This is a genomic window from Endoryza foliicola (assembly GCF_050589245.1).
GTDB classification, from domain to species: Bacteria; Bacteroidota; Bacteroidia; order Chitinophagales; family Chitinophagaceae; genus Endoryza; species Endoryza foliicola.
In genome coordinates this window covers 1-57,671 of the sequence record NZ_JBOBEW010000007.1, presented here as the reverse complement: position 1 = coordinate 57,671, position 57,671 = coordinate 1, and the positions used below count along the sequence as shown (strand labels likewise).

The window sequence follows — 57,671 nt, the reverse complement described above, 5'->3', positions numbered from 1 at the left end:
AAATCACATATCAAGGCATATTTTGTGAGCGGACTTGGAGGCGATCGACGCCTCTTTGCTTCCATCGAATTGCCCGAATATGTTGAGCCGGTTTATTTGGACTGGATTCCGGCTTTGAAACAAGAATCTTTAAAAGAGTATGCTTACCGCTTGGGAGCTGCAATTCCCAATCAAGAACCATGCATATTGGTAGGACTGTCGATGGGAGGGATGATTGTAACAGAATTAGCCAATATAAAGAATTGTCAAAAACTAATACTGATTTCAAGTACTCCAACAAGCAACGGTTTACCATTTTGGTATCGATGGGCAGGTGGAATAAAGGCTGAAAAATGGGTGCCTTTATCATTCATCAAAGCGGGGTCTTTATTAAAGCGTTTTTTTTCAACTGAATCAGGCAATGAAAAAGAGTTATTGCGCGACATGATTCGCAATACAAAAGCCGAACACTTGCGTTGGTCCATGTCGGCAATCATTCACTGGAAACAATCGGAATTTCCACAAAGTATTGTACATATTCATGGGTCAAAGGACAGGATCATCCCTATTCGTTTGCTACGTCCAACCCATGTAATTCCCGGAGCAGGTCACTTAATGATTCTCCAACAAAGTGAACGGATCAATGAAATACTAGAAGCCGAACTAAGCGGATTGAATAAAACATTCTAGTACCTCATTCTCTGAGGCCTACAAATCATCGAATTATCCAATTACCTCATCATTTTCCTTTTCCCTACCTTTGCTCCCCTCATTGATTTTTGTGGATAGAATTTAAAATTATGGATGTAAAGTACCTTAGTAAGATCGCCGAAAATTTAGGCCTTAGTTTCAAGCAAATTGGAAATGTATATGATTTGCAGGCCGAAGGAGCCACCATTCCTTTCATGGCTCGTTACCGTAAAGAAGCAACCGGAAATTTAGATGAAGTGAAGATCGCAGAAGTGGTGAATTCCATTCAGTATTTTTCCGAGTTAGAGAAAAGAAAAGAAACCATTATCAAAACCATTGATGGATTAGGAAAACTCACCCCGGAATTAAAAAAGAAAATCGAAGATTGTTTCGACGCTACCACACTTGAAGATATTTATCTGCCCTACAAGCCGAAAAGGAAAACGAGAGCAACTCAAGCAATTGAAAAAGGGTTGGAACCATTGGCGCAACAGCTATTGCTACAAACTGATGAAGATCCTGAAAAATTGGCTGAAGCTTTTGTGAAAGAACCGGTGAAAGATATCAAAGAAGCCCTTCAAGGCGCACGCGATATTATTGCCGAACAAGTGAGTGAGCATGCCCAAGCGCGCGATAAAGTACGTCAATTGTTCAATGAAGAGGCTGTATTGTATTCAAAAGTACTGACCAGTAAAAAAGAAGAAGAGGAAGCACAGAAATACCGCGATTATTTTGAATTCAGTGAACCACTGGCCGATTGTCCCTCACACCGCATTTTGGCAATTAGAAGAGGTGAAAAAGAAGGCTATTTGGTAATGGATATTACCATCAATAAAGAAACTGCGGTGGAAGCCATCACTCCACTGTTTGTAAAAGCCAATAACGCCGCATCAAAAGAAGTGAAAAAAGCGGTAGAAGACGCCTATGATCGATTGCTGAAATCATCCATTGAAAATGAATTCCGTTTAGTGAGTAAGAACAAAGCCGATGAAGAAGCCATCAATGTGTTCGCAGAGAACCTACGCCAACTGTTACTTGCATCACCCTTAGGATCCAAGCGAGTTTTGGCGCTCGATCCGGGCTACCGTACCGGATGTAAAGTGGTGTGTTTAGATGCACAAGGAAACTTCTTGCACAATTCCACGATCTATCCGCATCCCCCTCAAAATGAAAGCTCTAAAAGTATCGCCGAGTTGAAATTCTTGGTGGATCGATATGATATTGAAGCCATTGGTATTGGAAACGGTACCGCTGGTAGAGAAACCGAACAGCTGGTGCGCAGCATCGATTTTGGAAAACAAGTAAGTGTGTTCCAAGTGAATGAAAGCGGCGCTTCTATCTATTCAGCATCAGAAGTTGCGAGAGAAGAATTTCCTGATCAAGATGTTACGGTACGCGGTGCTGTTAGTATTGGTCGTCGTTTGTTAGATCCATTAAGTGAATTGGTGAAAATCGATGCAAAGTCGATTGGAGTAGGGCAGTACCAGCACGATGTGAACCAAACCAAATTGAAAGAAGCACTCGATAGAGTTGTAGAAAGCGCCGTGAACTATGTAGGTGTAGATGTGAATACAGCTTCTCGCCATCTCTTGGTATATGTATCGGGATTGTCTTCCAATTTGGCTAAAAATATTGTAGAATACCGTGCTAAGAACGGTCCTTTCAAATCTAGAGAAGAATTGAAAACTGTTCCCGGTATGGGGCCTAAAACATTCGAGCAATGTGCCGGATTTTTGAGAATTCCCGGTGCAGCCAATCCACTCGATAATTCGTCTGTTCACCCTGAAAGCTATTCCCTAGTGAGTACAATGGCGGCTGATGTACAAGCTTCTTTAGAAGAACTGATCAAAAATGCAGGTTTAAGAAAGCAAATCAATAAGCAGAAATACATTTCCGAAAAGATCGGTTCTTTTACCATCGACGATATTTTGAAAGAACTGGAAAAACCGGGTCGCGACCCAAGGGCAGTAATCGAAGAATTTCAGTTCGATGCCACTATCAAATCAATTGAAGATGTAAAACAAGGCATGACCGTGCCAGGTATTGTTACCAATATCACCAATTTTGGATGCTTTGTTGACATTGGAGTGAAACAAGATGGATTGGTGCATATTTCACAATTGAGCAATCATTATATTAGTGATCCCAATGAAGTAGTGAAGCTGAATCAAAAAGTGATGGTAACGGTTACAGAAGTAGATGTTGCCAGAAAGCGAATTGGATTGTCAATGAAATCGAATTCCGACAATGCCGCACCGCGCTCCTCGCAACCACGGGGAGGAAAGCCTCAAAGCTCCAAGCCTTCAAAGCCGGAACCCTTGAATCCTTTTCAGGCTAAGCTGGCGGAATTGAAGAAGAAAATGGGAGGGAGTTGATAATTAAGAATTAATAATTAATAATTAAAAATGAAACAGCCGGCAGCAGGCTGAAATTTTCGAAGCGAAGCGGAGTGAATTTTAGTCTCGTGAGGCGACAGCCGAAAAGGGAAGGGAAGAGGGAGGATGGAGGATCGAGAAAGGTAAAGTGTTTACGTTCGCAGAACAGGTTCCTGAGCCAACCCCTAGTTTTTGAAGCCGCTGATTAAAAAGTAAAATAAAAGGGGCGTTTGTTATACCACAAACGCCCCTTTCTTTTTTATATTTGATTCCTATTGCGCCATTGTTTTTCTCTTTTTCTGCAACACCATGTCTAATAGCATAAGTCCGGAAACCATGGTGATTCCTAGAAAAGCTGTAGTATAGTTGTTGAAGAAATTACCTACTTTTTTACTGTCTACCACATTGGTAAAAATATCGGATTGGCCGGAACCGAGGGTAAACTCAACTTGACTGAATCCGTACACAAGGAATCCGGCAATCATCAAAATGAAAAACCAAGCCACTCCCCAAATGATCCTTTTATTGAAATACGACTGGGTAGCGGGTGTAATCTTCGACTTACCAATTTCCTCCATTACATTCATCGTGAAACGCATAGAAGGTTCCTCTAAATCAATTGTATTGAGAAGCAATTCATGTGCTTCCAATAACTCATGGTATTTATTTCTCCATGCAATATTGGAGGAAATCAATTCGGCGATTTCATTGCTTCGAGCTTCTGGGATAGTTCCATCAATGAAATCCCAGAGTTCCAACTCCATTTTCGCTTGTGGATCATTTGAATGTGAATGCTGTTCCATAATCAATTTTTTAAATTTGCGACCTCTTCTTTAAAATGGGTTTGCATTTTTTCTCTCAAGCGGGTTCTAGCGCGGTGTAGCTTAACTTTTACCGTATTAGGGTCAATTCCTAAAATGGTTCCAATTTCTTCCAAACTTTGTTCTCCTTTATAAAATAAACTAATAAGATTGGCATCATCGGCACTCAACAAAGCAATGGCTTGGTTTACCATCTGTATTTTCGACTTGTTTTCAACTGAATAAGCCTGAAAATGACTCTGCTGCTGGTCTGCAGCTTCAAACACCTGCTCCACATCCAATGAATGAACTTTTTGCTTTTTCTTTCTCAAAAAGCTCAAGCTCGTAGTTGTTGCAATGGTATAAAGCCAAGTACTGAAGCGACTTTCACCTCTAAAATCGGATAAGTTCTTATAAGCTTTTACAAAGCTATCTTGGGCTATTTCCTCCGCATCTTCTCTGCTCTCTGTATAGCGCATGGCTATCGTGAAAACGAAGTTTTGGTATCGTTTTACGAGTTCAGCATAATACGCGGTTTCACCGCCTATTATCCTGTGTATCAATTCGCTATCTGTTAGTCCTGCAGACATGATACCTCTAAGACGCCCATTTAGGTGCATGGGTTACACTAAAGTTCGGTTTTTAATTCGAATTCCTCTTTTTGTTATTATATAGTCTCCGAATAGCCATTTATAAACATCCTTCTTCGTTGTGTATTTCATTTCCATAATTACTAACCCCAGAATTCACAATTCGATTCGCTCTCGCTTTTTTTAAAAAAATTGTTCCCTCCCCTGTAACCTCTTTTTCTCACCTGTAGTCTGATACTGTAGAAACCTAAATAATTACAATAAAAATTTAAAACTATGGGTGCTCAAGAAATGTTAACCGCCATCTTAATTCCTTTAGGATGTTTTGCGATGGTCTTCGGAATTGTTTACATGCACAAACGTGAAGGTTTGGCCATGATTGAAAAAGGACTGAATCCCAGAGAATACCGTCCTGCTCCTTACAAAAACTTGAAATGGGGATTGCTGTTAGTAGGAGCCGGTGTAGGATTGTTCGTAGCTTACATGCTCGACCACACTGTGCTGAAATCTGATTTTGACGCAGAACCTTTGTATATGTCTTTGATTGGTATCGGAGGTGGAATCGGTCTCATCTTCTCTTATAAAATTGAGAAGAAAGAATTACTCGATAAATAAATAGCTTTTAGCCGAAAAACAAAGAAGCGGCCCACTCATTTGAGTGGGCCGCTTGTATTTATTAGATCCTTTATTCATTCAAAATCTTATTGGAGGGTTTTGATTGTTTCCAAACCTTTCAAAACTGTTTTGTCGATGGTATTAGCAAACTGATAGTAACCATTCATTTGCCAGATTTGCTGACTCATAAAGCTCTTATACCTTCTATTCAGCGCTTCCCGATCAGCATTTGTAAGGCTTTTAATAGAATCGATTCCGGCACCGGCTTCTGCAGCCCAAGCATCCAAAATAGCAGAGGTAATGCTGAATCCCTTTTCAAAATCTGCAGCCGATTTGTATTGATTGTATGTTTCAGGATGTTTGAAATACTGCTGATAAACGAACTTGCCAAGTTCCTTATAGTAAAGTAAAGGACGTGCCGCGTTAGAATAGGAAATGGTATCAATTGCTACAAATACATCGGGTGTGATGCCGCCGCCACCATAAACCACTCTTTTCTTGATGATTGTTTTGAAAACTTTGCCTGTGTGTACTGCTGTATCACCTACCACAGCTTGGCCATTGTGAAATCGATCGTACACTTCTTCTTGATAGGCTTCCTTTGATTTATCAAAAGGTTTTTGAATGTTCCGACCGCTAGGCGTGTAATACTTAGATACTGTTAAGCGCAATTGGGAGCCGTCACTGAGTTCAAAAGGTTCTTGAACCAATCCCTTTCCGAAGCTTCTTCTTCCAATAATCGTGGCTCTGTCCCAATCTTGCAAGGCTCCTGCCAACACCTCACTAGCAGATGCACTGAACTCATCAATTAACAACACCAGTGCTCCTTTTTCAAATAGCCCGGGTCTTTTACAATGGTATTCCTGGCGTTTAGCATGTAAACCTTCAGTATAAAGGATCAATTTATCTTGATCCAAGAATTCATCGGCAATATCAACGGCTTCTTCCAAAATCCCTCCGCCATTTCCTCTAATGTCGAAAATCAACTTTTTCATTCCCTTTTTCTGCAAATCTTCTAGTGCTGCCATAAATTCTTCGTAGGCAGTTCTGGAAAACTTGTTCAAGTGAATAAATCCGGTATTTTCTGAAATCATGTAAGCTGCATCTACTGAGAATTTCGGAATAGTGCCTCTCTTGATTTTAACATCCAGGGGTTGTCCATTTCTCAACAGTTTTACAGCTACTTCCGAGCCTGCGGGTCCTCTCAAGAGCTTACGAATGCGCTCGTTTGTGATTTTTACACCAGCCACCACTGAGTCGCCAACTTTAATAATTTTATCTCCCATTTTCACACCGGCTTGTGCACTGGGACCTTTTTCCAATACGTTTACAGCATTTACCGTATCGTTTATTACATAGTATTCAATGCCTATCCCTTCAAAGTTGCCATTTAGGTCTTCATTTGCCGCTTCTGTATACACAGCCGGGATGTAAACCGTGTGAGGGTCCAAATGGCCGAGCATGCTTTGAATTGCTTCCTCGGTAAGCGAATCCGTATGCACCGAATCCACATATTTTTTCTGCAGTAAATCAATCACTTCCTGTACCGAAGCCTTTTTAGGAGTTCCAAAGAAACCTTGTCCGTCGGGTATATTCTTTCTCAAACTGAACCCCATCCACATGCCCACTATTAGCGTTACAGCAAACAAAACGGGCCACCAAACCTGTAGTTTTTTCATGGTTTATTTCTTAGTGTTTTTCAAACTTTTCGTAAATTATTCAATCAGTTGCAGGATATGGGTTAATATTCTGTTACCGGTCTATAATTAGGCGGCAAGTTCCTAATTAATTTTCAATTTTGAACTTACCTTCGTCCACATACTGAGAATCAGTAAAAAGAACCATTATGAGTATATTAATCGCCGATAGTGGTGCCACTAAATGTGAATGGTGTTTGGTGAGCCCGGGGAAAAGAACCAAAACGATCTTTACTCAGGGAATTAGCCCCTATTTTATGAATGCTGTGCAAATAGAATCTTTGGTTCGGCAGGAAGTGTTGACCAAATTCAAAAACACGGCAATCACGGAAGTGTACTATTATGGAACAGGTTTAGCCGCACCGGAAAACGCCAAACTTGTAACAAAGGCATTGAAAAAGGTATTCTCCAACGCAGCGGTTCAAGCTACGCACGATGTAATGGGGGCTGCTAAAGCGGTTTGTGGAGATCAAAAAGGATTGGCAACTATTCTTGGTACCGGTAGCAGTGTCTGTTACTACGATGGAAAGAAAATCAAGAAAACAAGTCCGGGATTGGGCTATGTGCTGGGTGATGAAGGATCAGGCGCCTACTTGGGTAAAAAAGTAGTACAATATTTTCTTTATAATACATTCGACGAAGAATTGATGTATAAGTTCAATTTAAAATATGGATTGAACCGTTCTCAAATTCTCGATCAGGTGTACAAACAGCCGCTCCCCAATCGTTATTTGGCCGGATTTGCCCTCTTTTTGTCGGAAAATAGAGGACATTACATGGTCGAAAACATAGTTGAAGATGGGATCAATGACTTCTTTTTCACGCATTTATGCAAAATTGGAGAGAGTTGGAAATATCCTATTAGCTTTGTTGGGGGAGTTGCTTATGGTTTTCAGGACGTAGTTCGCGAACTTTGCGATACCTATGAGTTTGAATTGGGAACCATTTTAAAGAATCCAATGGAAGGCTTGATAAAGTATCACAAATAATAATAAGACAGAACCGCAGCAATGGCAGCATTTGAGAAAATTACAGAATCGGAAAGTAGATACAGGCATTTGGAAGAAATGACGGTAAGTGAAATTCTTACCAATATCAACAAAGAAGATAAAAAAGTGCCGGATGCAGTGGAACGATCATTGCCGCAAATTGAGCGCTTGGTAGCTGCTGCTACCGATTGTGTGATTGCCGGTGGCCGCATCTTTTACATGGGGGCCGGAACCAGTGGCCGTTTGGGAGTACTCGATGCCAGCGAAATTCCTCCTACCTATGGAATGCCCCATGGCATTGTAATTGGCCTAATAGCCGGAGGTGATGAAGCCATTCGAAAGCCCATCGAAAATGCAGAAGATGCCGCAGACAATGGATGGTTGGATCTGGTGGCGCATCAAATTTCTGATAAAGACATCGTGGTTGGAATCGCTGCAAGTGGAACTACGCCCTATGTAATAGGTGCGTTACAAAAATGCCAGGAGAAAGGCATAGCCACCGGTTGCGTTACTTGCAACCCCGGAACACCTTTGGCCGCAGTAGCCGATTTCCCGGTTGAAGTAGTGGTGGGACCGGAGTTTGTAACAGGAAGTACGCGCATGAAAAGTGGTACCGCTCAAAAGTTAGTATTGAACATGATATCAACTGCTGTGATGATTCAAATTGGCAGAGTTGAAGACAATAGAATGGTAAACATGCAATTGACCAACCAGAAATTGGTTGATCGCGGAACTAAAATGCTGATGCAAGCAACAGGAATCAACAATTACGAACTGGCCAAGGAATGGCTGTTAAAATCGGGAAGTGTAAAAAAAGCCACCGATGCTTACAAGGCATCTCAAAAATAATGGTTGAACTTTTCACTGCTCCGGCTGTTTAACCCTTTCCCGTAAGGCTACGCGCTACTTCAAAGCTCATATTTCTCAACTTGTTTTTATGCACGACATTGAGCCGTTCTACAATTGGCGACACATTTATATAAGTGAACAAGACGAACGTTCTCCTTTTTTCGGAAGAACTTATTCCGAATTTGAATTCTCTCAAACCGTTTACAACTATTATATACACCCGCAATGGGATGAATTTGGCAGTAGAACACTTTTCATGAAAGTGATCATGGCCGATTACGAAGAACAATATGCCATCATCGAACTCATTGGCGAATGGAACGATGCAATCGAAAATGATATCATGGAATTGAAACGTGAAGTGATCGACGAGTTCAGCAATTTCGGCATTCGCAAATTTGTACTCATTGCAGAAAATGTACTGAATTTCCATAGCAGCGATAAAGAGTATTATCAAGAATGGTACGAAGAATCGATTGACAATGAAGGGTGGGCGGTTATCTTGAACATGCCGGAAGCAACCCAATATGATTTTAAGAAGGCCAAGCTGAACCGCTACATTGAATTAATGGAGATTGGTAATTGGAGAACCTATCGGCCTTTTCATCTTTTTAAAAAGATTGACGAAACTTTATCGAAAAGATTGGATTAACAAACGTTAGCTAAGTCAATAGGGATGCGGCTTTCCAAAAAAATAATTTTGGGATTTGTTTTCAATAGCGTATTTTTGAATCATGGCAAAAGCACAAGGATTTTTTACCTTTTATTTTTACTACTTCTTTAACGAGAAGCCGGGAACGCTTTTGTTGTAACTGAAAAGAGAAAAAACAAACAACATAAAGAGTCCCGGCCAAAAGCCGGGACTTTCTTTTTATCACAATTCAAACAAATGGAAAAGCAAACACAACATCAAACGAGCAAACCCCATAAAGTAGCCATCCAAGGCTATGAAGGAAGTTTTCACCAGGTAGCTGCTCGCCAGTTTTTTGGAGAAGATGTTGAAGTGATTGCTTGTGATACTTTTCGTGATGTAGTGAAAATTGCAGCCAACAAGAAAGAAAGTGATGGCGGCGTAATGGCTATTGAGAACTCCATTGCCGGAAGCATTCTACCCAATTATAGTTTGCTTAAGAAATCGAACCTTCAAGTAGTAGGTGAAGTGTATTTGCAAATTAAACAGAACTTATTGGTAAACCCCGGTGTGAAATTGGAAGACATTAAAGAAGTGCATTCACATCCTATGGCCATTTTACAGTGTCTCGACTTTCTCGAAAAACACAATTGGAAATTAGTTGAAACAGAAGATACCGCTTTAAGCGCGCAGCATATACACAAAAATAGAAGCAAAACACAAGCGGCCATCGCCAGCAAATTGGCTGCTGAATTGTTCGATTTAGATATTCTTGCACCGAATATCCATACCATGAAAAACAATTATACGCGTTTTCTGGTGCTTCAACGTCCCGATAGTGCAGCCCCCATTGAAAACCCTAACAAAGCAAGCATCAATTTTCACACCGATCATTCTCAAGGAAGCTTGGCTCGTGTGCTAACAATCATAGCACATGCAGGGATCAACTTAAGCAAGCTCCAAAGTTTTCCGATTCCGGGCTCCGATTTCAAGTACAATTTTTACGCTGATCTGGAATTCGAGTCTATACAACAATACCATTTCATGGAAGAACAAGTAAAGAATCAAACAGAATCTTACACTTGTTTCGGCATCTATAGAAACGGAAATCAACTCAAATTAAAAAGCGCATAAATAAAGGGGTTATATGATAGCAACGGCAAACAGGTTAAATGGAATAGGCGAGTACTACTTCTCTCAAAAACTGAGAGAAATAGACGGACTCAACAAAGAGGGAAAGAAAATCATCAATCTGGGTATTGGCAGTCCCGATCTTCCACCTCATCCTGAAGTGGTGAAAATTCTTCATGAGGAAAGTGCGAAAGCCAATACACATGCCTATCAATCCTATAAAGGTTCTCCTATTCTGCGCAATGCTATTGCAGATTGGTACAAAACATGGTACGGAGTATCTTTAAATGCGGATACCGATATTTTGCCACTGATTGGAAGTAAAGAAGGCATCATGCATATTTGCATGACCTACTTAGACAATGGAGATCAAGCATTGATTCCCAACCCCGGTTATCCTACTTATAGCGCTGCTGTTAAGTTAGCCGGTGGAGTTCCTGTTTCTTATGAACTAAAAGAAGAAAACAAATGGCAGCCCAATTTTGAAGCATTGGAACAAACCGATCTTTCAAAAGTAAAATTGTTGTTCGTTAATTATCCGCACATGCCAACCGGAACCCTTCCGGAAGCATCCTTTTTTGAAAAGCTGATCGCTTTTGCTAAAAAACACAATTTGTTGATTGTGCACGATAACCCTTACAGTTTTATTCTGAATGATCAACCGCAGAGTTTACTCGCTACTCCCGGGGCTTTGGATTGTGTGTTAGAACTGAACAGCTTGAGTAAATCTCAAAACATGGCCGGTTGGCGTGTGGGTATGTTGTGCGCTTCTAAAGATAGAATCGACGAAGTATTGCGTTTTAAGAGCAATATGGACAGCGGCATGTTTCTTCCTTTGCAATTAGCCGCAGCGAAAGCCTTGAGCTTGGGAAAAGATTGGTACGATAGCGTAAACGCGGTATATAAAGAAAGAAGAGAAAAAGCATTTGAGTTGTTGGATCTGCTGCATTGCACTTATGATCGCGCTCAGGTAGGCATGTTCGTTTGGGCAAAAATTCCTGCAGCTGAGGAAAGTGGTTATACAGTAAGCGATAAGGTGCTCTACGGCGCCAATGTATTCATAACCCCGGGGGGAATTTTTGGAACAGCCGGGAATGGATACGTGCGCGTGAGTTTGTGCAGCACTATTGAGAATTTCAACGAAAGCATTGCCCGAATCAAATCAAAATTGAGTTAAGCTATGTTTCAGAATGTAACCATTGTTGGTGTTGGATTGATCAGTGGCTCTTTTGCGTTGGCTTTAAAGGACAAAGGGCTAGCCAAGAACGTTATAGGCGTAAGTAGAACTGCGTCGAGTGCCCAAAAGGCAATTGATTTGGGAATTATTGATGAAGCTTTGCCTTTGGAAGAAGCGGTGGCAAAAGCGGATTTGATTTATGTGGCCATTCCGGTAGATGCTACCATTCCGGTGATGACTACCATAATGGATCTCTTAAAACCAGGACAAATAGTAGCAGACGCGGGGTCTACTAAACAAGCATTGTGCGACGCATTGAGAGATCACCCCAACAGAAAGCAATTTGTAGCCACCCACCCCATGTGGGGAACAGAATACAGTGGTCCGGAAGCTGCCGTGCGCAATGCCTTCGTAGGAAGATCCTGTGTGATCTGTGAAAAAGAAGTCTCCGATCCGGATGCAGTGGAAGCAATGGAGAAGATCTATACCGATTTAGGAATGCGCTTGGTGTACATGGGTTCACACGATCATGACCGCCACGTGGCCTATGTGAGTCATATTTCTCACATCACCTCCTTTGCGCTTGCCAATACGGTATTGGAAAAAGAAAAGGAAGAGAATGCCATTTTTGAATTGGCGGGTGGTGGTTTTGAAAGTACCGTTCGTTTGGCAAAAAGTACTCCTTCAATGTGGGTGCCAATTTTCCAACAAAACAAGGAAAACGTGTTGGATGTACTAAACGAGCACATTTCGCAATTGCGCAAGATCAAATCTTGCTTGGAGAAAGACAATTACGAGTATTTGACCGAATTAATAGAGAATGCGAACAGCATTCGACGTATTATAAAATAGAAGAATAGGAGCCTGTAATAGGCTAACTATCAGCTCTTTGAATAGTTTATTAGGCAGGGCGTGGGTTTTGCAGTACCTTTGCGCCAAATTAGTAATTTATATGATGACTTTTGATGCGTTGGGTTTGGATGCTGCATTGGTAAAGGCTACCGATGAGTTAGGATTCAAAAACCCAACAACCATACAGGAGAAAGCAATTCCTGTATTATTGAGTGGAACGAAGGATTTTGTGGGACTGGCGCAAACGGGCACAGGAAAAACAGCCGCATTTGGCTTGCCTCTTTTACAACTGGTTGATTCTACAAAAAAAACAGCGCAAGCATTGGTGGTTTGCCCCACTCGTGAATTGTGTTTGCAAATTGTGAATGAACTTGAGTTATTCAAGAAATTTCTTCCCAGTACAAATGTAGTGGCTGTTTATGGAGGTGCTTCCATCGGTACTCAAATTAGAGAACTGAAAAGAAGTGTTCAAATAGTTGTAGCTACTCCGGGACGATTGATCGACTTAATCGAACGCAAAGCAATTAATCTCGACGAAATCGAATACGTTGTTTTAGACGAAGCGGATGAAATGTTGAACATGGGTTTCCAAGACGACATTGAGTTCATTCTACAAAACACCCCAAAGAGAAACGCCACATGGTTATTTAGTGCTACCATGCCACCTGAAATTAAGCGCGTGAGCAAAAAGTACATGCAACAACCGGTGGAAGTGACCGTGGGTAAAATGAATACCGCCAATAAAAACATCGATCACCAATACTTTATCACCAGTTCTCAGAACCGTTATGAAGCATTGAAAAGATTGATCGATTTTAACCCCGGTATCTATGGAATCATTTTCACCAGAACAAAAATCGACGCCCAACAAATTGCCGATAAACTAACCCGCGAAGGATACGATATCGATGCCCTTCACGGTGATTTGACGCAGCAACAACGCGATAAAGTAATGGGTGAGTTTCGCGACAAAACCCTTCAACTTCTAATCGCTACAGACGTGGCCGCTCGCGGTATTGATGTACAGGGAATTACCCATGTTATCAATTTCGAACTTCCCGATGATATTGAAGTGTATACGCACCGAAGTGGAAGAACAGGACGCGCGGGCAACACCGGTATTTGTATGAGTTTGATTCATTCTCGCGAAACCGGAAAATTGCGTCAAATTGAAAGAATCGTTCAAGCGCCTTTCCATAAGTTGGAAATTCCAAGTGGTAAAGACGTTTGTAGAAAGCAGTTCTTTTCATTTATGGATAAACTCTTGCAACGTGATATAAGTCATGGTGACTATGAAACCTACTTACCCATGTTGCAGGAAAAATTTGCCGATGTAAGCAAAGAAGAAGTGTTGAAACGTGTAGCTTCTCTTGAATTCGACCGTTTCCTCAAATACTACGAAAACGCAGAAGACTTAAACGTTCGCGAAAGAGAACGTTCTAATTTCAGAGAGCGTGGTGAGAGAGGAGATCGTGGAAACGATAGAGGAGGCGACAGAGGAAATGATAGAAGAAGAGATACCCGCGGCCGTGAATTCGGTGGGGGTGGCGACTATCAACGTCTCTTTGTGAACCTTGGCACGAAAGATGGTTTTTACAAAGCCAGTTTCTTACAATTCATATTAGACATGAGTGATCTTAAAAAAGAAGTACTCGGAAGAATTGATATGAAAGAAATGAACAGCTGGGTAGAAATCGATCGCAAAGCGGCTCGTCAAATGATTGAAGCAGTTGACGGGAAGAAATACAAGGGCCGCCGCATTCGTATGAACGACGCTAATAGCCGATAATAGTCAGATGTGATCATCATTGAAATGATGCAGCTGCTGTTACGGCAACTGTATAAATCAATTTTGATCACATTTTTAATTTCACCAATATGCAAGCAACAGACGCAACTAACATGAAAGAAGTAACCCAGCAGGCCTGGAACAAGAAGCCCATGATCATCAGTGGCCCTTGCAGTGCCGAAACAGAAGCTCAGGTTATTGAAACTGCTCAACGATTAGCAAACACCGGTAAAGTAGATGTACTTCGCGCCGGAATTTGGAAGCCTCGTACCAAACCCGGTATGTTCGAAGGGATCGGTGCGAAAGGATTACCTTGGTTACAACAAGCCAAGAAATTGACCGGCTTGCCTACAACCGTAGAAATTGCTACCGGAAAGCAGGTGGAAGATGCGCTTACATTTGATGTAGATATTTTGTGGATCGGTGCTCGTACTACCGTGAACCCTTTCAGTGTTCAAGAAGTGGCCGATGCTTTGAGAGGTGTAGATATTCCCGTATTGATCAAGAACCCAATCAACCCCGACCTCGAATTGTGGTCAGGTGCAGTGGAGCGTGTAGCGCGCGCCGGAGTGAAACAAATTGGTTTGATTCACCGTGGTTTTTCTTCATACGGTAACACAGAATACCGCAATGCACCGATGTGGCACTTGGCAATTGAAATGAAACGCCGCAACCCTGAATTGAAAATTATCAACGACCCTTCACATATTTGTGGTCGCCGCGATATCTTAATGGATGTAGCTCAAAAAGCCATTGACCTCGATTTCGATGGTTTGATGATTGAAAGCCATATCGATCCCGACAATGCTTGGAGCGATGCCAAACAACAAGTAACCCCGGAACGTTTGGGTGAAATGATTTCAAGTATCATCTGGAGAAGTGAAGATACTGCTTCACAAGAATACCACGCGGCTCTAGAAAAACTACGTCAACAAATCAATCACCTCGATGATGAATTGATGCAGATTTTAAGTCAGCGTATGAAAATCGCTGAAAAAATTGGTGAGTACAAAAAGAACAACAATATCACCATCCTCCAAACCAATCGTTGGAATGAAATTTTGGAGCGTGCCTTTGTGAAAGGTGAGAAGCAAGGATTGAGCAAAGAATTCATCACTCGTTATTTTGATGCGGTACACATGGAAAGTATCAACCATCAGAATAAGATTATGAATGCCTAATACATTGATACAAGGCCAACCGGCCTTGTATTTTTCATTTTTATAAGCATGGAAAAGCAGACCTACACTTTTTCAGGCGCTAAAGTGGACTATTATTTCGATGGCAGCATAAAGCAGCTGAAAGAAATTGTAGACCCAAAGGCGGCTGTAATTATCACAGATGAAAATGTTTTTAAAGCACATCACGCTGCCTTTAAAAACTGGAATACCATTGCATTAAAAGCAGGGGAGCAATATAAGGTTCAAGCTACGGTTGATGCCATTGTTGAACAACTCATTGCTTTAGGAGTAGACCGCAAGTTCACTTTGGTGGGCGTTGGTGGAGGTGTTATCACCGATATCACCGGCTATATTGCCAGCATTTACATGCGCGGTATTCGTTGTGGATTTGTGCCAACCACTTTGCTAGCAATGGTAGACGCATCTATTGGAGGTAAGAACGGAATAGATGTAGGAATCTATAAGAATATGGTAGGCATCATTCGCCAACCCTCTTTTCTTTTGTACGACTTCAAATTATTGAGCAGTTTGCCGGAAGCAGAATGGCAGAATGGGTTTGCAGAGATCATTAAACATGCTGCTATCAAGGACGGCGCACTGTTTAAAGAGCTGCAACAATACAACATTGGGTATTATCAGAAGAACAAAAAAGCATTGGCTGCATTGGTGAAAAGAAATGCGCTGATAAAAACCAAAGTAGTGTTGAAAGACGAGTTTGAAAAAGGTGACCGCAGGCTACTCAATTTCGGGCATACCCTTGGGCATGCAATCGAAAATCAATACGAGCTTTCTCACGGTCAGGCTGTAGCAATAGGAATGACTTATGCCGCAGAACTGAGTGAACGAATTTTGAATTATAAAGGCAAAAATGAGCTGATAGAATTGATCAAAGCCTATCAACTGCCTACCTATGCCAAGTTCAGCATGAAGAAAGCAATTGCAGTATTGGAGAAAGACAAGAAAAAGGAAAAGGCAGTGATGAATTATATTCTTCTACAAAAAAATGGAAAAGGAGTGGTGTATCCCATTCCAATGTCGGATCTAACCAATTTGCTATTACAACTTTAGTTAAGCCCGTTTAGGAAATATGAAAGTAACAGTACAACCTTCATCACTCAGCGGTTCTATTCGTGCCGCAGCATCAAAAAGCTCCATGCAAAGAGCTTGTGCAGCAGCCTTGGTTTCCGGGGCCACAACCACTGTAATCAACCCGGGACATAGCAATGATGATGAAGCAGCTAAAGATATCATTACCCGTTTGGGTGCAGTTATAGAAAAAGCAGGTGAAGAAATAACCATCAGCTCAAGTGGAGTAAAACCCGTTGCAGAGGCCATCAATTGCGGAGAATCGGGCCTAAGCATCCGTATGTTTACTCCTATTGTTGCCATGAGTGAAAAAACCATCACCATCAATGGTACCGGTAGTTTGGTTACCCGACCAATGGATTTCTTTGATGAAATTTTACCGCAACTTGGAGTGAACATACAAAGTAATGGTGGTAAACTGCCTTTACAAGTAACAGGGCCTTTAAAGCCGGGAAATATCACCATCGATGGAAGTTTGAGTTCTCAATTCTTAACCGGACTGCTCATGGCATACGCTGCTTCAAATGCCAGTGATGTTACTATTACGGTTACCAATTTAAAAAGCAAGCCATATGTTGATCTTACCCTAGCGGTAATGAAAGAGTTTGGATTGAAAATACCTGTTAACAACAACTACGAATCTTTCTATTTCGATAAAAATGAAGCTGTAAATCCTTCCAATAGAACCTATACCGTTGAAGGAGATTGGAGTGGAGCCGCATTTCTGTTGGTTGCGGGAGTCATTGCCGGTCCAATTACGGTAAAGGGCTTGGATGTGTTTTCAACACAGGCTGATAAGGCGATTCTTCAAGCGATCATGAGTTCGGGAGGAGGCATTTCCATTGAGCCTACACATATTGAATTACGCCCCCTGCCATTGAAAGCATTTCATTTCAATGCAACCGAATGTCCAGATTTGTTTCCTCCATTGGTAGCATTGGCTTCCTATTGCGAAGGCAAAACAGTAATTGAAGGCGCTACTAGATTAACACATAAAGAAAGCAACCGTGCGCTCACTTTGCAAGAAGAATTCGGTAAAATGGGAATCAAAATTGAATTGCAAGACGATTTGATGATTGTACACGGAGGTACCGGAGTGAGAGCTGCAAAAACCCATTCGCATCACGATCACCGTATAGCCATGGCTGCTGCAGTAGCCGCTTTGAAAGCAGAGGGAGCCGTTGAAATTGAAGAAGCAGAAGCCATTAATAAGTCGTACCCCGATTTCTACGATCACATTCGGAAACTAGGAGGCATCATTCATTAAACAATTCGCATCAATAAACTGAATTGATGTAAATTTATACACCTTAGTATTATGAACTCATTTGGACGCATATTAAAAGTTTCCATTTTTGGTGAATCACACGGAGCTTCTGTGGGAATCACTGTTGACGGGCTTCCTGCCGGAATGCCTTTGTTCTTGGAAGACTTTGTGACGGATATTGAACGACGCAAGGGTGGCACTCAAAAAGGTGTAACGCCCCGTCAGGAATCGGATATGCCCATTTTCAAAAGTGGTTTGTTTAATGATAAAACAACCGGCGCTCCGCTAACAATGATCTTCGAAAACAACAACACGAGAAGTGGAGATTATGATAAATTAAGAGCGGTACCTCGACCCGGTCATGCCGATTTTGTTGCTCATCAAAAATTTGGTGGCTTCGAAGATTATAGAGGAGGAGGCCATTTTAGCGGACGATTGACGGTTTGTTTGGTGGCGGCAGGTGTGATTGCTAAAAAGCTATTAAAGCAACTGTCCATTACCGCTAGTTTACTCGAAATAGGTGGTGAAACCGATATAGAAAAAGGCTTGCAAAAAGCAATCGATGCAAAAGACTCTATTGGAGGAATTGTAGAATGTAGGGTTTCGGGATTGCCTGTTGGACTCGGAAATCCTTTCTTTGATTCTGTTGAGTCTGTGATCAGCCATGCTGTTTTTGCCATCCCGGCTGTGCGAGGCATCGAGTTTGGTACCGGTTTTCAAGCCGCCAAAATGTTCGGCATTGAACACAATGATGCGATCATTGATGGCCTGGGAACTACTCAAACCAATCATGCCGGTGGGGTAGTAGGTGGTATAACCAATGGAAATGAATTCGTATTTCGAATTGCAATTAAACCCACTTCTTCTACTCCAAAAGAACAACATACTTGGAATTGGGAAACCAATTCAATGGATGAGTTCTCTGTAAAAGGGCGTCACGATCTTTGTATCGCGCTTCGCGTTCCGGTTGTTTTAGAGGCTGTTACAGCTCTTGTGCTGGCCGACCTGTACATGTTGGAACGACACATCCCAACTATTTACACCGAATCTTAAAAACTATAAAAACCGATTGCTATGCCAATTATATACCATTTAGTAACACCAAAATCGTGGGCAGAAGCGCAGGAAAAAGGGTATTATGAAGCTGCTTCTTTGAAAGAGGAGGGGTTTATTCATTGCTGCGAAGCTGGTCAGATAAAGGGCGTAATTGAGCGATATTATAGCAATGTGCCGGATCTTCATAAATTGGTGATCGATACTTCCAAGTTAACCAGTCAATTGATCTATGATTGGTCTCCCTCTACTCAGGATACTTTTCCGCATATATACGGGCCTATTCAGTTGGAGGCCGTAATTGGTATTGAAGCCGTGTAGGGAGTTGTAAGTAGTGAGTTTTAAGTTTTAAGTTATTTGTTTTGGGAAGGCCGGATACAAATGAGTTGAACTAGGTGCCAGACTTATAACCCAAAACTCAATAACTCACAACTCGCCGCTTCCCAATGCCGTTGGGTATAAATAGTAACACTTATAAGAAAAAAGGCCCCCTTTGTGAACTGATAGTAGGCTATCCCCTGATTTTTTTTTATCATTGTGTCAAATTTCCAGACCGTTTCTCCACTTCGAAAGTTTTGCGGGAAGCAATCACATTTATGAATCGGCTATTAATCCTTATTTCCTTTTCTGTTTTCGTTTGTTTTTTGGCCATCGGATGTACTTCTGATGAGAGCAATGCACCGCGCATTGTAGAAAAGCCTGAGGAAATGGATGATGTAGTGGGCCGACAAATTTCCAGATTATTAGAACAGTCTCTCAACAAAAGCGGACGAATTTCCGATACCATTATCATTCGATTGGATACACTGATCGATATCTATTACAAAAACAATGGATATAAAGCCGTTTGGACACATGAATCGGCTTTTACTCCTTTGGCAGACTCATTGATTGATTTCATCGGTCGCTCAAAATACTTTGGACTCTTTCCAAACGACTATCACTACTCAACACTTTCGGCTATAAAAAACCGATTGGTGACGGATACCTTGGCACATAAAGATGCTGTATTATGGGCGCAATCGGATCTAATGCTTACCGATGCAGTGATGCTGATAGGAAGGCATCTAAAACAAGGTCGATTGCAAAAAGATAGTATCACACTTACAAAAGACACACTTTTGCCCCCCTTGTTTTACAGCGAGTTAATGACTGAGGTACTCTCTTCAAAAAACATTGAAAAAAGTTTTCAATCATTAGAGCCAAAAGTTATTGGATACGATTCACTCAAAAATGGTCTTAAACACTTCTTAGATTCTATCCAGCAATTTAAAAAGTATACCTATATCATCTACCCAAATAAAGACTCTGTTCAGTTGATGGCGCAGTTGAAGGCGCGTTTGGAGGAAGGCGGATTGATTGACAGTAGTTTTAATGATCAGGATACCTTGGCTTGGAAAACGGTGTTAACCAGCTATCAGAAACGCTTCAACTTAAAGCCAACCGGAAAGATCAATGTAGCTACAGCTGCACGCCTCAATTATACTCCTTGGGAACAATTCAAAACAATTGCCTTGAATTTGGATAAATACAAGCAATTGCCCGATACCATGCCCTCCCGTTATATTTGGGTGAATATTCCTAGTTATTATATGCAAGTATGGGATGCAGATACTTTGGCATTCACATCGAGAGTAGTAGTAGGAAAACCTGAAACCCGTACTCCTTTATTAACTAGTAAGATCACAGATATCATTACCTATCCGCAGTGGAATATTCCTACCAGCATTATTGCTAAAGAAGTGATTCCCGAAGCAAGAAAAAGTACGGCTTATTTCGCCAAACATGGGTACATGATTGTAAACAATAAAGGCGAAGAAATTGACCCGGCTTCAATCAATTGGTTTAAATACACAAAAGGAATCCCCTACAAAGTGATCCAGGGAAGTGGTGATGCCAATGCTCTCGGGATCCTTAAATTCAATTTTAATAATAAGTACAGTGTGTACATGCACGATACCAACCAACGGTATTTATTTGCCAATGCCAGTAGGAGTTTGAGTCATGGCTGTGTACGCGTTCAAGAATGGCAAAAATTGGCCCATTTTATTGTACAAGGTGATACCGTTAGAAAGTCTAATGACTTGTTAGTCAATAAGTCGCAAGATTCTCTGAAAGTTTGGTTGAAAAGAAAAGAAAAGCATACACTTTGGGTTCGTAATCGGATGCCCGTTTTCATACGATATTTTACTGCTGAGGGGAAATTGGGAAAAGTGAAATTTTATGAAGATATTTATGGGGAGGACAAGAAGTTGCGCGAGCGATATTTCGCAGACAAATCCATCCAATAATCGATCTATATGGCGTCACGATTGCTCCTTATTTGCTGCAGCTGCTTGCTGTCAGTTTCCCTGTTTTCTCAGGCTGTAAAGTCTGATTCCACTACCATACGGAAGAAAAAATCGGGAATTCCCAAGATCAAGATCGGAACCGCTTCTTACTACGACAATAAATTTGAGGGCCGAAAAACGGCTTCAGGGGAAGTATACACTCAGAAAAAGCTTACCGCAGCCAGCAATACGCTGCCCTTACAATCCTGGGTGAAAGTGACCAATTTGAGTAATAATCGTTCAGTAATTGTTCGCATCAATGACCGGATGCACCCAAAAAACCGTCGTTTGATCGATTTAAGCCGCGCTGCTGCCTCAAAACTCTCCTTTATTGGGAAAGGGCTCACAAAGGTGAAAGTGGAGTATTTAGGCAAGAAAAAGCCCGAAAACTTCGACGAGGAGGAGCCGGAAGAGCCCGAAACAAAGCCCGTGGAACAGTAAATAAAAAATTTTATAGTTACGTTGGAGGCCTTTATTTTTGTTACTACCAAAACACGCTCGTTTATGAAGAAACTAACCGTTGCTCTAATCGCCCTATTGGGATTTTTAGGAGTATCCGCACAGGATAGTGGGGTGCAGCCAGCTACTTTCGGAATCAGCATTATTTATAATGATTTTACTTCTGCAGCGAATGTTCGTAAGAACAATCTGGGTTCCGTATTCAAAAACAAAGAATTTTCAAAGTTAAAAGATATGACTCCCGGTTTGGCTGTGAGTTATACCAAAGGAATTAATAAGAGCCTAGACTATTCTCTAACTCTTTCAGGATCTCTGGTAGATTATCCGGTTCCTAATAAAGTGACTTATGGCAATGATGGCTTGCTTTTAGAAGGGGATGCTACTATTCGTGGAAGAATGTTGCCTGCAAACTATTTGATCGTTCCTTATTTGCAAACAGGAGTAGGGGTGTCAAATTATCGTTCTTATGTTGGTGCATATATTCCTGTAGGAACAGGGATGCAAATCAATGTATTTGACGAAGCCTATTTGAACATTCAAGCTCAATACCGTATACCGGCTACTGAAGTAGTGGCTTATCACTTCTGGTTTGGAATCGGTTTCTCTGCTAAACTGACGAAATAATTCAGGTAATAACTAATTAAAAGCCCCGCAGCTATCCTGCGGGGCTTTTTGTATTAATGATTTTTAATCCATGGTATGAATTGATCCATCCACTTTACTTCAGTTGTTGGGTTGATCATTCCGTAACCATGTCCACCCTTTTCGAAAAAAACAGTCTCATAAGGGATCTTAAATTTCTTAAGGGCTTCAATAAACACTAAACTGTTTTCAATCTTTATCGGATCATCTTTCGCATGCACTAGAAAACTAGGAGGGGTGTCTTTATCAACATGCAGTTCGTTACTGTATTCATCTATTTTTTCGGCTGAAATAAGCGGCCCAATCAATTGTGCTCTAGAACCCATATGTCCAACACTGTCTTTAAAACTTATAACCGGATAAATCAAACCCAGAAAGTCGGGCCTGAGCGATACTTTTTCAGGATTCGGAATAAGCGATTTTTGATAATGGGTAGCCAGGGTTGACGCCAAATGCCCGCCGGCCGAAAATCCCATGACGCCAATTTTTAAAGGGTTGATATTCCATTTCTTGGCATTGGATCTCACAGTTAAAATAGCCTGTTGCGCATCTTGAAGCGGCCCAATTTCTTTATTCACCATCGTGGCAGTATCGGGTATACGGTATTTTACAACGAAAGCAGCTATACCGTTTTTGGCAAGTTCTTTGGCAACATCATGGCCTTCATGACTGGTAGCGTTGATAAAATATCCTCCTCCCGGGAAAATGATCATGGCTTGCTTACCGGGCGCCGGATGTTCCGGTAGATAGATGGTGAGGGTAGGGCGCGAAATTTTATGTACAATCAATATTCCACCTTTCAATGTATCTGTGAACTCCTCGTCTTTCGAAGGCTTTGAGTTAGGGATTGATTCACTGTAGAGCGGAACGGTTTTTTGAGCCATTGTTGTTTGGGCTAAAAGAAGAAATAGAAGAAGTGGGATGAAATTTTTCATGGCAAGAAATTAAATGATTGCTTTACTATCAAAAGATAGCAACTCTTTTTTCTTTGAACAAATTAGTCAAAAAGAAAGGGCCGCATTTGCGGCCCTTAAAGGTATTTATAACAAAATGCTTAGAATTAGATCACCAACATCGCATCTCCGTAACTGAAGAAGCGGTATTTGTCTTTGATCGCTTTCTTGTAAGCTTCCATAGCTAAGTCATATCCGGCGAACGCACAAACCATGATCAATAAACTTGTTTTTGGCAAATGGAAGTTTGTGATCAATGAATCGGCAATATTGAAGTTGTAAGGAGGGTGGATAAAAGTATTGGTCCAACCTTCAGATGGCTTCAATAATTTCTCCGCAGTATACGAACTTTCAATTGCACGCATGGTAGTAGTTCCTACCGAGCAAATGCGGTTACCACTTTTGATGGCCTTGTTAACGATATTACAAGAGGTTTCATCAATTTTGTAGTATTCTGCGTCCATCTTATGCTTACTCAAATCTTCTACTTCAATTGGACGGAAGGTTCCCAAACCTGTGTGCAGGGTCACTTCTGCAAAGCGAACACCCTTGATCTCCAAACGCTTGATCAATTCAATACTGAAGTGCAAACCGGCAGTAGGAGCTGCAACTGCACCTTCGTGCTTCGCATATACCGTTTGGTATCTCTCCTTATCCTCAGGCTCAGGCTTTCTTTTGATGTATTTAGGAAGGGGCGTTTCACCTAAAATTTCCAGCATCTGACGGAACTCCTCATCAGTTCCATCCCACAAAAATCGAATCGTACGACCTCTACTGGTGGTATTGTCAATTACCTCAGCAACCAACTCATCCGATTCTCCAAAATACAATTTGTTACCAACACGAATCTTTCTTGCGGGATCAACAATAACGTCCCACAAACGATTGGGCTTGTTCAATTCTCTTAATAAGAAAACCTCGATCTTGGCACCGGTTTTTTCCTTTCTGCCGTACATACGCGCAGGAAACACTTTGGTGTTGTTTACGGCAAATACGTCTTTGTCGTCAAAATAGTCCAAAACATCTTTGAAGGTTTTGTTTTCAATTTGGCCGGTGTGACGGTGAACTACCATTAAACGGGATTCTTCACGCTTTTTTGCCGGATGTTGTGCAATCAAATTCAAGGGAAGATCGAAACGAAACTGCGATAACTTCATGTATAGATTGATTTTTTAATGGATGCCCAACGCAAACAGAAGAGGAGCCAAGGCGGTAGTGAGGATCACTAAAACCAGGTCTTACGGCACCCGATTCTAATTGAACGTTGGTCTTTATAAGCGTGCAAAGGTACACTCTTAACCCGCATTTTTAAAATTTAAGTTTCACACCCTTGAAATACAAGTGGATAACTTGCAATTTGTTGATAATTAATATTTTGTAAATTATAAAGAGGTTTTATGAAAGATTTACCGTTTTAGTAGCTTGTTTGCTCCTTTAAATTGGTAATTTTCGTTTACACCTAGGCGTTTCGTATTGAATTTTTCAAGAAATGCATCCTAACCTTTACAAACCGAATATGAATTACAAACCCTTCCTTTTACTTTGTGTGCTCGGCTTGTTCATGAATGTAGTTTCAGCACAACGACCTACCGGAAAATACCCCAGTTTGCTTTGGGAGATCTCTAAAAAAGGAGACCCTAAGAAATCGTACCTCTTTGGAACCATGCACGTGAGTAGCAAAATGGTGTTTCATTTGAGCGACTCTTTTTATCTAGGCATCAAGCAATCGGATGTAGTAGCCATTGAATTGGATCCTTTAGAATGGCAAGATCAATTGTACCGATACGAAGAAGAGGTGCAAAATTATCAAGTGTACCAAAACGCTACCGCCGACAACTTCATCCGGCCTTTCCATCTTAGTTTCCCCGCTTTCAAACCTCAAATAAAATCAGCATTAAAAGAGGAACCCTCCATTTCAAACGGACTCCTATACCGCAATTATCAAGGCAACGAAAATTTCGAAGAGAACACTTATTTAGATCTGTACATCTATCAAACAGCTCGCAAACTGGGCAAGCAAACTACAGGAGTAGAGCATTACAGAAGAACACAGGAGGTTATTCTTCAAGCCAAGGCCGATCAGATCAACGAAGAAATAGTAGAATCCAACCAAACTAAAAAAGAAGAGGAAGACAGAGAAGTAGGCCGAACAGAAGCCTATGGTAAAATCAATGAAGCGTATCGGAAGGGCGATCTCGATTTGCTCGATTCTATGGAAACCATTGTGAGTGAATCAAAAGCCTACAATGAAAAATTCCTCTACTTGAGAAATGAAATTCAAGCGGCTTCGATGGATAGTATCATGAAGTCGGGAAAGAAATTATTTGTGGGGGTAGGAGCTGCGCATCTAGCGGGTGAAAGAGGTGTTATTGAAATTTTACGAAGAATGGGGTATACACTAAGACCCATTTATATGGTGAATAGAGACGCCGCACAGAAAGATCAAATTGATAAAATAAAAGCACCGGTCACACTCGCTGAGTATGCCGTTCCTGAACTAGGCATAGCTGCACAAATGCCCGGTCCTTTCTACCGCCGCACCGATAATAGGGCATATCAAACTTATCAATACTCCGATATGTCGAACGGAGTATACTACCTCTTAAGCAGGGTGCCGTATTACAGTGTAATCACCGATTTGAATAAGAACAAAGTAATTGAAACCATCGATAGTCTGTTATATGAAAACATTCCCGGGAAAATAATTTCTAAAACTAAAATTACCAGAGGTGTTTTTTCAGGATTTGATATTGTAAACAAAACCAGAAAAGGCGACAGCCAGCGTTATCAGATATTGGTTTCGCCTTTTGAAGTTTTTGTGTTCAAAGTAAACGGTCCCGATCAATACACTTCAGGAGCTGAAGTGACCAAATTCTTCAATTCAATCAAATTACCACAGTATTCCGCCGAAAATGAATTGCCAAATAAACCTAAGTCTAAATCGATCCTCACGCAAATAAACAAACCAAAATATTGGGGCGATTATTTCAAGGGGTATCAAATTGGAATGGTAGATACGGCCAATAGCAAAGCAAGTTTGCAAATGACATTCCGATTGGATCAGCACGATCTAATAGAAGAAGATAGTTTCTCATTGGCCATTTTAGCGTTCAATTTTGAACAAGTTCCGATCATTAAAAAAGAATTGTCAAGAAGCTTTACAATGACTCCAAGTGGGGGATTGCTAAAGGTTAGTTATGAAACTACTGATGGCAATAAATTATATGCACAGTATGTTGCCACAGGTGGATACTTTAGTTTCTACGTAGAAAACCAGCCTGAATTGAGTGGTCTTATCCCAAGTTCTAAATTAGTAGGTCTTACGTCAAGTGAGAAGCCAACTTGGTTCATAGATTCAAGTCTGCTTTTCAAAGTGAAAACCTCTTATTATCCGAAAACAGAGCAGCGTACACAAGATTTAATGGCGGCAGAGAAAGACCTGATCAATAAACGTGAGTATGGTAGTCAGTTTCAGACGGTATATAAAAATGCCAGTTTTATGGATCGTTCCCTGAAATCGGGAATATTCGTAACTGCCATTGATTTTAAGGGAGAATATTACAATAAAGACAGTACTAAGTTTTGGAAGCAGTATTTCTGGGATCCGTTTGCGCCGAATTCCTTAATATATCAAAAAGTCGATACGTTTTGGTCCAATCGGATGGTTTCGGGATTTGATTTAGTGCTTCGTGATACAGCGTCTCAAAAAGCCATTCGCAAAAAAGTAGTATTGAACGGAAATCGAATGGTTGTTGTTTCAACCGACTTCGACGCCAATGCCGGCTTGGATGAAGCTCAACTGGAATTCTTTAACAGTTTCGAATTGTTGCCTCGGATAGACAGTGTATCCATTTTTAAGTCTCCCATGGAGCGCTGGTATGCCGACTTCTCCAGCAGTGATTCCTTATTAGCATTGAAAGCACGAAAGGCCATCAATGATACCTATTTTGGAAAGACCGGCTGGACTTTTTTGAAGAAGGCAATTGAAACCGGTACCAGAGACAAAAAGGAATATGTTGCAACCAAGGAGCAATTGATTCGCGAATTGGGGTATATAAAAGATAGTACCAGTTTAGTACAGCGGGTTCAATATTTGCAAGAATTGTATGATGCCAACGCCGACACTACTCGTTATCAAAACGCGGTATTACAAGCCCTAGCCAATATGGACGAGAAACTTGCCGTGACCACTTTTTTGAAATTAATTGTAAATGATCCTCCGGTTTTTGAAGAGAACAACGAATATGAGGAGCTATTCTCACCTTTTGAAGACAGTTTGAAATTGGCAACCCTCTTGTTTCCTGAAATCAATAAGTTGATATCAATTGAAAGCTATAAAGAACCGATCCTCGATTTACTGGTCACAATCAAAGATTCGGGATTGTACAAACCTGAATTCAGTCCGGAATTGACGAAGATGATTTTTGATGCAAAGATCGAATTGAAGAAAGCGGTTAATACGGTTCAAAATGAACAAATTGATGCAGCTTCTTCTAATGTTGATTTCTATGGTTCCAGAAAAAGTACCCATCCTGATTTGGAAAAGTATTTCACACTGCTGGCTCCCTATTACAAAGAAAATGCACAGGTGCAAAAGATCTTTGCAACTGCATTGAAGTTCCCGGTTGGAGCTACTCGAACAAAAGCATTGTTGGAGTTAATTGGACAGGGAGTACCCGTAGATCATGTGCTATTAATAAGCACTGAAAAAAATCAAAAGGAGCGGAAGAAATTGTACGAGGGCTTGTATGTTTTAAAGCAATTGGATTGCATGTCGCCGGAGTACAAATCAGAAAATAAACTTTTGGAAACCGCCTTGGTTTCGGAGTTGGAAATAGATTCATTGAGTGAAATTGAAGTTATTAAAAAGCAATGGGTACAAAGTAAAACCGACTCGGGTTGGTTTTATATTTTAAAGTATCGTAAAACAGAGAAAGGTCCTTGGCGTATTGCGGGATTCGGCCTCATCGATTTTTCAAGAAACCATTTGGATATGGATTTCACGCATAAGCCAGAAGAAGTATTGAAAGATTTGGATAAGGCATTGAAAGCAGCTCAGCGCTCTTTGAATGGGTACTTGTTTGGTCTTCGTCCATCCGGAAGATTCTATGCCAATCAGTTCAATCGTTACAACCGATTCACAGATGACGATGAGGAAGAATAGATTTTAGAACCTAGGGATCGCACTTAATAATTGTTGAGTGTAGGGCATCTGAGGATGATAAAATACATCGTGTGCAGTGCCAGTTTCAACAATGGAACCATTGTTCATGACGAGGATTCGGTCACTAATATAATGTACTACATTCAAATCGTGTGTGATGAATAGAATGGTGAATTGAAAACTTTCTTTTAATTCTTGAAGAAGGTTTAAAACTTGCGCTTGAACACTTACATCCAATGCTGCAACCGATTCATCACAAACCATACAGGCTGGATTCAAAGTAAGGGCACGGGCAATCACAATTCTTTGGCGCTGACCTCCACTGAATTCATGTGGATAGCGTGGAAGGATGTCTTTTGAAAGTTGAACTTTTTCCAATAACTCAATCACCTTGCTTTTTCTTTCTTGGTGATTGTTTCCCATTCCATGCACTTTCATGGGTTCAGTTAATGCTTGTTCAATGGTCATGGAAGGGTTCAAACTTGAAAAGGGATCTTGGAATACCAATTGCAGATTTTTCCTGAGTTCTGAGTTAGAAAGTTGACCAATAGCAGTTCCATTCAACAACACATCGCCTGAGTCGGCAGGAATCAATTGCAAGAGCGCTTTCCCCAGTGTTGTTTTACCCGAACCGCTTTCGCCCACAATACCCAGTGTTTCTCCTTTGTAGATGGTAAGGTTGATATCTTTTAGTGCTTGATAATATGCTTTCGGTTTCCCCAACCAATTTCGTTTGGTTACAAAACGAACATTTAAATTCTTGATTTCAATGAAAGGCTGAGTGCTTGTTGTACTTTGAAATACTTTGTTGTGTACGGAATCATTTCTAAGAATTGATTCAACCGTTGGTAAAAGGCGCCCTTTGTAATCCGCTTGCGGTCTGCATTGAATCAATGCTTTCGTATACTCTTGCTCTGGATTTTGAAGCAATTGTTTGGTCGGTCCTTTTTCAATCAATTCGCCACGATACAATACAATAGTTTGATCCGCAATTTCTGAAACCACACCTAAATCATGCGTTATGAACAAGATGCCAATTCCTGTATTGCGTTGAAGTTCTTTTAATGTTTCAAGAATCGATGCTTGTACAGTTACATCTAGGGCAGTAGTGGGTTCGTCGCAGATTAACAGACGCGGTTCACAGCACATTGCTATCGCAATCACTACGCGCTGCTTTTGTCCGCCACTCAACTGATGCGGGTATTTATAATAGGTTTCTGAGGGATTCGGAACTTTCAGTAGTTCTAATAGAGACACTGCTTCCGAAAATGCCGCTTTGGACTTGAGTTTTTTATGTTTTCTGATTGCTTCCGAAATCTGTTCCCCAACGGTAATTAGTGGGTTTAAAGAGCTCATGGGTTCTTGAAAAACCATTGCAATTTCGGTTCCTCTAATGCTTTCAAGCATTGCTTCATCGCAATTCAAAAGATCAATTTGCGATCCATCTTTTTTGGTATAGAGAAGTGAACCCGATTGTTTGCCAATACTTTTTTTTGGAAGAAGACCTAACAGAGATAAAGCAGTTACTGATTTCCCCGATCCTGATTCACCCACCAGTGCCACTAATTCGTTTGTTTGGATGGTGAAATCAATGCTATTGACAGCCGGTTTTTGTGGGCTGTTTGCAAAAGATAGTGAGTAGTTCTTTACTTCCAGTAACGGGGAGCGTGAAAGCATGTTGTGAAGATACAAAACTCTGCAGATTACCGCCGGTAAAGGGCAGCATCCGAATTGGATGCTATTCCTTTGGCAGTTTAGAATTTGAGGTGACGAACCGTTAAACCATCATCGATCAATTGTTTCAATGAATCGATTCCAATTTTGATATGTCTTTCTACAAAATTGCCGGTTACTTTCTTATCACTCTCTTCTGTTTTTACTCCTTCAGGAGTCATTGGTTGATCACTTACCAAGAGTAGGGCTCCAGTAGGGATCTTGTTGTAGAAACCTACAGAGAAGATGGTAGCCGTTTCCATGTCGATGGCATACGCACGCACTTTCTGGAGGTATTCTTTGAACTGTTCGTCGTGTTCCCACACTCTACGGTTGGTGGTGTAAACGGTGCCTGTCCAATAATCTACTTCATGTTCACGAATGGTAGTAGATACCGCTTTTTGCAAAGCGAAGGCAGGTAAGGCAGGAACTTCGGGAGGGAAATAGTCGTTGGAAGTACCTTCTCCTCTAATAGCAGCGATTGGAAGAATAAGGTCGCCAATTTGATTTCTCTTTTTGAGTCCGCCGCATTTACCTAGAAAAAGAACGGCTTTGGGCTCAATGGCAGTCATCAGATCCATAACAGTTGCTGCTGTTGGACTTCCCATTCCAAAATTGATAATTGTGATGTTTTCTGCAGTAGCGCACTGCATGGGGCGATCTGCACCTACGATGGGCACGTTGTGCCATTCGGCGAAAAGCTTCACATAATTACTGAAGTTGGTGAGAAGGATGTACTTTCCGAAGTTCTCCAGTTTTTCTCCGGTGTAGCGTGGGAGCCAGTTTTCAACGATTTCTTGCTTTGTTTTCATGTTGTTGGCTTTAATGTTAGTAAATATCAAAGAATAGGGTCATGGGCGGATTAATCCCACAAATTTAGTTATTTCGCAGCAATGATCGCGATAAACTATCCAAAACATGATTTCAGAACCAAAACAGAATTGGGTAAAACGCTCATTTTCGATGAATGGAGGAAATTGTGGGTAACGCTGAGTCCTGAAGAGTGGGTGCGTCAACATGTATTGCTTTACTTAACCAACACGCTAAACTACCCTTCGGCATTGATTGCCATAGAAAAAGAGTTGGACTTAGGTGGAATGAAAAAGCGTTTCGATGTGTTGGTGTACGATAGAAATCATCAACCTTGGCTCATGATTGAATGCAAGGCCATGGATGTGAACTTAGATGTGAAAGTGTTGGAACAAGTGATGCGCTACGGTATTAGTATTCCTGCACCGTATTTGGTTATCACAAATGGCAGCTATACTTTGGGGTGGGAGCGTAGAGACGGGACCTTGGTACCCATTGAACAGTTCCCGTTGTGGACTTAGTTTATTCTTCTTTTTCGAATCGGAAATTCTTGTTTTATTTCTACAAATCCTGCTTTTTTATAGACTTGCAAGGCTTTGGGATGATCGAGTGAGCAAGTATTCAATTGTATTTTGGGTTTCCCATAACCTGCTGCTTTATTGATGACCCAATTGAGCAAAGCGGGTCCCCAGCCTTTACCCGTATGTTCAGGAAACAATCCGAAGTATTGAATTTCCACTGCATCCGTTAAATCAACCAATTCAATATAGCCAATGGTTTCACCGAGGTATTGAAACAGGTAGATGCTGGTTTGATCGTTGTTAATTGCCTCATTCAAGGCCTCATCTTCCATAAAAATTCGATCCAGCCAATTCCATTTTTCACCCACTGAATAATACAAACTGCGGTATTCGTGTACGTCTCTCGGCGTCGACCACAGCACTGCGCTCACATTCTCCGGCAACGTTACTACAGAAGGGGTAGGAGACGGTTGTTCTAGGTAATGAACAGTAATGGGGATTTCTTCGAAAGATATGGTTGCGGGATTGATTCTTTTCATACTCATCGCACCAAAATTACAATACCTGTTCGAATTACCGGCCCGCATAATCCTTCTCCTTTAATAACATACGTGTATCCACCGGCTGGTTGCGCTTCTCCTCTAAATTTTCCATCCCAACAATCTGATGCATCTTTCGTTGAAAACAGTCGAAGCCCCCAGCGATTGAAAACTGAAAACTCAGTGATATTTACATTTGCCCATGATCGAATACCGAAGCAATCATTTTTTCCATCTCCGTTAGGGGTAAATGCATTGGGTACAGCAAATACGGGTCTTCCGGTTTTATTAACATCTACATAGATGGAAGCAGTGTCTGTACAGCCATTGGCACCTGTGCCGGTAACCAAATAGGTGGTAGAAGTGGTTGGAGTCGCTTTTGTGGATACTGCTCCGGCATCGGCTAATGTAGAGGCGGGTGACCACACATAAGATACGCCACCACTTGCTGTTAATTGCGCGTAAGGAAGGTCGCAAGTGATGTCATTCGACTTGGTTACTGCAATATCGGGCAAAGGAAGAACTGCTACTTCAACATCGAAGCTTTTCTGGTATCCGCATGTTGATGAAACAATGGCAACTTGATAGGTAGTAGTTGTTGTGGGCCTTGCTACCGGATTGACAATGCTGGCATTGCTCAAAGTACTGGCAGGCGACCAAGTGTACTGTGATTGACTTCCATTCGCACCGTCTAATGTAATAGACTTGCCAAAGCAAATAGAACCGCCTTTAGGAGTGTTGAAAATGGCAGGCTGTATGGCAACCACGGCATCAGTATTGGATGAAGGGGAATTTATACATCCGTTTTTATCCGTTATGCTCAATAGCTTATAGTTTGCATTAGCAGTAAGAATGTTAGGAGCATTGAATGTAAGGTCGCTTTCTATATTGGGTTGCACTATTAGATTTCCCTGTGGATCTTGATAACTAATAGTAAAAGGTCCAACACCTTTGAGTTTATGAAACAAAAGTTTGGCTTGCGTATTTGCACATATGGTATCACCAACAAGGTTCCCATCGGGTAGCTGATTCACTCGGGCATAGAGAATATTCGTGGTAATTCTACAATTGATAGAGTTAATATTTGTGCTTTCAGCGGCTACCATACGATAGATCACATAAGTGCCATTGTTATAATTTGGAGTAACGTTAATGGATAATGCATTTGAGTTGGGGATATCTGTCCAAGCATTGTTTCCGGTGCTTACTTGCCATCTATACGCCGGAGTACTATACCCACTTTGGATAGTTCCGTAAAGCTGGATGGAACTGCCTTCACAAATACTTACACTGTCTTTTTTCGAAACAGGGTCTAAAGAAGCTGTTGACAAAGGTCCACAAGGCCTGAATGTAATATCATCGATAGCTAAATCATTACCGGGTAAAGCAGCACCTCCGGGAGCATTGTTGATCATTTTTAGTATTACGCTCGATTCCGTTGTTGGGAGGGTGAAATAAAATCCGTATTGGCGCCAAGTCATGGAAGTGCTTTCTGTAATAGGGCCAGTTGTGTAGCTACCAAGTACGGTACCATCCAGTTTGGTGATTTGAAAAGTAACATCAGGATCCACTCCGTTTCCTTTGTTTAGATCAAGACAATTGGCCACCCATGCCGCAAATTCATAGGAAGTGCCTCCACAAAGGTTGGAGATGGTTTGTTTGTAGAATTCCAATCCCGCTGTTGCTTGCGAATTGTAAAAAGCCATATAACCATTGTTATCACCTGGAGTATGATCAGGCGCACCCATGAACCAACCTTGGTTGGCAGGAACATTGTTGGTGATAGTGTATTGACCATCATTGGGAACAGGGGTGGCAGGATTGCCCGTTACAGCCAGGTAGTTCAAAGTAGTAGAAGCTCCCGGAACAGTAGTGGGTAAATCGGAAGCAGGATTGTTACCTGATCCAAAAGTGATATTCACTACAGGGTCGCCCAATGTTCCGTTGCAAAGCGTGTTTTGAACCTCACATAACGCCGCAACTTCGTCTGTATTGAGCGCTCGATTGTAGATACGAACATCATCTATTTTGCCTTTAAAACGGAGAGGATCTCCTGCCCACCAGCTTCCAATTAAAAGCTGTGTGTTAGTACACTCAAGTAAGTTTTGATATGTGGTTGTCTTCACGTCGGCGAGCACTCCATCTACATAAATTTTCAGAGTATTGTTTTCGAAACTCCCTACCAAGCAATGCCATTGATTGGTACTGAAATTGTTGGTCGTTCTTGCAAATGGATTGCTTGGATCATACAAGTATTGTTGAAAACAAGAAGCTGTGAAGGGGGTCGTTCCAAAAAAATATCCGTATTGAACATCATAGTTTATTCCTAAGTTGTAGGTTGCAGCATAGCCGGTGCCATATTCGATTTTACCGAGGATCATCTGACCACCTGCAACTTCTGTGTTTATCATTGCAGCCACAGTAATCGCTTTAGTAGAGAGTTTACCTGCATCGTTTACTACAATGTAGTCGTTAGCGCCGTCAAACCTCATTGCACTGTTTGGGTTGTTGAAACGGTCGGTTGTAGGTTGGGGGTTCCCCATAATAACACCATTCAGGTTATTACCGGAAGCATCAGTAGCGGTGCCGTTCAATGGATAATAGGCAATTAGTCCATTGGTTAAGTTTACTTGCGAAAACGCATAGTTACAAATGCTCATCATCATTACAACAAGCAATATTCTCTGAATGCTGATCACCCCTCGTTTACTATACATGTACCGCACAAGAAAATTATTAAGTCAAATTAGGGATACAAAATGCTTTTTATCCCCAAGTAACGGAGAATAAGTTCAATCTTACGCTTGATTTTTTCTTTCCTATTTAATTTGATTACATTAAACGTGTATTTTGCAGTTCCTGTCGCTTCTGATTTTAATGGAAGTTTTTTCTTTTTTTCAATAACCATTACACTATCGTAGTAATGAATAGAAGAAACATTTTCAGAAAATTTGGTTACCTTAAGTGAATTCTCTTGACTGTGAAAAGCGTTTAGTTGATCAATAAATTGTTTACTAAACTCAATAAAAGTTCCAGGTCTTTTATGGCCTCCTCCATAGTCAATCCAATAACTTGTATGCAAGTCTTCAATTAAATAGACCCCATCGTCCTTTATGTGTTCAAAAAGATGGTTGAAAGTTGTTATTTGTTGTAGCATTGTGTGACCTCCATCATCAATCAGAATATCAACTTTGGGGATTTTTGTCTTCAAACTCTCTAAGAATTGTGGGTCTGATTGCGAACCAATAAAAATTTGTATATTATCTTCCTCAAATTCCTTGCATCTCGGTTCTATATCAACTCCAAAAATTTGAGCTGAATGGCCAAAATAGGACTTCCACATTTGTAAACTTCCACCTTGAAATACGCCAATTTCAAGAATCGTTATTGGTTTATTTCTATATTTAGCGAAGTGGCGCTCGTATATTTCAAAATAATGAGCCCATTTGTGTATTAGTCTTTTATCGTTGTTTCTAAAGTAAAGTTCTAAGTCGTTCATTTTGTATTCAAAATTTTAATAATTATATCTTTTCGAAAAGGCCTTTTAAAATATAGAAAAATGATTTTATCCTAAAGTTACTATAAACCAGGTTATTTTTAATAACATTGAATATATACCTTAGAGGAACTAGATGCTTGAATTCAGGATGCTTTTTTCTAACTTTTCGAATGTTTCTGACTTTGTAATACATTCTAATTGGTGAATGTATCATTCTAGTCATTTTAATAATACCAAAGATAGAGATTTTCTTTTTTATCCCTTCTGAATGGTTTAGAAAAAACATGTTCAAAAGCGCAGTACGATATCCGATTTTAAGGGATCGAATGCAATATTCTGTATCGACTTCATCTATAAAAAATGACTCATCGAATTCTCCAATTTTTTTAAATGCATCTAAGTTCACAACTGATCCTGACGTTATTAGAATGCTATTTTCAATTTCGTCTTTAGTGATTTGTTGTTTAAGCTGATAATATCTGATACCGATCATTGAGTAGGCGCCACTTTTCATCTTGATTTCGACAGACCTAAGATAGCCAGATATTTGTGATTCATTGAAACTGGAGTCTTGATCCATTGTTAGCAAGAATGAATATCCATCTTTAATGGCCTTCGAGCATGCTTCATTTAGTCTTTGGGCAATTCCCTTATTGTACCCGTCCCAGTAGTACACAGCCTTTTCGCTAAGTGCGCCAAGGTCTAGTAATAGTGGGTTAGGAGAATTGTCAATTAAATACAATTTCTCAATATGATCCTTATAAGTCAATATGTTTGCGATAAAATCATTTGGTGGGTTATAAAGGATAGTTACTGCTGCAATTCTCATGTCGTTTTGAATTGTTTTACTAGTTGCAAATGTACTGATTTCTGCCTGTACTAAATCTAGCGTGATTAAGTAAACTACATATTGCCATTTTCTATTCATCTTTCATAAACATAAATGACAGCAATTCAATTTTGAGTTTCGAATGTAATGATGTTGTAAATGAAGTTATTAAAAATGATCGGCTGTTAAAATAGTACTATCTAGAACCCGTATCTCCCAACTTCTAGTTCGGAACAGAAATCACCTAATACTTCAGAAATATATTCTAAATGAAAAATTCCATCTCAGTTAATTGGCATCAATACTTAGATGTATTGGTTTTTAAATACTTTTTTGAACTCTTCTATTAGATACACTAACAATACATTATTTTATTTATTTTAACTTGTTATGCTATTGAAATAACGGTCTTAAATATTTTATGAGATACTAGTTAATTGCACAAAACGTTTATTTTAGATATCTATAACTCTTCTAAAATTTTTAAAACAAAAGAATTAATTCTTACTTCTTCAAGGCGACAAACATACTTCTATTAATATACTCAACTGTACTATGGTCAAAAATATCTCCAGTAAAATTATGCTGTTCAAAAACATAATCAAAGCCGACCTTATAAAGGATTTCAGTTAAATCCTTTTTCAGAAGCCAGAATGACTTGGAATTGCTGTAGGAAGCCCATAAAAGGTTTTCGATTTTAGATTTTGTAGAGTTAGGACTCCATTCCGAATACCATCTTCCTCGATAACCCTCATGAATAGTCTTTTTGGAAAGACGATAGTTTCTTGAAGATGACAAAAATTGAACTCGCTTATGAAGTGGGGCAAGATACCTAGAGTTGAGCATCCCCAATTCATAACGGATGTCCCGTTCAGGCGCATAATGGGTGTGAAGAAGGAGAAGCTTGCTAGTAGTTCTAGATAGTGCTTCAAGGAATTTGGCAGGATTTTCCAAGTGATATAATAAGCCATAACAGAACGTAACGTCAAATTTACCGTATGACTCTATATTTTTTGCATCATCTTTAACAAATTTAAGATTTGCTAAATTCAACCCAGATTTAACATAGTTACATTTATCCAAATTCGTTTGTCTTGCTTCGATTCCAAGTGTATCAAAACCGCTTCTTGCCAGTTCAACGCTATACCCTCCCTCCAAGCAACCTATATCAACCGCTCTCAGTTTAGATCGATCAAAACTTTCTTTTGGAAAAACAAAGTCGAGTATTTGATTGGCTGAAGACCAAACTTTGCTTTCGGAAATCAAAACTAATTTGTCGTTCATAGTTCGTTCTCCTGAATCTAAAAGAACGTTATGAGCTGTAAAATGCATAAAAGGAAATTTTTGAGGTTTAATTAAATAATATTGGAGATTAAGTTATGGTTATTTTAATTCAAAAAATATAATTTCTAAAAGAAGTAAATTGCAAAGATTATAAAATTCTCCTATGCCAGCTGCTCAAACGTATTTTGGAATAGTGTAAAACAAATACTTGAGTTTAAAAAAGGGGCAGGATTGTTCTGGATTTGAGCAATATGTTTGTATACCTTAAATTTTATAAGCGCCTATTTTTTGCTGGGTTTGAAAAGATCGAATTATTCATTTAGGATCCAAGGATGTCAATTAGTTACATTAGGTTTTTACTACTTTACGCATTCTATATTTTATTCTAATACAGGATTGTTTTAGAAAAAAATATAGTGTTTTGATTTTTGTATATATAACATTACCTATATTCGATTTGAAATTCGAGACCCGACGCCTTTTTTAAACCTTTTTGTTCATCCTTTTAAAGTACTCTTTTGCGATACATTGTTTGTATAGCATTAGCTTTCTTTGTGTTTATGAACCTTAACCAAGCTCAAACTGCTGGCCAACACTTCCGTATAGTGAATTCGGCCGATACGCTCCCTCAGCTTGGTTCCGGTGGAATCTTCTCTATCCCCATCTTGTCATCTTGTAAGAACTTTTCATCACTCAGATATATTATTGTAAATGAGCCACAAGCTATTTCCATTCAAGGGGATACTAGTGTTTTACCCAATCCGATGTTTTCTCGTCATAGTGTACTAACGTTAACAGGGTACATTAGTTACACAAATAATTATCAGGCTTTTATTGATACCCCGGTTTCTGAGAGAAATCTTATGCAGCAGACTGTTCAGGGCCGTTTACAGGGCGTCTTTAAGGAGCGATATCCATTTAATATTAACTTTAGCTATCGCTTTAATAATTCGTCGCTTTTTAAAGATTATTTTGACCTGGGCTTAAATTACAATGCTGAAGATTTTAAAAGGCTTTTACTCAGGGCTTTTCGCGATCAGGTGAATACTAGATTGAGTCAGTATCAAAAAGAACTTGATTCTCTATTAGCTCTTGTAAAGCCACTTACTCCCGATCTTACGGAAAAGTACATGAGTCTTTCAATGCCGAATGCCCCCCAGATTGAAACAGAGCGAAATGAAAGGCTTTTTCTCCAGCAACAAGAAACGAAGTATGATTTGTATGAAGACTCACTGCGAGCATTGATTGATCGTGGTGAAAGAAAGGGAATGAATTATTTTAAGTCATTTCAGCATAAGGGTGATTCTTCAGTAAGTAGCATACAGTCAAAAATTCCCTCTACAAAATTTGATACTGCTTCTCGGTTACGTGGAATGGTTGATACCAACAAGGAAAAGTACGATTCGCTGATCAACAAAATTGAAAAGCTGAAAAAGAAAATAGGAGCAGCGAGGGATTCTATACAATCCTATAAAAATTTAGATTATTCTAAATTGGCGGAGGAGAATGTGTTTGACACTAGTAATATAAGAAATGCAAGACTGGCAAGAATCTACAAGATTTTGTTTTCAGTGAAAACCGTTTCACTGGGTAGAACGGTTGTGAATTATTCCGATTTAACTGTTCGTCAGTTGAGCTTGAATGGAATCAATTTGGAGGTTAACCCAGGCTACTATTTTGCAGTAACTGCCGGAAAGATTGATTTCAGGTTCAGAGACTATATTGTTCGAAATGCCTCGGTAAAGGGTCAAAAATTCGCGATGATTCGCGTGGGTAAAGGATTCATAGATAAAGATCATGTTGTATTGAGCTATTTCTATGGGCAACGACAAAGTTTTAATTCTATTTTGAATGCTCAGAGCAATCAATTAATACAGCCGGGGAATAATTTAGCCGGTATTAGCTTAGAAGCAGCCAAACGAATTGGTTCTAATGGTTTGCTGACAATGGAAATAGCTAAATCTTCGGCTCCTTATTATATTTTGGATACACTGAATGGGGTTAAATGGATGCGCGGTATTTCGAACTTTTCTGAACGCCATAACGAAGCGTACTCATTGAAATATGTTCAGGGGTTTAAGAAAATTGATCTTACTGTTCAAGCCGGTGTAAAATATTTGGGCGCGAAATATCAGTCCTTTTCTGTCATCAATACTGGAAGCTATCAGATTGGATGGCATTTCAAGGTGAAACAAAGCTTTCTGAAGAAGCGGATTCAGTTTCAAGGATCAATACAGCAAAACGAGTATTCCAATCCTTTTTCCATTCTAACATATCGTTCCGCAAGCATTGTGGCATCGGCATTTGCTAGTTTCAGGTTTAAAAGCCTGCCGTTTTTTTCCATTGGGTACTATCCAACACAGCAGGTGTTAAAACTTTCAGACAATAGCCTGAGCATCCATCAATACAGGACTTTAATGGCTACTGCTGTTAAGAACTTTAAAATTGGGAAGCAGTTTGGGACGAGTATGCTGATGTTTAATCAGTTTAAAGGAAGTTCGAAAGATAGTGGTTCTTATCTGAATGATTTTTCAAGTGTTCAATGGTCAAATTCTGTTGTTTTAAAGAAGGTAATGGTAGGGTTGAACTTGAGTTCACAAGTGTCAAATAGAACAGCATTTAACACAGTTGAAACCGAATGTAGTTATTCTCCTTTTCAGTGGCTGAGTTTTAGTTCAAATCTAAAGTTAAGCGTTCTGCAAGGGAGTAAGAGTTTGTACAAGGGGTATGGAGGGAGCATAAATCTCAAAGTTGGCATTTTGGGTGATGTTTCTGTCTCATTTGACAGGACCTATGTTCCATATATGTTGAATTCAATTGTGAAAAACGAATATGGTCGATTAACATACTATAAAACATTCTAGAAATGAGAAAAATACAGTTGGTAATACTTAGTCTGTTGTTGGTTTCTGGGGTCTATTCTCAAGTGACCATCGTTGCTCCTGAGATCCCGGGAGGGCTGGTAACCAAGCATCAGCTGTGGAGCATAACACTCATGAATGCGAGTGCTGCTGATCAAAAGATCGCCGTGGGTGTAAGCGTCTACAGTATCAATGAGAATCAACTGCTGTTTGCATCCGTTTCAAAACCGATTACGTTAGGACGCGGAGGCAAGGCAATCCGGTTTTCTGATGCTGAGCCCGTTCAGTATCAGTCGGTGTCTCCTCGATTTAATTTAAATGGATTCTTACAGGGTTTTTTACCATTGGGGTCTTACAAGGTTTGTTATACGATTTTTAATAATCCCGGTTACTTGGAGAGTTATTCTGCTGAAGAGTGCGTGCAAGTAACAGTAGATGCGTTGACCAGACCGCAATTGATATATCCGGCTGACAGTGCGAGTTTGGTTGAATCCAAACCATTGTTTTCGTGGATACCCCCCGCGCCGCTTCAGCTTTTTCAAGACTTGAACTATGATCTTGTGTTAACTGAAGTGTTTCCCAATCAATCTCCTTTAGAAGCCATACAAAATAATATGCCAGTGCTTTTTCAAAGAAGAGTGATGCAGAGTAATCTTCAGTTTCCGACAACGCAACGGCAATTAGATACAGGGAAAGTCTATGCATGGCGGGTTTATGCCAAAAATGGATTGAATCCCGCGATGGAAAGTGAAGTTTGGACTTTCTCCTTATCGGGAAAGGATAGAGAGGTACCAATTGTAAAAGGTATAACGTACTATGAATTAAAGCAGAGTACAGAAGCTGCAAGTCATTTTAGTCTTAAATCAACTGATTTGAGTGTATTGTTTTACTCATATCTCAAAACTTATAAAGGGCTGATCGTAGTTCGTGACTCGAAGGGTAAGTTGATGTGGTCAAAAGAGCAAGAAGTGTTTTATGGAGGGAATTACTTGACGGCGGCTTTGAAAGGTAAAATTCGTTCGGGACAAGATTACACTGTTCAGGTGTTAAATGGTGACGAAATAGTATTCAAAGGAAATTTTAATTACACAAAGAAATAAGCGATCTCCCATGGTACAGAATTTAAGTATTCATTCTAAGAAAGTTGCTGCTTTATTGTTTTGGATCTTATACGGGTCATTGATTGGCGAAGCATGGGCAGGGGTTCGATCTGAGCCTGCTACTTTCATTAAAAGTAGTTACGGTTTTAGAAATAATAAGGCTGATAGTATTGCGAAGAAAGGACTTGTGATAACACCTGAGAAAGTTGGGGAATATCCAAAGATCGATGTAGCCCCAGAAGCAGAAAACAAGGTATATATCGGAGGACCTTCTCAACCCGAGATGAGTTCATTCAAATCTGTTGGTGTAGATAATATGGTTGACTTATTTACCGGAGATTTTAGTTACAATATCCCACTGTTAGATGTTGGAGGTTATCCAGTGAATATTCACTATTCAGCGGGTATTGAACCTGAACAAGAAGCTAGTTGGGTTGGTTTAGGATGGAATATCAACCCCGGTAATATTAACCGGAATGCGAGAGGCGTTCCTGATGATTTTAACGGATTGGATACATTAAAGCAAGAACAAAATGTTAGGGTAAACAAAACTTTTGGTATTCAAATGGGTGGAGATATAGAAATATTGGGATCTAAGTTAATTAAAAGTGGCCCAAATCTAATAAACCAAGGATTAAGTTTTGGTATTGGAACTTCGATTGGGATGAGTTACAACAATCAACTCGGACCCGCATGGGAGTTTGGTGGAAAGTTTAATCTCAGCTATAACTTTCAAAAGGCAGTTCAATTTCCTGTATATTGTTTTTTTGGAGGAAAAATTGTACAAATTCTTGATACAATTTTTGTTCCCAAAAGCTTGACACTTGGAGCGGGCTATAGTTTCAAAAACAGCTCGAGGACTGGATTAGTGAATTCATTTAGTTCATCTATTAACTTTAGGTTAGGCAAATTAGGGTCAATAGGTTTAAACGCATCAACATCATATAATAGTAGGATCGGGATAAAGGCAATCCAGATTAGTGGAAATGCCTCTGCGAATTTGCAATCAGGAAAAAGATTCTGGATGAACTCCAAAGGGGTATCTGAAGGCGCAAGTTTGTATGGTACTTCGATTACTTTTGTAAAACCTAGTTTTATACCAATGTTGCAATCTCGAATAACAAATACGGGATGGGCAGGTCGGTTTCAACTGGGAGTGAACCCGGGAAGTGGAATCACGGCCGATATTGAGCTAGAGATTTACTCACAAAGTTCTGGAATTAACGGAGAGGATATTGTTCAAAAAAAGCCGTTATATGGTTTTTTATACTCAGAGATAGCAAGGGGGGATAAAAATGCAGTGATGGATTTTAATAGGTTGAATGATCGAGTAGTCACCCCAAGTACTCCCATTTTATCTGCTCCTCAATATAATTATGATATTTTCAACATTCAAGGAGAAGGCACTGGTGGAACATTTAGAGCTTATCGCAACGATGTTGGATATATGCATGATAATCGAACTGAATCAAAAGACAAGAGTTTGTCTGCTGGGGTTGATATTGGTCCTTGGGGGCACTATGGGTTTAATTTACAAAAGGTTAAAACTCCAACTGTTTCTGGAGATTGGGAAGATGGTAACTTCTTGAGAAATTCACTTGACTTTACAGGTAGAGATACTTTATACCCGACATTTGAAAATGTATACTTTAGAAATCCTGGTGAAGTGAGCATAGTAGACAATGAACGCTTAAAAACCTATGGGTACGATAAACTTGTTAGGTTTCAATTAGAAGGAACCAATGAGAAACCCGAAGTTAGGCCAATTCTTAGAAAATATGATAGCTATCTTAATTACATAGGAAACGATACGATAAAAAGTCAACGATTGTTTACAAAGAGGAATAAACGTAGTCAGGTAATTACGGTTTTGACGGCAAAAGAGGCTTCACTGGTCGGGTTGGAAAAAAAATTGCGATCTTATAGTGTGACTGAAAGAATGAACTCTATAGATAACACGCTGAAGTTTGTTGAATTCAGTAGGATTGATAACCTGCGAAAAGAGCATCATATTTCCGAAATTACAGTTACTGAGACCGATGGGAAACGATATGTTTATGGGATACCGGTTTACAACAACATTCAACAAGACTTTACTTTCTCTGTAAACAATGTCTATACAACAGTTCCTGAAAAAGTGTCTTTGGGTGATCAGCAATTTATGACAACTGGATCACCGCTTCTTGGGACAAATTCGAGCAAAGATGGCTATGTTCAAATTACTTCTACTCCAGGCTATTCTAACAGTTTTTTACTAAGTGCTTTATTGTCACCAGATTATGTTGATTTAACCAATAATGGCGTGACTGAAGATGATCTGGGAGAAGCTGTGAAGTTTAATTACTCTCGTATAGGAGATGCTATTCCTGTATTTAAAAAATGGAGGACGCCACTAACAAATGGCGACTCTGTCAATTTTATCGCGGGGCAGAAGACAGAGGTAAAAGACGATAAGGGTTTTGTTGCATATGGTGAAAGGGAGAGTTGGTACTTGAACTCAATAGAGTCCAAGAACATGATTGCGGTTTTTTATTTGTCTAATCGGGATGACTCAAAAGGTGCAGCAAGCGTTTATGGAGGTATAGATGCGAGTGATACCACATCAAAAAAGCTTGATAGCATTGATCTGTTTAATAAGGCAGATCTTAAGAAAAATGGCATTAATGGAGCAAAACCAATCAAGACAGTTCATTTTCGATATTCTTATAAACTTGCAAATAATACACCAGACCATCCAGTAGCAACAAATGGACAAAGAGGAAAACTAACATTGGATTCGCTGTATTTTACATACTCAAGAATTAGAAAAAAGGTGATCAATAAATACATCTTTAAGTACAATTATAATGATTCAGACATTTCATCGAATCCAGACTATAAGTCAGAGACCTCTGATCGATGGAAGACCTACAAACCTTCTCAGCTAAACCCGAACCAAATGAGGAATGCAGATTTTCCTTATGTTCCTCAAGACAGAAATTCAAAACCAATACTAGATAACAATGCAGGTGCTTGGAGTTTAAAACGAGTTGTTCTTCCCTCTGGTGGCGAAATTTCAGTGCAGTATGAATCAGATGATTATGCCTATGTCCAAAATAAGAAAGCGGCTATGTTTATGAGAGTTGTTGGATTTGCATCTAGCTCGTCTGGTGACAATCTGAGTAGTTCTATTTATGACTGGAATGCTTCTAAGGCTAAAAGTTATGTATTTATTCGTGTTCCTGTAGGAGTTTCCAGTGTAGCAGAAATAAAGGAGAAGTACATTGATGATATGGACCAAATAGCCTTTAATCTTATGGTAAATATGCCAAAAGGTAAAGAGTTGGTTAGGTGTTATTCGACAATTAATGAAGGAGAGTACGGTGTTTCGTCATCTAGTAGTAATATCATATGGATTAAACTTGAAGAATATGGTGGTCAAAGTGTCATTACGTCCCAAGTTCTTGAGTATTTGCTTGAGGAACTTCCGGGGCAGGCTTTTCCTGGTTATGATCTGAGTGGTCAAACTCAACTGAAAAAGATTGCCGATATCATGGCATCTTGGACGTTGAACATTCAAATGAATGGGAGACCTCCAAAATATGTTATGATGACTTTGAATAAAGCAAAGACGATTGATACAATTAGCTCGTTTGCTCGGCTAAACGTACCATATAATGCCAAATATGGTGGTGGACTTAGGGTGAAATCAATTAGAATCTCAGACGCATGGGATACACTTACTGCACAGTTTAGAAGCACATACGGGTTAGACTATCAATATACAACCACTGAGGTTCGAAATGGGAAAGCTTCCGTTGTCAGCAGCGGCGTTGCGTCTTACGAGCCATCAATCGGTAATGAAGAGAATCCTTTTCAAAAAATGGTTAAATATTCCAACAGAACACCTTTAGGACCGACTGATTTTGGCGCAGTTGAACTACCAGTTCTTGATGCTTTTTTTCAAGCTCCAATTGTTGGATACAGTAAGGTTTCTGTTTCTTCAATGAAAAAGGATAAAACCAATAGTCAAAAATCAAGATCCAAAACAGGTAGACAGGTTACTTCTTTTTATACTGCGAAAGATTTTCCAACTCTTACACAGATTACTAAGCTTGAACCTAGTTCTATGAAGGAGTTTCATCAGGCAGAGCATTCTACTTTTTTTAGAAAGCACTCGTTTGATTATAAAGCCGTTTCTCAGGGATTTTTGGTTGTACTTAATGATATGCATGGAAAAATGAAAAATCAGATTTCATATTCCGATTTAGATTCTTCAACAATAATTGGATATACTGAAAATTACTACAAGAATACGGGTAAAAATGGACTAGCTGATACTTTCTCGTTTATTTCAAATGATAGTAGTGGAAAGGTAATAAACGGAAATTTGGGAGTGGATATTGAACTAATGACCGATACTCGTGAGAATTTTGTAAAAAGTAAAGCTTACGAGGGACAGGCAAACATTGATTTTATTACTTTATTCGGTGCGCCAATACCACTGCCTTTTTATTGGCCGGTATCTGGGAATTCTGAAAGCTTATATCGAGCTGTGACAACTACAAAGGTGGTCAATTATCACGCGATATTGGACAGTGTTGTAGTTAATGATAAAGGAAGCGTGGTTTCTACAAAAAATATTGCTTATGATTTTTATACAGGTGATGTCTTGGTGAATAGAACAAATAATGAATTTGATAAAGCTTTATACTCGACATCTTATCCTGCTCATTGGGCATATAGTGGCATGGCGCCAGCTTACAAAAATATTGGCACCTATGCTTCCGCTTCGTTTGTGGATGGGCAACTAGTAGGAGGTACTTTGAATTCTGTTCATTTGGAGAGTGGTGATGAATTATATATTGAGTCGGCAGATAATGCCTTGATTACTTGTAATTCAAATTTGGCTATGTCTCCATTTGTTAAGCGTTTATGGGTGGTTGATAAGAATAAAAATGCGACATCGCTTACAAATATGAACAGGGTCTTATATTTTATGGATGATCAAGGAAAACTCGCAAATATTGGAAAGGCTGTTGTCCGGATTATCCGTAGCGGCAAACGTAACTTATTAGGAGAAAAAGTTGCGACTGTTCTCAGTGCTGGGAATCCTATTCAAACCGGTTATTTAGTTATCAATGATGCAAGTAAAGTTATAAACTCAGGCGCAGTTGAGTATAAGGAAAAATGGTTGTCCGAAAAAGATATCTTGCCTAAGGTTAAAGTAGTATTCGATGAAACAGAGTGTCGATTGATGTATACAGAAAATGAATCGGGTAATCTAGAGCCGAGTATTAATCCCTATGTCAAGGGGCTTTTGGGGAATTTTAAGCCTTTCAGGTCGCTGGTTTTTTATAATAAAAGAAAAGAAAAAGACACCTTATCACTTACAAATACTTTGTTATACGGGTATTTAGATAGTTTTAATTTATACTGGGCATTCGATGTTAATAGTAATTTATACCCCATTACTTCAAATTCAAAATGGGTCTGGAATAGTAAGTTAAATCATATTAATTCAAAAGGGTTGGAAATTGAAACGATGGATGCATTGGGCATTTACAGTTCAGCGATTTATGGGTTTAACAAAACCCTTCCTCTAGCTCTTGCGAGTAATTCTCGCTATTACGAATTTACTTATGATGGATTCGAGGACTATGAATACGGTGAATCAATAAATAGGACGAAATTCAATAATGTTGTGAGGCCGATAGATATATTAAAGGCCACGAATTTAAGATTAGTAAATACCGATACTCTCTCTTTCAAGTCACATACGGGTAAGTATGTGGTGGGGGTTGAGGGCACATCCGTATTAGCTTTACCGGTTCAACCGACATATGATAACTTTTCTTTGAACAATTCTAATGTTGTTAGTTCTGCATTGGTAAAAGGCACACTCGGCGGCACAATTGATTCGACCTGGTCGAGTGCTAGTTTTTCTGGTCAAACTTCAGCTCCTAATACCCCTAAATTATCTTTTAGTGATGCAAGCACTGTCTTTAATACCGGTAGTACATTTGGTGGAGTTGAATATACAGTTGGACCATATATCCCCAATTCCTATTATACTGTAACCCCAAGTACAGTTACTACATACAACTATAGTTATTATATAAGAACAAAGCAGTATATGGAAATCAAGGAGGATGGCTATTATACATTCAATAGTTCGTCTTCAAATTCATTTTATTCGCCCTCAGGAAACGCGCCATTCCCACTATTTAATAGCTTGACTATTACTGATACTGTGAATAATATTGTCTATACGGGAACGGCATTGTCTTCAACAACAAGCGGTACGAGTTATATTAAATCACGACAGTTTTGTTTGCCAAGAGGCTTATATGTTGTAAAAGCTGATTTTCTTGTCCAGAGATTTAACTACTCTTGTACTCCGAATGGTGCTTGTAATTATTATTCTAATGCCGGGGTTTATCTGATGCAGGATAAGTTTGCTGTTTACGATACCAAATACCCGTCAAGCAATTCTATTCAGTTTTTCAGAAGCTATAGCTTGATTAATAATTGTAACTATACTACTCCTTTCCCTGCAACAGACAGTATGAGGAAAGCGACGTTTAGTTTGATTCCTGGCAAAAAAATGCTTTTAAGTGTATGGGTGCGAGAAAACTGTGGTAATGCTTCTGGAGGAATTCCGTGTAAGGAATCAAGCTATAACAAGAACCAAATAAAACTTCGATTCAATGGAAGCTTTGGATTGGAAGAGACTGTATTTAAGCCGAGCGGCTCTATAATCGATGGATGGCAGAAGTATGAATGTGTATTTACTGTTCCGAACGGAACTGTGAGTGGGGAGGTCAATTTTGTCAACACCTCTGGCAGTACGCTATACTTTGATGATTTTAGAATCCATCCTTTTAACTCAAATATTAAAAGCTTTGTCTACGATCCAATTAATCTACGTGTGTTAGCTGAATTGGACGCAAACAATTTTGCGAGTTTTTATGAGTATGATCCCGAAGGGGTTCTTGTAAGAACTAAAGTAGAGACTAAAGATGGTATAAAAACAATCTCTGAATCAAGAAGTGCACTTCAAAAGAAGATAAAATAGATAACATGCGAGTACTATTTATTTTACTGTTTATGATAATTGTAATTCATTCGAATGCTCAAAAGAGAAGAAACAGAGAGCGTGCAGGAGCGTTAGAAAATGTGATCAATGTTGTTTCAAGTTCCGGAAAATCTTTATCATATCAAGTTCATCAGATAGTGAAGATAGCAAGGTCGGTTGATACACTTGAAAATAGGAGATTGACTTATTCATTTTTTGCTGGTGGTTATGGTTTTGGGGATAGTATAAATTTTCAAATTGAGAATGACTCTCTTGTGTTAAGTATTAATCATAAAACAAAGTCTGTCTCTGTATTTTATAAAGAAGCAGGCTTTGAGGAAAGTAGTCCATTCGCTGTAATTCGAGGATTGAATAAAGATTCATTGATTAATACAATTTTGAAAACCTATGATCTTTCTGTTAACTCAAATAATATTAAAGGGTATTCCGATATTTTACTTGCAAGTAAGTCGAAGGGTAGTTTTGGTCTTCCGATAGTTGAATTGCACTATTTGTTGAATCCAGAGACCAAAGAGAAGGTTGAAGTAGAAGTAATTCGACGTTCGGCAGTTCCTCAGTCTAAAGATGATGTGCCAAATTCAGTTATAGTTGAACTCAGGGAAGGGGAGGACTATATTTTAAAAGAAGGCCTGTTTTATTTTAGGAAGGAGGAGCGGTTTGTATGGAAGTTATTAGAAACTGATTTTGGTAAAATGAAGGGAATTGAAATTTCTGATGTGATCTTTAATAATATGGGGAAGATGGCATTAACCGAAAAATACAAAGATTATGTTCTATTGGATGAAAAAATGTTTTAAAATGAAGATTGTTCTGATAATATTAAGTCTTTTGGTCTCTTTCTCCTTTGAAATAGCTGCACAGGTCGTAGTTAAAGGGGATGACTGTGCTATCAAAGGTAAAGAGTTTTATTATTTCTTACAGACTGATGCGAATGACAGTGCATCGTATCAAATTAGTATTGTTGGTGGGCATTTCGATTCCTCTAATATACACATGTTGTCTATTTCTAAGTCGACATTGATTAAAGTAACATGGGATAGTATTGGAGTCGGATTAATAAAAGTATTAAGTAATTCGGACACAGTTCGGAAGCTGATATTTGTTGCCGAAAATTTAGATCCTGGCTATGTATTGGATAATGATATTCAACAGACGATTCAGAAAGACAAAACTACTTATTTGTTTCATTGCTCTGAAGCCAAAGGGGCACATTGTGATCCTGTTTTTACTTATCAATGGCAACAATCATTTGATGGTGTAGTTTGGACGAATATTCAAAATGGACAAGGGCAGGATTTACTTTTTGATGCTCGCGCTGTGAATAGCACAATTTATCTGAGGCGGAATGCTCTTGAAGTCAAATCAAAAACATTCGGTACATCTAATATTGCTATGCTTATTCGAATTACGGAGTAACCAAAGTGCTAGAGTTATTACGAAACTTAGATTTTAAATTTGTCAATAAGATATATGAAAAATTTGCTATTGATATCTGTTAAGAATAGATGGTTGTTGACTATTTGTTGTGTATTATTATACAATATTGGGATGTCCCAATTAAACCTAACTGGACCAACTACCGTTGAAAAAGGTGTTTCTAACACCTATATTCCTTCTTATAACGGAAATCAATACTATTCATATTCGGGAACTTACTCTTACACTATATCTGGAGGCTATATTACTTCAACAGGAAGTTCGACGTTCTCTGGCTCTGTATCTAGTAGTGTGCTCTTTAATTGCAAACAGAATATTACAATTACTTCATCATCTGCATCGATTCAATTCACTTGTAGTCTTGGATCCAAAACAATTACTATAACAGGTTACGATGCTGTTGATGGGAAAATAGTAAGCCCTTCAAGTCAAAATATAAATTATAATACTTCACCTAGTCAATTAACGGCGCCTGCGGCAACTGGTGGATTATCTAGCAATTATACATATCAATGGTATTCCTCAAGTGACAATATTAGTTTTTCTACCATTAGTGGGGCAACTGGTTTAAATTGTCAGCCCAGTGCATTATCAGCCAGTATGTACTATAAAAGACTGGCTACTGAGTCAATTTCTGGTGGGTCGAAGTTTTCATCTACTGCTTTTGTTAATGTTTATCCTGCCCTCACTGTTGCAGTTTCTCCTTCTAGTCAAACTATTTCAAGTGGGAGCAGTGCCTCTCAAATCGTTTCGACAGTTTCCGGCGGTAGTGGAGTATATAGTTATCAGTGGCAGCAATACAATGGTAGTTCTTGGGTTAATGTTGCAACTACAGCCAATTATTCCCCAGGGATCTTGACGAGTACTACATCGTTTAGATTAAATGTTACAAGTAATGGAAACACTGTTACATCCAATACTGCGGTAGTGACTGTGCAATCTGCTCCTGTAGGAAGTTTGTCTGTAACTAACACCACACTTAGTGGAAATGGGTCGTATAATACCTTGAATTGTGCTGCAAGTGGAGGTAATGGCACTTTTTCTTATACATGGTACTATTCAGTCAATGGAGGAGCGTATCAGGTTCTATCGAATACGGCAAGTTCGTACACAACTCCATTAATTACAGTAACAACTTCATATTATGTAGTAGTTACAAGCAACGGGAGTTCTTCTAATTCAAATATCGTGTCATTAGATATTCCAGTTGCCCCTACTGTGAGTGCAAGTAGCACATTACTCTGTAATGGAGCGATAGCAACTTTATCGGCTACTGGCAGTTCAGGCACGATTCAATGGTTTAATTCGGGGGGGGGGCTTACTTTCAACTGGAGCAAGTTATTCAACCGGAGTAGCCGGTTCTTACTATGCAATTGCTTCTTCTACGTATGGAAAATCGGCAAATAGTAATCAAGTGTCACTAACTGTTTTGTCTACTCCAACTGCACCTGTTTTAAACGGATCTTCTTTTGTAGTAATAGGAAACACTAACCAACTTACAAGCACTTCATTAGGGGGTGTTTGGACGAGTAGTCTAACTAATATTTTAACTGTTAACTCGAATGGGGTTTTGACGGGTAAGAATCTGGGTTCTTCTGTGATTACCTATAAGATGAGTAATGCCTGTGGTTCTGACTCAAGTCAAGTGACAATTGATGTTGTGCCGCTTAGTCAAGTGGAGCAGAATTTGGGTAATCCCATTTTTGATAATACTAGTTCTGAAATTATTCCACTTGTTAACGGTGCTACCAGTATTAGGAATTATGAACACGATGGGGCGAACTCTAAGATGCATTTGATCAATAACGTTGTTTCATTCAGTGTTATTGAGGAAACGAACTTGTTTATACCAGGCGATTTTTCTGCTGCTGCAAAGTTGAAGGTCGAATATGGTCATACTTCGACTGACATTATAACAATCGATACAACTACACTTCAGGTAAGTTATACAAAAAATGGAACTCAAAAATACAGCGCACGTAACTATTTGAATTTGCGGAACGCCGAATACGTGAAAGTAACCCTCTTGGCACTAACTGCGCCTACGACAGTTGGTGGAGTGTCTTTTGATTCTAAGCAAGTATTGCGATTGGAAAATTTAATGGATGTCTCTCGTTGTTATGAACTTGGGGATAACAAGATTTTGAGTCTTCAAGTATTAGACAATCCTACATCATTAGAGATTGATTCTGTAAAAGTGAAATGGTCTATTCCGGCTAATACCAATGGGAATGGAGTTCAACTAGAATGGATGTGGGTTGATAGCTCATTATTGAGTTCAAGTAGTAGCTTTTTGGAGAGTACTTTTAAAGAGAATTCGACTCGAATTGATTTGCCAATTTCAAGGAATGATAGTACATATTCAATTCCTTTGTTATATGATGGAGGAGGTGTATTATTTAGTAGAGTAAGGGCGATTAATATCTTACGTTCCGGTTCTCGAAGTGATGGTCCCTGGTCCAATATTGCTAGTTTTTCATATGCAGGTCATGCAACAAGTCTGAATTGGCAATCTACGACTACATTTGCTGAAGAAGGAAAGCGCAAAACGGTAGTGCAATATTTTGATGGCTCATTACGTCCACGCCAAACAGTGACTAAGGATAATTCTACTAATACTTCTGTAGTTGCTGAAACTTTGTACGATGGCGCCGGCAGACCGGCGGTTCAGATTTTACCTACCCCAACAATGCAAAACGTTATTAAGTATTATCAAGGCTTAAATAGTTTTGTTGGACAGAGTTCAATTGCTAGTGATTTAACTGATTTTTTTGATTACGATAGTACCAATTATTATTATTACACAAAAGCACTGTCATCTACGAGTGGCGCCGGAAATTATTATAGTAGTAGCAATCCCCTTGCTAATATTGGATTGCATAAAAATATTCCTGAATCAAATGGTTATGCATATGCCGTAACACGTTATATGCCGGATGGTACTGGAAGAATTATGCGTCAAAGCGGAGTTGGTGACACTTCAAGGATGGGAGCAGGGCATGAAACTCGATATTACTATGGTTCTGTTATGCAAGACGAGATTGATGCTTTGTTTGGAACAGAGGTTGGAGCCGCGTCGCACTATTTTAAAAATATGGTTCGTGATGCCAATGGCCAAATGAGCGTTAGTTATGTAGACATGCATGGAAGAACAATTGCTACGGCTTTAGCTGGAGGAAGTCCTTCAAATCTTCAACCTTTGACAGTAAATCCTACTGGAGGATATTCTTCAGTTAGAGATAACTCAATTGCATTTAATTTACTTGATTCAAATTCTAATGTATTAAAAGGCAATTCTATTGAGTCTGTTAGTACTCTATTAGTACCTGCGTTGGGAAGTTATAATTTTAACTACAATTCTGGTAAAACCACTTTAAGTCTACCTAAATGTGGTGGCGGAATGCTGAATTACCCAATCAAATACGATTTAGAGATTCGAATATTCGAAGAGACCGGTAATGATACTGCCTATGTTTACAAAAGTATTGGGAAAGACTCCATTAATTTGAATTTTAATATTGCCTTACAGCCAGGTTCTTATATTGTGAGAAAGACCCTCGCTATTAATGAAGATACTTTATCAAGTTATTTGAATAATTATGTTGCAATTGGCAATGGCAGATGTTTTACATACCAATCAATTGCCGATTCAATTGTTGCTTCAGATTCTATTTCGAGTGCTTGTGCTGTTCCTAAGATAGATTTAACAAGTGCTTCATGTATCTCGAATTTAGGTGCTAACTTTCAAGCTTACTTAATTAAGAAACTTGCTGAGTATGGTTACTCAGATACCCTAAGTTATTCTGCTTCTCAGAAAGAAGAGTTAAGGAAAAATTATGTCCAAGACTACAATATGTGTCTGCTATTGAATCCTTATCGGTCAGATTATCTTGGACAAATCAGGGAGCAAATGTTATCTGATATGATGCCATTTGCTGGGCAATATGCTTATGATACGGCTAATGTTGCAATATCCCAGAAATATAACATATTCTATGCTAGCGGTGGAACCCCCACAAACCGCAAACCTTATTATAAATATCCTAAGAACAATGGTTCTGTTGATTTTAAGTATTACGACTATAAAGGGCAGGTTAACTTGAAATTCGATAGTACATTGCTAAGTACACTTACAAAGGAAGATTTTGCCGCAAGTTTTGAAGCGAATTGGTCACAGTCATTATTGGAATATCATCCGGAGTATCCCAAATTGAAGTATGCGGAAGATTTTTTAAAGAGTTCCTTTAATTATCATGATAGTTTATTGAGTATCGCAGTTGGATTTGATCCAATTGCCACTGATCCTTATTTTAATGGTATTGCTGCCTCAGGAGAATTAACCACAATTACTAATTATGCACGGCAAACTTGGAAGAATGGGTACAGTATGTGGCAAATTGCTTATGGTAAAGCCTTAGGTTGCTCAATTAAGAATGATCCTTCGGCAAGAAATACCTGCTTTACTAATATGCCCAAAGTGTATACTGCTACAAATTCGAACATTAATACAGGTTCTGGTATTGTTGTATTGACTGCGAGTGCACAAGCAAAAGCTTGGGATCAGTTTAAATTATTTTATACTCAAGAACGTCTAAATTTTTTATTAAATCACATTAATACAAATAGGCCGCTAGCTGATCAAGCTGCACTTAGAGGTAACGGTTTTTTTGTACATTTTTACAATAATACACAGAACCTTTTTGATCTTGAGCAAAAAGGAGATTGGTTCACAGCAACCAATCCTGATGCACTTCCCGCATCATTGAATTCAGAGATTGTTAGTCAGAAAGATAAATGCTCTAGTTATATTGATTTTTGGAGAAATACACTCTTGCAGTGTGAACAATTGAATACAAATTTCACTCCCACTCAAGTGAATCAGATTGTTCAGCAAATTACTGATCGGATGCTTCTAGTATGCCAACGGGGAACAGATAATTACAATACATTTGGATCTTCAACTGTAGCACCTGCATATAGCAGTTTAGCAGATTCGACTTTTGAAAGGGTTGTCGATGATGTTTTTGCCGCATGGGGTATATCTCCAAGTTTGAAATGTAATTCTTATCAAATTGATTTCCCACAACGTTATGGAACGAATAGACGGGTAACGAACACTGTTGCTATGTCCATTGATTCTTGCAATTGTGGTGAATTTAGAGATTTGAAGTTACTTATGAAGTCGGATGTTTCTCCTTATTCAGATACAACAAGTTTGAGTGGTATTAATGCGTATTTGACTTTCAAAGGAAAGGATACGATTTCCTTATACCTGTATCAAAAACTTCAACTTTGTGGCAATTATTACATTAATTCTTGTCCAAACCCTCCCAATTGCAATGTTTCTTATAGTATTATGTTAGATACCGCTGTGTCAATTCCATATTTTTTGGAGTGCGGATATTATAAATCAGCGGATACCTGCGTGAGTTGTGAAACACTTGGTAGCTTGCAAGGAGCTTTTTATGCTAAATTCCAGCATTGGCCGAACTTTAAGTCAATAGATATCTCTGATGAACAGGCAGCTTATAATGACTTGTTTGCTAAATATATTAAGTTTAAAACAGGTCTGGATCTTACATGGCCTGAATTGGCAAGAAAAGCTAATTCAGGTGGATGTCCTATTGGGGATACGGCATTGAACGTTTCATTCGGCATTGGTGCTAAATTCCCTAAAATATGTCTAGATAATACACCGGCAGCCTATATAGGAAGCTCCTTCGATTCAGTTGATGCTTGTGGAAACGTAAAGAGCTTAGCATTAAGTGCTGCGAGTGTTTTATTTGAAAGTAGGTACGATAATTTACTGAATGGTGTTAAATCTCTTCTGCAGCAAAAGGCTTTGTCAGCTATAGAGAAGTTTGTGGTTACAGATACACTGAAAGAATACCATTATACACTTTACTATTACGATCAAGCGGGAAATCTAATCAAAACTGTGCCTCCTAAAGGTGTGAATCCAATTTATAGGAGAACATTTTTAGATAGTGTTCGATCGGCGAGGGCGAATAATACCTATTTAGTTCCTATCCATACTCTTGTCACACGTTACTCCTACAACAGTTTGAATCAAGTTGTGTTGCAAAAATCACCAGATGGTGGTATGAGTGAATTTTGGTACGATGCTCTTGGTCGTTTAGTAGTTAGCCAAAACGCTAAGCAAAAGGCGACTGGAAAGATTTACAGCTATACACAATACGATTATTTGGGAAGAATTGTAGAAGTAGGGCAATTAACCAACACTTCAGATCTTTCAGATTTGATATCTAAAGACACAACGCAGTTGGCTTTATGGCAGAATGCGGCTACTTCAAAGAGAAGTCAAATAACGAGAACAACCTATGACTTCGCATCTCCCACTTTAAGCAAGTTTATTGTACAACAAAGGAACCTTCGGAACCGGGTTAGTTATGTGGAAGTATCTGATACAGTGACATTGATAGGTGGTGTATATATTCCAGCCGTTACCAATGCAACGATCTACACTTATGATGTTCACGGAAATGTGGACACTCTAGTACAAGATTTTGGTTCGAGTGCAGTTGTTTCTAATGTAATGAATCGGGCAAATTCCTACAATCGCTTCAAGAAAATTGCCTACAATTATGACTTAGTAAGTGGTAAGGTGAACATGGTTACGTACCAACCCAATTATTATGATTCATCATTGGCAAAATGGGTAACACCAGTTGATCAATACATGCACAGGTACAAGTATGATGCAGAAAATCGATTGACTGATGTTTATACAGGAAGAGACAGTGTAATGTTATTCTTGTTCCCTGAGCGCGATGCCTCCTATACGTATTATAAACACGGTCCTTTGGGTAGAGCAGAAATGGGAAAGCTAAGGGTTCAAGGGTTGGATTATGTATACACGCTTCAGGGATGGGTTAAAGCAGTGAACCCTGTAAAATCAGGCAGTTTTACCAATGGCACTGATTCTTCAGAGACCTTTCCTGTTTCACAAGACGTATTTGGGTATAGCCTAAATTATTATCAAAACGATTACAAAGCGATTGGATTTACACCTGCAACAGGTTCCATTATTTCCAAACTGGGATCTAACGCCTCATCACTGTTTAACGGCAATATTGCAGCCATGTCGGTGAATATTCCGGTACTTGGGGGAGGGGCGAAGGTGTACAATTACAAATACGACCAACTGAATAGAATTGTATCGATGGATCTATTTGATGGCTTGGCAATCGGTAACAGCGGGTACTCGTTATCACAACAGCAGGCATATAAAGAACGAGTTAGTTATGACCCCAATGGAAACATTCTCCGATACGTACGAAATGGACCTTCTACAGGTCTTGCGATGGATAGCTTGATCTACGGCTATACTGCGGGATCTAATCGACTTCACAAAGTGGTTGATAGTATTACCCATGCGAATGCATACAGTGACATCAAGCCTGGCCAGGCAGACAATAACTATAAGTACGATGAGATTGGCAACTTGATATCTGATAATTCAGAGGGGATCACGAGTGTATCTTGGAATGTGTATGGAAAGATCACCCAAATAGTAAAGTCAACCGGAACTATTAAGTACACCTATGATGCCTCTGGAAACAGAGTTATGAAAATCACCCCGTCCGACACTACGGTGTATGTGAGGGATGCCAGTGGAAATGTTATGGCGGTGTATACTGCAACAGGAACACTGAGCCTAGCTGAGATGCATTTATACGG

39 protein-coding genes (1 of these 39 running past the window's edge) are annotated in these 57,671 nt (G+C 39.5%); 27 read left to right on the top strand and 12 right to left on the bottom strand.

What is annotated here, in order from left to right:
• Together ACQ2HE_RS15705 and ACQ2HE_RS15700 are read left to right on the top strand one after the other, a co-directional pair.
• Positions 1-669 carry the 3' portion of an alpha/beta fold hydrolase gene (locus ACQ2HE_RS15705; RefSeq protein ID WP_430896926.1) on the top strand. It extends 15 nt beyond the left edge of the window, so only the last 669 of its 684 coding nucleotides appear in the window; its start codon lies beyond the left edge, outside the window; the stop codon is at positions 667-669.
• Positions 670-779: 110 nt separating this feature from the next.
• Positions 780-3,044, top strand: coding sequence for a Tex family protein (locus tag ACQ2HE_RS15700; RefSeq protein ID WP_430896928.1), 2,265 nt, complete (start codon positions 780-782; stop codon positions 3,042-3,044).
• Between the two features lie 272 nt (positions 3,045-3,316).
• Here the strand turns inward: ACQ2HE_RS15700 and ACQ2HE_RS15695 are convergent, their stop codons facing one another.
• A complete protein-coding gene (locus tag ACQ2HE_RS15695) occupies positions 3,317-3,847 on the bottom strand; it encodes a hypothetical protein (protein ID WP_430896930.1) in 531 nt (176 codons plus the stop codon).
• A gap of 2 nt (positions 3,848-3,849) precedes the next feature.
• The gene (locus ACQ2HE_RS15690; RefSeq protein ID WP_430896932.1) at positions 3,850-4,434 is read right to left on the bottom strand and encodes an RNA polymerase sigma factor; all 585 of its coding nucleotides are present in this window, start codon (positions 4,432-4,434) and stop codon (positions 3,850-3,852) included.
• A 276-nt stretch (positions 4,435-4,710) separates the two neighbouring features.
• On the opposite strand from ACQ2HE_RS15690, the gene ACQ2HE_RS15685 reads away from it, so the two are divergent.
• Positions 4,711-5,049: a DUF6249 domain-containing protein gene (locus ACQ2HE_RS15685; protein ID WP_430896934.1), complete on the top strand. Its 339-nt coding sequence runs from the start codon at positions 4,711-4,713 to the stop codon at positions 5,047-5,049.
• Between the two features lie 86 nt (positions 5,050-5,135).
• Here the strand turns inward: ACQ2HE_RS15685 and ACQ2HE_RS15680 are convergent, their stop codons facing one another.
• A complete protein-coding gene (locus tag ACQ2HE_RS15680; protein ID WP_430896936.1) occupies positions 5,136-6,728 on the bottom strand; it encodes a S41 family peptidase in 1,593 nt (530 codons plus the stop codon).
• 167 nt (positions 6,729-6,895) lie between these two features.
• Here ACQ2HE_RS15680 and ACQ2HE_RS15675 point away from each other — a divergent pair, with 167 nt between their 5' ends.
• The 15 genes from ACQ2HE_RS15675 to ACQ2HE_RS15605 all read left to right on the top strand — a co-directional run bounded on the left by ACQ2HE_RS15675 (position 6,896) and on the right by ACQ2HE_RS15605 (position 22,164).
• Positions 6,896-7,735, top strand: a complete 840-nt coding sequence (locus ACQ2HE_RS15675; RefSeq protein ID WP_430896938.1) for an N-acetylglucosamine kinase — start codon at positions 6,896-6,898, stop codon at positions 7,733-7,735.
• Between the two features lie 21 nt (positions 7,736-7,756).
• Complete coding sequence (murQ, locus tag ACQ2HE_RS15670; RefSeq protein WP_430896940.1) at positions 7,757-8,584, top strand: N-acetylmuramic acid 6-phosphate etherase; 828 nt, start codon at positions 7,757-7,759, stop codon at positions 8,582-8,584.
• A gap of 88 nt (positions 8,585-8,672) precedes the next feature.
• Entirely contained in the window at positions 8,673-9,236 is a 564-nt protein-coding gene (locus tag ACQ2HE_RS15665) for a hypothetical protein (protein ID WP_430896942.1), read from the top strand.
• Between the two features lie 237 nt (positions 9,237-9,473).
• Entirely contained in the window at positions 9,474-10,349 is an 876-nt protein-coding gene (locus ACQ2HE_RS15660) for a prephenate dehydratase (RefSeq protein ID WP_430896944.1), read from the top strand.
• Between the two features lie 13 nt (positions 10,350-10,362).
• The gene (locus ACQ2HE_RS15655; RefSeq protein ID WP_430896946.1) at positions 10,363-11,523 is read left to right on the top strand and encodes a pyridoxal phosphate-dependent aminotransferase; all 1,161 of its coding nucleotides are present in this window, start codon (positions 10,363-10,365) and stop codon (positions 11,521-11,523) included.
• A 3-nt stretch (positions 11,524-11,526) separates the two neighbouring features.
• On the top strand, positions 11,527-12,375 hold the full coding sequence (locus ACQ2HE_RS15650; protein WP_430896948.1) for a prephenate dehydrogenase: 849 nt from the start codon (positions 11,527-11,529) through the stop codon (positions 12,373-12,375).
• 100 nt (positions 12,376-12,475) lie between these two features.
• The gene (locus tag ACQ2HE_RS15645; RefSeq protein WP_430896950.1) at positions 12,476-14,164 is read left to right on the top strand and encodes a DEAD/DEAH box helicase; all 1,689 of its coding nucleotides are present in this window, start codon (positions 12,476-12,478) and stop codon (positions 14,162-14,164) included.
• Between the two features lie 89 nt (positions 14,165-14,253).
• Positions 14,254-15,345 (top strand): chorismate mutase, encoded by a 1,092-nt coding sequence (locus ACQ2HE_RS15640; RefSeq protein ID WP_430896952.1) that lies wholly within the window; start codon positions 14,254-14,256, stop codon positions 15,343-15,345.
• A 48-nt stretch (positions 15,346-15,393) separates the two neighbouring features.
• Positions 15,394-16,413 (top strand): 3-dehydroquinate synthase, encoded by a 1,020-nt coding sequence (gene aroB / locus ACQ2HE_RS15635; protein ID WP_430896954.1) that lies wholly within the window; start codon positions 15,394-15,396, stop codon positions 16,411-16,413.
• A gap of 19 nt (positions 16,414-16,432) precedes the next feature.
• Positions 16,433-17,698, top strand: coding sequence for a 3-phosphoshikimate 1-carboxyvinyltransferase (gene aroA / locus ACQ2HE_RS15630; RefSeq protein WP_430896956.1), 1,266 nt, complete (start codon positions 16,433-16,435; stop codon positions 17,696-17,698).
• Positions 17,699-17,749: 51 nt separating this feature from the next.
• The gene (locus ACQ2HE_RS15625) at positions 17,750-18,751 is read left to right on the top strand and encodes a chorismate synthase (RefSeq protein WP_430896958.1); all 1,002 of its coding nucleotides are present in this window, start codon (positions 17,750-17,752) and stop codon (positions 18,749-18,751) included.
• Positions 18,752-18,772: 21 nt separating this feature from the next.
• The gene (locus ACQ2HE_RS15620; protein WP_430896960.1) at positions 18,773-19,072 is read left to right on the top strand and encodes a DUF952 domain-containing protein; all 300 of its coding nucleotides are present in this window, start codon (positions 18,773-18,775) and stop codon (positions 19,070-19,072) included.
• Positions 19,073-19,347: 275 nt separating this feature from the next.
• A complete protein-coding gene (locus ACQ2HE_RS15615; RefSeq protein ID WP_430896962.1) occupies positions 19,348-21,042 on the top strand; it encodes a L,D-transpeptidase family protein in 1,695 nt (564 codons plus the stop codon).
• A 9-nt stretch (positions 21,043-21,051) separates the two neighbouring features.
• A complete protein-coding gene (locus tag ACQ2HE_RS15610) occupies positions 21,052-21,522 on the top strand; it encodes a septal ring lytic transglycosylase RlpA family protein (protein WP_430896964.1) in 471 nt (156 codons plus the stop codon).
• Positions 21,523-21,585: 63 nt separating this feature from the next.
• Positions 21,586-22,164: a hypothetical protein gene (locus ACQ2HE_RS15605; protein WP_430896966.1), complete on the top strand. Its 579-nt coding sequence runs from the start codon at positions 21,586-21,588 to the stop codon at positions 22,162-22,164.
• 53 nt (positions 22,165-22,217) lie between these two features.
• On the opposite strand, the gene ACQ2HE_RS15600 is transcribed toward ACQ2HE_RS15605, so the two are convergent.
• Positions 22,218-23,117 carry an alpha/beta hydrolase gene (locus ACQ2HE_RS15600; RefSeq protein WP_430896968.1) on the bottom strand — a complete coding sequence of 300 codons (900 nt, stop codon included), beginning with the start codon at positions 23,115-23,117 and terminating at the stop codon, positions 22,218-22,220.
• 125 nt (positions 23,118-23,242) lie between these two features.
• A complete protein-coding gene (gene queA, locus ACQ2HE_RS15595) occupies positions 23,243-24,292 on the bottom strand; it encodes a tRNA preQ1(34) S-adenosylmethionine ribosyltransferase-isomerase QueA (protein WP_430896970.1) in 1,050 nt (349 codons plus the stop codon).
• Between the two features lie 332 nt (positions 24,293-24,624).
• Here queA and ACQ2HE_RS15590 point away from each other — a divergent pair, with 332 nt between their 5' ends.
• Positions 24,625-28,299, top strand: a complete 3,675-nt coding sequence (locus ACQ2HE_RS15590) for a TraB/GumN family protein (RefSeq protein WP_430896972.1) — start codon at positions 24,625-24,627, stop codon at positions 28,297-28,299.
• Between the two features lie 3 nt (positions 28,300-28,302).
• Here the strand turns inward: ACQ2HE_RS15590 and ACQ2HE_RS15585 are convergent, their stop codons facing one another.
• Both ACQ2HE_RS15585 and ACQ2HE_RS15580 read right to left on the bottom strand, forming a co-directional pair.
• Positions 28,303-29,976 (bottom strand): ABC transporter ATP-binding protein, encoded by a 1,674-nt coding sequence (locus ACQ2HE_RS15585; protein ID WP_430896974.1) that lies wholly within the window; start codon positions 29,974-29,976, stop codon positions 28,303-28,305.
• Between the two features lie 77 nt (positions 29,977-30,053).
• The gene (locus tag ACQ2HE_RS15580) at positions 30,054-30,824 is read right to left on the bottom strand and encodes an AMP nucleosidase (protein WP_430896976.1); all 771 of its coding nucleotides are present in this window, start codon (positions 30,822-30,824) and stop codon (positions 30,054-30,056) included.
• A gap of 81 nt (positions 30,825-30,905) precedes the next feature.
• Between ACQ2HE_RS15580 and ACQ2HE_RS15575 the strand changes: the two genes are divergently transcribed.
• The gene (locus tag ACQ2HE_RS15575; protein WP_430896978.1) at positions 30,906-31,343 is read left to right on the top strand and encodes a type I restriction enzyme HsdR N-terminal domain-containing protein; all 438 of its coding nucleotides are present in this window, start codon (positions 30,906-30,908) and stop codon (positions 31,341-31,343) included.
• Here ACQ2HE_RS15575 and ACQ2HE_RS15570 read toward each other — a convergent pair.
• The 5 genes from ACQ2HE_RS15570 to ACQ2HE_RS15550 form a co-directional block, all read right to left on the bottom strand.
• A complete protein-coding gene (locus ACQ2HE_RS15570; protein ID WP_430896980.1) occupies positions 31,340-31,888 on the bottom strand; it encodes a GNAT family N-acetyltransferase in 549 nt (182 codons plus the stop codon). The genes ACQ2HE_RS15575 and ACQ2HE_RS15570 overlap by 4 nt on opposite strands.
• The gene (locus tag ACQ2HE_RS15565; RefSeq protein WP_430896982.1) at positions 31,885-34,599 is read right to left on the bottom strand and encodes a LamG-like jellyroll fold domain-containing protein; all 2,715 of its coding nucleotides are present in this window, start codon (positions 34,597-34,599) and stop codon (positions 31,885-31,887) included. The genes ACQ2HE_RS15570 and ACQ2HE_RS15565 overlap by 4 nt, the downstream gene beginning before the upstream one ends.
• A gap of 29 nt (positions 34,600-34,628) precedes the next feature.
• A complete protein-coding gene (locus ACQ2HE_RS15560; RefSeq protein ID WP_430896984.1) occupies positions 34,629-35,381 on the bottom strand; it encodes a class I SAM-dependent methyltransferase in 753 nt (250 codons plus the stop codon).
• A gap of 22 nt (positions 35,382-35,403) precedes the next feature.
• The gene (locus tag ACQ2HE_RS15555; RefSeq protein ID WP_430896986.1) at positions 35,404-36,210 is read right to left on the bottom strand and encodes a glycosyltransferase family protein; all 807 of its coding nucleotides are present in this window, start codon (positions 36,208-36,210) and stop codon (positions 35,404-35,406) included.
• Positions 36,211-36,714: 504 nt separating this feature from the next.
• Positions 36,715-37,542 carry a class I SAM-dependent methyltransferase gene (locus tag ACQ2HE_RS15550; RefSeq protein WP_430896988.1) on the bottom strand — a complete coding sequence of 276 codons (828 nt, stop codon included), beginning with the start codon at positions 37,540-37,542 and terminating at the stop codon, positions 36,715-36,717.
• A 512-nt stretch (positions 37,543-38,054) separates the two neighbouring features.
• Between ACQ2HE_RS15550 and ACQ2HE_RS15545 the strand changes: the two genes are divergently transcribed.
• The 7 genes from ACQ2HE_RS15545 to ACQ2HE_RS15515 all read left to right on the top strand — a co-directional run.
• Positions 38,055-40,358, top strand: a complete 2,304-nt coding sequence (locus ACQ2HE_RS15545) for a hypothetical protein (RefSeq protein WP_430902470.1) — start codon at positions 38,055-38,057, stop codon at positions 40,356-40,358.
• Positions 40,359-40,360: 2 nt separating this feature from the next.
• Entirely contained in the window at positions 40,361-41,455 is a 1,095-nt protein-coding gene (locus ACQ2HE_RS15540) for a hypothetical protein (RefSeq protein WP_430896992.1), read from the top strand.
• 10 nt (positions 41,456-41,465) lie between these two features.
• Positions 41,466-48,512 carry a hypothetical protein gene (locus tag ACQ2HE_RS15535; RefSeq protein WP_430896994.1) on the top strand — a complete coding sequence of 2,349 codons (7,047 nt, stop codon included), beginning with the start codon at positions 41,466-41,468 and terminating at the stop codon, positions 48,510-48,512.
• 5 nt (positions 48,513-48,517) lie between these two features.
• Entirely contained in the window at positions 48,518-49,330 is an 813-nt protein-coding gene (locus ACQ2HE_RS15530) for a hypothetical protein (protein ID WP_430896996.1), read from the top strand.
• A 1-nt stretch (position 49,331) separates the two neighbouring features.
• Positions 49,332-49,949, top strand: a complete 618-nt coding sequence (locus ACQ2HE_RS15525; protein WP_430896998.1) for a hypothetical protein — start codon at positions 49,332-49,334, stop codon at positions 49,947-49,949.
• 54 nt (positions 49,950-50,003) lie between these two features.
• A complete protein-coding gene (locus tag ACQ2HE_RS15520; RefSeq protein WP_430897000.1) occupies positions 50,004-51,377 on the top strand; it encodes a hypothetical protein in 1,374 nt (457 codons plus the stop codon).
• A 7-nt stretch (positions 51,378-51,384) separates the two neighbouring features.
• Positions 51,385-57,671: DUF6443 domain-containing protein (locus tag ACQ2HE_RS15515; RefSeq protein WP_430902469.1), on the top strand; the 6,287-nt coding region annotated here is incomplete at its 3' end.

Bases quoted from the DNA above. Each gene is read 5' to 3' on its own strand.
- ACQ2HE_RS15620 (WP_430896960.1), top strand. From the start codon at position 18,773: ATGCCAATTATATACCATTTAGTAACACCAAAATCGTGGGCAGAAGCG.
- ACQ2HE_RS15655 (WP_430896946.1), top strand. From the start codon at position 10,363: ATGATAGCAACGGCAAACAGGTTAAATGGAATAGGCGAGTACTACTTC.
- ACQ2HE_RS15555 (WP_430896986.1), bottom strand. From the start codon at position 36,210: ATGAGAATTGCAGCAGTAACTATCCTTTATAACCCACCAAATGATTTT.
- queA (WP_430896970.1), bottom strand. From the start codon at position 24,292: ATGAAGTTATCGCAGTTTCGTTTCGATCTTCCCTTGAATTTGATTGCA.
- ACQ2HE_RS15665 (WP_430896942.1), top strand. From the start codon at position 8,673: ATGCACGACATTGAGCCGTTCTACAATTGGCGACACATTTATATAAGT.
- aroB (WP_430896954.1), top strand. From the start codon at position 15,394: ATGGAAAAGCAGACCTACACTTTTTCAGGCGCTAAAGTGGACTATTAT.
- ACQ2HE_RS15580 (WP_430896976.1), bottom strand. From the start codon at position 30,824: ATGAAAACAAAGCAAGAAATCGTTGAAAACTGGCTCCCACGCTACACC.
- ACQ2HE_RS15680 (WP_430896936.1), bottom strand. From the start codon at position 6,728: ATGAAAAAACTACAGGTTTGGTGGCCCGTTTTGTTTGCTGTAACGCTA.
- ACQ2HE_RS15600 (WP_430896968.1), bottom strand. From the start codon at position 23,117: ATGAAAAATTTCATCCCACTTCTTCTATTTCTTCTTTTAGCCCAAACA.
- ACQ2HE_RS15590 (WP_430896972.1), top strand. From the start codon at position 24,625: ATGCATCCTAACCTTTACAAACCGAATATGAATTACAAACCCTTCCTT.
- ACQ2HE_RS15675 (WP_430896938.1), top strand. From the start codon at position 6,896: ATGAGTATATTAATCGCCGATAGTGGTGCCACTAAATGTGAATGGTGT.
- ACQ2HE_RS15530 (WP_430896996.1), top strand. From the start codon at position 48,518: ATGCGAGTACTATTTATTTTACTGTTTATGATAATTGTAATTCATTCG.
- ACQ2HE_RS15525 (WP_430896998.1), top strand. From the start codon at position 49,332: ATGAAGATTGTTCTGATAATATTAAGTCTTTTGGTCTCTTTCTCCTTT.
- ACQ2HE_RS15550 (WP_430896988.1), bottom strand. From the start codon at position 37,542: ATGCATTTTACAGCTCATAACGTTCTTTTAGATTCAGGAGAACGAACT.
- ACQ2HE_RS15540 (WP_430896992.1), top strand. From the start codon at position 40,361: ATGAGAAAAATACAGTTGGTAATACTTAGTCTGTTGTTGGTTTCTGGG.
- ACQ2HE_RS15640 (WP_430896952.1), top strand. From the start codon at position 14,254: ATGCAAGCAACAGACGCAACTAACATGAAAGAAGTAACCCAGCAGGCC.
- ACQ2HE_RS15690 (WP_430896932.1), bottom strand. From the start codon at position 4,434: ATGTCTGCAGGACTAACAGATAGCGAATTGATACACAGGATAATAGGC.
- ACQ2HE_RS15560 (WP_430896984.1), bottom strand. From the start codon at position 35,381: ATGAACGACTTAGAACTTTACTTTAGAAACAACGATAAAAGACTAATA.
- murQ (WP_430896940.1), top strand. From the start codon at position 7,757: ATGGCAGCATTTGAGAAAATTACAGAATCGGAAAGTAGATACAGGCAT.
- ACQ2HE_RS15660 (WP_430896944.1), top strand. From the start codon at position 9,474: ATGGAAAAGCAAACACAACATCAAACGAGCAAACCCCATAAAGTAGCC.
- ACQ2HE_RS15615 (WP_430896962.1), top strand. From the start codon at position 19,348: ATGAATCGGCTATTAATCCTTATTTCCTTTTCTGTTTTCGTTTGTTTT.
- ACQ2HE_RS15610 (WP_430896964.1), top strand. From the start codon at position 21,052: ATGGCGTCACGATTGCTCCTTATTTGCTGCAGCTGCTTGCTGTCAGTT.
- ACQ2HE_RS15545 (WP_430902470.1), top strand. From the start codon at position 38,055: ATGAACCTTAACCAAGCTCAAACTGCTGGCCAACACTTCCGTATAGTG.
- ACQ2HE_RS15645 (WP_430896950.1), top strand. From the start codon at position 12,476: ATGATGACTTTTGATGCGTTGGGTTTGGATGCTGCATTGGTAAAGGCT.
- ACQ2HE_RS15585 (WP_430896974.1), bottom strand. From the start codon at position 29,976: ATGCTTTCACGCTCCCCGTTACTGGAAGTAAAGAACTACTCACTATCT.
- ACQ2HE_RS15625 (WP_430896958.1), top strand. From the start codon at position 17,750: ATGAACTCATTTGGACGCATATTAAAAGTTTCCATTTTTGGTGAATCA.
- aroA (WP_430896956.1), top strand. From the start codon at position 16,433: ATGAAAGTAACAGTACAACCTTCATCACTCAGCGGTTCTATTCGTGCC.
- ACQ2HE_RS15695 (WP_430896930.1), bottom strand. From the start codon at position 3,847: ATGGAACAGCATTCACATTCAAATGATCCACAAGCGAAAATGGAGTTG.
- ACQ2HE_RS15565 (WP_430896982.1), bottom strand. From the start codon at position 34,599: ATGTATAGTAAACGAGGGGTGATCAGCATTCAGAGAATATTGCTTGTT.
- ACQ2HE_RS15570 (WP_430896980.1), bottom strand. From the start codon at position 31,888: ATGAGTATGAAAAGAATCAATCCCGCAACCATATCTTTCGAAGAAATC.
- ACQ2HE_RS15700 (WP_430896928.1), top strand. From the start codon at position 780: ATGGATGTAAAGTACCTTAGTAAGATCGCCGAAAATTTAGGCCTTAGT.
- ACQ2HE_RS15575 (WP_430896978.1), top strand. From the start codon at position 30,906: ATGATCGCGATAAACTATCCAAAACATGATTTCAGAACCAAAACAGAA.
- ACQ2HE_RS15650 (WP_430896948.1), top strand. From the start codon at position 11,527: ATGTTTCAGAATGTAACCATTGTTGGTGTTGGATTGATCAGTGGCTCT.
- ACQ2HE_RS15520 (WP_430897000.1), top strand. From the start codon at position 50,004: ATGAAAAATTTGCTATTGATATCTGTTAAGAATAGATGGTTGTTGACT.
- ACQ2HE_RS15685 (WP_430896934.1), top strand. From the start codon at position 4,711: ATGGGTGCTCAAGAAATGTTAACCGCCATCTTAATTCCTTTAGGATGT.
- ACQ2HE_RS15535 (WP_430896994.1), top strand. From the start codon at position 41,466: ATGGTACAGAATTTAAGTATTCATTCTAAGAAAGTTGCTGCTTTATTG.
- ACQ2HE_RS15605 (WP_430896966.1), top strand. From the start codon at position 21,586: ATGAAGAAACTAACCGTTGCTCTAATCGCCCTATTGGGATTTTTAGGA.